Origin of the sequence: Kitasatospora sp. MBT66 (assembly GCF_000710405.2) — a bacterium.
GTDB lineage: Bacteria > Actinomycetota > Actinomycetes > Streptomycetales > Streptomycetaceae > Kitasatospora > Kitasatospora purpeofusca.
Map to the genome: position 1 here is coordinate 77449 of NZ_JAIY01000017.1, position 55201 is coordinate 132649.

The 55201-nt window shown below is 71.6% G+C and carries 56 protein-coding genes and 2 pseudogenes (1 of these 58 cut by a window edge); 25 read left to right on the forward strand and 33 right to left on the reverse strand.

Going from position 1 to position 55201, the window contains the following annotated elements; genetic code table 11:
- Positions 1 to 285: 285 nt before the first annotated feature.
- On the reverse strand, positions 286 to 546 hold the full coding sequence (locus BI06_RS39205) for a DUF4235 domain-containing protein (protein ID WP_030396787.1): 261 nt from the start codon (positions 544 to 546) through the stop codon (positions 286 to 288).
- A 274-nt stretch (positions 547 to 820) separates the two neighbouring features.
- On the opposite strand from BI06_RS39205, the gene BI06_RS39215 reads away from it, so the two are divergent.
- Entirely contained in the window at positions 821 to 1330 is a 510-nt protein-coding gene (locus BI06_RS39215; RefSeq protein WP_051742820.1) for an LLM class flavin-dependent oxidoreductase, read from the forward strand.
- Positions 1331 to 1370: 40 nt separating this feature from the next.
- Here the strand turns inward: BI06_RS39215 and BI06_RS39220 are convergent, their stop codons facing one another.
- From BI06_RS39220 to BI06_RS39230, 3 genes are all read right to left on the reverse strand, one after another.
- Positions 1371 to 2099: a class I SAM-dependent methyltransferase gene (locus BI06_RS39220; RefSeq protein ID WP_043476539.1), complete on the reverse strand. Its 729-nt coding sequence runs from the start codon at positions 2097 to 2099 to the stop codon at positions 1371 to 1373.
- A 10-nt stretch (positions 2100 to 2109) separates the two neighbouring features.
- Positions 2110 to 2796 (reverse strand): HAD family hydrolase, encoded by a 687-nt coding sequence (locus BI06_RS39225; protein ID WP_030396791.1) that lies wholly within the window; start codon positions 2794 to 2796, stop codon positions 2110 to 2112.
- 455 nt (positions 2797 to 3251) lie between these two features.
- Entirely contained in the window at positions 3252 to 4268 is a 1017-nt protein-coding gene (locus BI06_RS39230) for a YihY/virulence factor BrkB family protein (RefSeq protein ID WP_051742821.1), read from the reverse strand.
- Positions 4269 to 4457: 189 nt separating this feature from the next.
- Here BI06_RS39230 and BI06_RS39235 point away from each other — a divergent pair, with 189 nt between their 5' ends.
- From BI06_RS39235 to BI06_RS39250, 4 genes are all read left to right on the forward strand, one after another.
- A complete protein-coding gene (locus BI06_RS39235) occupies positions 4458 to 4826 on the forward strand; it encodes a helix-turn-helix domain-containing protein (RefSeq protein ID WP_051742822.1) in 369 nt (122 codons plus the stop codon).
- 105 nt (positions 4827 to 4931) lie between these two features.
- Complete coding sequence (locus tag BI06_RS39240) at positions 4932 to 5339, forward strand: STAS domain-containing protein (RefSeq protein ID WP_157855386.1); 408 nt, start codon at positions 4932 to 4934, stop codon at positions 5337 to 5339.
- A 9-nt stretch (positions 5340 to 5348) separates the two neighbouring features.
- Positions 5349 to 5582: a DUF6296 family protein gene (locus tag BI06_RS55710; protein ID WP_157855387.1), complete on the forward strand. Its 234-nt coding sequence runs from the start codon at positions 5349 to 5351 to the stop codon at positions 5580 to 5582.
- A gap of 1193 nt (positions 5583 to 6775) precedes the next feature.
- Entirely contained in the window at positions 6776 to 7057 is a 282-nt protein-coding gene (locus BI06_RS39250; RefSeq protein WP_107113508.1) for a MerR family transcriptional regulator, read from the forward strand.
- A 277-nt stretch (positions 7058 to 7334) separates the two neighbouring features.
- On the opposite strand, the gene BI06_RS39255 is transcribed toward BI06_RS39250, so the two are convergent.
- A complete protein-coding gene (locus tag BI06_RS39255) occupies positions 7335 to 8303 on the reverse strand; it encodes an LLM class F420-dependent oxidoreductase (protein WP_043476541.1) in 969 nt (322 codons plus the stop codon).
- Positions 8304 to 8539: 236 nt separating this feature from the next.
- Here BI06_RS39255 and BI06_RS39260 point away from each other — a divergent pair, with 236 nt between their 5' ends.
- The 3 genes from BI06_RS39260 to BI06_RS39270 all read left to right on the forward strand — a co-directional run bounded on the left by BI06_RS39260 (position 8540) and on the right by BI06_RS39270 (position 11754).
- A complete protein-coding gene (locus BI06_RS39260) occupies positions 8540 to 9721 on the forward strand; it encodes a YbdK family carboxylate-amine ligase (protein ID WP_051742825.1) in 1182 nt (393 codons plus the stop codon).
- Positions 9722 to 10220: 499 nt separating this feature from the next.
- Entirely contained in the window at positions 10221 to 11297 is a 1077-nt protein-coding gene (locus BI06_RS39265; protein ID WP_051742849.1) for an IS110 family transposase, read from the forward strand.
- A gap of 109 nt (positions 11298 to 11406) precedes the next feature.
- Positions 11407 to 11754, forward strand: coding sequence for a hypothetical protein (locus BI06_RS39270; protein WP_043476543.1), 348 nt, complete (start codon positions 11407 to 11409; stop codon positions 11752 to 11754).
- Positions 11755 to 12288: 534 nt separating this feature from the next.
- On the opposite strand, the gene BI06_RS39275 is transcribed toward BI06_RS39270, so the two are convergent.
- From BI06_RS39275 to BI06_RS39285, 3 genes are all read right to left on the reverse strand, one after another.
- Entirely contained in the window at positions 12289 to 12762 is a 474-nt protein-coding gene (locus BI06_RS39275; protein ID WP_043476545.1) for an SRPBCC family protein, read from the reverse strand.
- A gap of 79 nt (positions 12763 to 12841) precedes the next feature.
- Positions 12842 to 14479, reverse strand: coding sequence for an NAD(P)/FAD-dependent oxidoreductase (locus BI06_RS39280; RefSeq protein ID WP_043476547.1), 1638 nt, complete (start codon positions 14477 to 14479; stop codon positions 12842 to 12844).
- A 300-nt stretch (positions 14480 to 14779) separates the two neighbouring features.
- Positions 14780 to 15985, reverse strand: a complete 1206-nt coding sequence (locus BI06_RS39285) for a PP2C family protein-serine/threonine phosphatase (protein ID WP_043476549.1) — start codon at positions 15983 to 15985, stop codon at positions 14780 to 14782.
- Between the two features lie 372 nt (positions 15986 to 16357).
- Here BI06_RS39285 and BI06_RS39290 point away from each other — a divergent pair, with 372 nt between their 5' ends.
- Entirely contained in the window at positions 16358 to 17278 is a 921-nt protein-coding gene (locus BI06_RS39290) for a Rieske (2Fe-2S) protein (protein ID WP_043476551.1), read from the forward strand.
- 560 nt (positions 17279 to 17838) lie between these two features.
- On the opposite strand, the gene BI06_RS39295 is transcribed toward BI06_RS39290, so the two are convergent.
- Together BI06_RS39295 and BI06_RS39300 are read right to left on the reverse strand one after the other, a co-directional pair.
- Positions 17839 to 20109 (reverse strand): catalase, encoded by a 2271-nt coding sequence (locus BI06_RS39295; protein ID WP_043476555.1) that lies wholly within the window; start codon positions 20107 to 20109, stop codon positions 17839 to 17841.
- A 225-nt stretch (positions 20110 to 20334) separates the two neighbouring features.
- On the reverse strand, positions 20335 to 21228 hold the full coding sequence (locus tag BI06_RS39300; protein WP_043476556.1) for an SDR family oxidoreductase: 894 nt from the start codon (positions 21226 to 21228) through the stop codon (positions 20335 to 20337).
- 231 nt (positions 21229 to 21459) lie between these two features.
- Between BI06_RS39300 and BI06_RS39305 the strand changes: the two genes are divergently transcribed.
- Positions 21460 to 21933 carry a hemerythrin domain-containing protein gene (locus tag BI06_RS39305; RefSeq protein ID WP_043476558.1) on the forward strand — a complete coding sequence of 158 codons (474 nt, stop codon included), beginning with the start codon at positions 21460 to 21462 and terminating at the stop codon, positions 21931 to 21933.
- Between the two features lie 15 nt (positions 21934 to 21948).
- A pseudogene (locus tag BI06_RS54310) lies at positions 21949 to 22206 on the forward strand (plasmid stabilization protein); the annotation flags it as partial.
- Between the two features lie 267 nt (positions 22207 to 22473).
- Here BI06_RS54310 and BI06_RS39315 read toward each other — a convergent pair.
- Positions 22474 to 22692: a DUF6296 family protein gene (locus tag BI06_RS39315; protein WP_043476562.1), complete on the reverse strand. Its 219-nt coding sequence runs from the start codon at positions 22690 to 22692 to the stop codon at positions 22474 to 22476.
- Between the two features lie 405 nt (positions 22693 to 23097).
- Here BI06_RS39315 and BI06_RS39320 point away from each other — a divergent pair, with 405 nt between their 5' ends.
- On the forward strand, positions 23098 to 23472 hold the full coding sequence (locus BI06_RS39320) for a hypothetical protein (RefSeq protein ID WP_043476565.1): 375 nt from the start codon (positions 23098 to 23100) through the stop codon (positions 23470 to 23472).
- A gap of 636 nt (positions 23473 to 24108) precedes the next feature.
- On the forward strand, positions 24109 to 25506 hold the full coding sequence (locus tag BI06_RS39325; protein ID WP_043476569.1) for a uracil-xanthine permease family protein: 1398 nt from the start codon (positions 24109 to 24111) through the stop codon (positions 25504 to 25506).
- A gap of 348 nt (positions 25507 to 25854) precedes the next feature.
- Here the strand turns inward: BI06_RS39325 and BI06_RS39330 are convergent, their stop codons facing one another.
- The 6 genes from BI06_RS39330 to BI06_RS47335 form a co-directional block, all read right to left on the reverse strand.
- On the reverse strand, positions 25855 to 26352 hold the full coding sequence (locus BI06_RS39330) for a hypothetical protein (protein WP_043476572.1): 498 nt from the start codon (positions 26350 to 26352) through the stop codon (positions 25855 to 25857).
- 152 nt (positions 26353 to 26504) lie between these two features.
- Positions 26505 to 28088: an FMN-binding glutamate synthase family protein gene (locus BI06_RS39335; protein WP_043476575.1), complete on the reverse strand. Its 1584-nt coding sequence runs from the start codon at positions 28086 to 28088 to the stop codon at positions 26505 to 26507.
- A 332-nt stretch (positions 28089 to 28420) separates the two neighbouring features.
- Entirely contained in the window at positions 28421 to 29518 is a 1098-nt protein-coding gene (locus tag BI06_RS39340) for a glutamate--cysteine ligase (protein ID WP_043476579.1), read from the reverse strand.
- 572 nt (positions 29519 to 30090) lie between these two features.
- Positions 30091 to 30390, reverse strand: coding sequence for a hypothetical protein (locus tag BI06_RS39345; protein WP_149030628.1), 300 nt, complete (start codon positions 30388 to 30390; stop codon positions 30091 to 30093).
- 824 nt (positions 30391 to 31214) lie between these two features.
- A complete protein-coding gene (locus tag BI06_RS39350; RefSeq protein WP_051742826.1) occupies positions 31215 to 31496 on the reverse strand; it encodes a hypothetical protein in 282 nt (93 codons plus the stop codon).
- A gap of 26 nt (positions 31497 to 31522) precedes the next feature.
- A protein-coding gene (locus tag BI06_RS47335) for an IS5 family transposase (protein ID WP_369826369.1) occupies positions 31523 to 32397 on the reverse strand; the annotation gives its coding sequence in 2 pieces (ribosomal slippage) (positions 31523 to 32007 and positions 32007 to 32397; 876 coding nt in all).
- Positions 32398 to 32525: 128 nt separating this feature from the next.
- Here BI06_RS47335 and BI06_RS39365 point away from each other — a divergent pair.
- Positions 32526 to 32759: a hypothetical protein gene (locus BI06_RS39365; RefSeq protein WP_149030629.1), complete on the forward strand. Its 234-nt coding sequence runs from the start codon at positions 32526 to 32528 to the stop codon at positions 32757 to 32759.
- 523 nt (positions 32760 to 33282) lie between these two features.
- On the opposite strand, the gene BI06_RS39370 is transcribed toward BI06_RS39365, so the two are convergent.
- The gene (locus BI06_RS39370; RefSeq protein ID WP_043476792.1) at positions 33283 to 33987 is read right to left on the reverse strand and encodes a metal-dependent hydrolase; all 705 of its coding nucleotides are present in this window, start codon (positions 33985 to 33987) and stop codon (positions 33283 to 33285) included.
- 776 nt (positions 33988 to 34763) lie between these two features.
- Positions 34764 to 34997: a helix-turn-helix domain-containing protein gene (locus tag BI06_RS54900; protein WP_082559031.1), complete on the reverse strand. Its 234-nt coding sequence runs from the start codon at positions 34995 to 34997 to the stop codon at positions 34764 to 34766.
- 461 nt (positions 34998 to 35458) lie between these two features.
- Here BI06_RS54900 and BI06_RS39375 point away from each other — a divergent pair, with 461 nt between their 5' ends.
- The 4 genes from BI06_RS39375 (at position 35459) to BI06_RS39390 (ending at position 38809) form a co-directional block, all read left to right on the forward strand.
- Positions 35459 to 36598 (forward strand): class I SAM-dependent methyltransferase, encoded by a 1140-nt coding sequence (locus BI06_RS39375; RefSeq protein WP_043476595.1) that lies wholly within the window; start codon positions 35459 to 35461, stop codon positions 36596 to 36598.
- A gap of 350 nt (positions 36599 to 36948) precedes the next feature.
- Complete coding sequence (locus BI06_RS39380; protein WP_043476597.1) at positions 36949 to 37359, forward strand: hypothetical protein; 411 nt, start codon at positions 36949 to 36951, stop codon at positions 37357 to 37359.
- 557 nt (positions 37360 to 37916) lie between these two features.
- Positions 37917 to 38444: an SMI1/KNR4 family protein gene (locus BI06_RS39385; RefSeq protein ID WP_043476600.1), complete on the forward strand. Its 528-nt coding sequence runs from the start codon at positions 37917 to 37919 to the stop codon at positions 38442 to 38444.
- Positions 38445 to 38503: 59 nt separating this feature from the next.
- Complete coding sequence (locus tag BI06_RS39390) at positions 38504 to 38809, forward strand: hypothetical protein (protein WP_043476603.1); 306 nt, start codon at positions 38504 to 38506, stop codon at positions 38807 to 38809.
- 227 nt (positions 38810 to 39036) lie between these two features.
- Here the strand turns inward: BI06_RS39390 and BI06_RS39395 are convergent, their stop codons facing one another.
- Positions 39037 to 39546 (reverse strand): DUF4259 domain-containing protein, encoded by a 510-nt coding sequence (locus tag BI06_RS39395; protein WP_233290482.1) that lies wholly within the window; start codon positions 39544 to 39546, stop codon positions 39037 to 39039.
- Between the two features lie 438 nt (positions 39547 to 39984).
- Here BI06_RS39395 and BI06_RS39400 point away from each other — a divergent pair, with 438 nt between their 5' ends.
- Entirely contained in the window at positions 39985 to 41829 is a 1845-nt protein-coding gene (locus BI06_RS39400; RefSeq protein ID WP_063795127.1) for an SMI1/KNR4 family protein, read from the forward strand.
- 1377 nt (positions 41830 to 43206) lie between these two features.
- On the opposite strand, the gene BI06_RS39415 is transcribed toward BI06_RS39400, so the two are convergent.
- The 6 genes from BI06_RS39415 to BI06_RS39440 form a co-directional block, all read right to left on the reverse strand.
- Positions 43207 to 43476, reverse strand: a complete 270-nt coding sequence (locus tag BI06_RS39415) for a hypothetical protein (protein ID WP_233290483.1) — start codon at positions 43474 to 43476, stop codon at positions 43207 to 43209.
- Positions 43477 to 43765: 289 nt separating this feature from the next.
- The gene (locus BI06_RS39420) at positions 43766 to 44221 is read right to left on the reverse strand and encodes a hypothetical protein (protein WP_051742827.1); all 456 of its coding nucleotides are present in this window, start codon (positions 44219 to 44221) and stop codon (positions 43766 to 43768) included.
- Positions 44222 to 44459: 238 nt separating this feature from the next.
- Positions 44460 to 45047, reverse strand: coding sequence for an SMI1/KNR4 family protein (locus BI06_RS39425; protein WP_051742828.1), 588 nt, complete (start codon positions 45045 to 45047; stop codon positions 44460 to 44462).
- A 109-nt stretch (positions 45048 to 45156) separates the two neighbouring features.
- On the reverse strand, positions 45157 to 45906 hold the full coding sequence (locus tag BI06_RS39430) for a hypothetical protein (RefSeq protein WP_043476612.1): 750 nt from the start codon (positions 45904 to 45906) through the stop codon (positions 45157 to 45159).
- A gap of 368 nt (positions 45907 to 46274) precedes the next feature.
- Entirely contained in the window at positions 46275 to 46538 is a 264-nt protein-coding gene (locus BI06_RS39435) for a hypothetical protein (RefSeq protein WP_043476614.1), read from the reverse strand.
- Positions 46535 to 46789, reverse strand: coding sequence for a hypothetical protein (locus BI06_RS39440; protein ID WP_149030630.1), 255 nt, complete (start codon positions 46787 to 46789; stop codon positions 46535 to 46537). Before BI06_RS39440 ends, BI06_RS39435 begins: the two co-directional genes overlap by 4 nt.
- A gap of 160 nt (positions 46790 to 46949) precedes the next feature.
- On the opposite strand from BI06_RS39440, the gene BI06_RS39445 reads away from it, so the two are divergent.
- Complete coding sequence (locus tag BI06_RS39445) at positions 46950 to 47525, forward strand: kinase (protein WP_051742829.1); 576 nt, start codon at positions 46950 to 46952, stop codon at positions 47523 to 47525.
- A gap of 288 nt (positions 47526 to 47813) precedes the next feature.
- Here BI06_RS39445 and BI06_RS39450 read toward each other — a convergent pair whose 3' ends face one another.
- From BI06_RS39450 to BI06_RS51850, 4 genes are all read right to left on the reverse strand, one after another.
- Positions 47814 to 48458 carry a dihydrofolate reductase family protein gene (locus BI06_RS39450; RefSeq protein WP_043476620.1) on the reverse strand — a complete coding sequence of 215 codons (645 nt, stop codon included), beginning with the start codon at positions 48456 to 48458 and terminating at the stop codon, positions 47814 to 47816.
- A 75-nt stretch (positions 48459 to 48533) separates the two neighbouring features.
- Positions 48534 to 49376, reverse strand: coding sequence for an AraC family transcriptional regulator (locus tag BI06_RS39455; RefSeq protein ID WP_030394389.1), 843 nt, complete (start codon positions 49374 to 49376; stop codon positions 48534 to 48536).
- Between the two features lie 473 nt (positions 49377 to 49849).
- Complete coding sequence (locus BI06_RS39460; RefSeq protein WP_043476623.1) at positions 49850 to 50263, reverse strand: hypothetical protein; 414 nt, start codon at positions 50261 to 50263, stop codon at positions 49850 to 49852.
- On the reverse strand, positions 50238 to 50510 hold the full coding sequence (locus tag BI06_RS51850) for a hypothetical protein (protein WP_158516521.1): 273 nt from the start codon (positions 50508 to 50510) through the stop codon (positions 50238 to 50240). The genes BI06_RS39460 and BI06_RS51850 overlap by 26 nt, the downstream gene beginning before the upstream one ends.
- Here BI06_RS51850 and BI06_RS54905 point away from each other — a divergent pair.
- The 3 genes and pseudogenes from BI06_RS54905 to arr form a co-directional block, all read left to right on the forward strand.
- A pseudogene (locus BI06_RS54905) lies at positions 50493 to 50966 on the forward strand (helix-turn-helix domain-containing protein); the annotation flags it as partial. The gene BI06_RS51850 and the pseudogene BI06_RS54905 overlap by 18 nt on opposite strands.
- Before the next feature lie 20 nt (positions 50967 to 50986).
- Positions 50987 to 51853: a hypothetical protein gene (locus BI06_RS54325; RefSeq protein ID WP_043476629.1), complete on the forward strand. Its 867-nt coding sequence runs from the start codon at positions 50987 to 50989 to the stop codon at positions 51851 to 51853.
- The gene (arr, locus tag BI06_RS39475; RefSeq protein ID WP_304440904.1) at positions 51810 to 52250 is read left to right on the forward strand and encodes an NAD(+)--rifampin ADP-ribosyltransferase; all 441 of its coding nucleotides are present in this window, start codon (positions 51810 to 51812) and stop codon (positions 52248 to 52250) included. The genes BI06_RS54325 and arr overlap by 44 nt, the downstream gene beginning before the upstream one ends.
- Before the next feature lie 26 nt (positions 52251 to 52276).
- Here arr and BI06_RS39480 read toward each other — a convergent pair whose 3' ends face one another.
- Both BI06_RS39480 and BI06_RS39485 read right to left on the reverse strand, forming a co-directional pair.
- Positions 52277 to 52456, reverse strand: coding sequence for a hypothetical protein (locus BI06_RS39480; RefSeq protein WP_030394392.1), 180 nt, complete (start codon positions 52454 to 52456; stop codon positions 52277 to 52279).
- A gap of 37 nt (positions 52457 to 52493) precedes the next feature.
- Positions 52494 to 53108: a YdeI family protein gene (locus BI06_RS39485; protein WP_030394393.1), complete on the reverse strand. Its 615-nt coding sequence runs from the start codon at positions 53106 to 53108 to the stop codon at positions 52494 to 52496.
- Between the two features lie 527 nt (positions 53109 to 53635).
- Between BI06_RS39485 and BI06_RS39490 the strand changes: the two genes are divergently transcribed.
- Both BI06_RS39490 and BI06_RS39495 read left to right on the forward strand, forming a co-directional pair.
- Entirely contained in the window at positions 53636 to 54187 is a 552-nt protein-coding gene (locus tag BI06_RS39490) for a YceI family protein (protein WP_030394394.1), read from the forward strand.
- Between the two features lie 510 nt (positions 54188 to 54697).
- On the forward strand, positions 54698 to 54907 hold the full coding sequence (locus BI06_RS39495; RefSeq protein WP_030394395.1) for a hypothetical protein: 210 nt from the start codon (positions 54698 to 54700) through the stop codon (positions 54905 to 54907).
- Between the two features lie 199 nt (positions 54908 to 55106).
- Here BI06_RS39495 and BI06_RS39500 read toward each other — a convergent pair whose 3' ends face one another.
- Positions 55107 to 55201: the 3' end of a TetR/AcrR family transcriptional regulator gene (locus tag BI06_RS39500; protein WP_043476632.1), read on the reverse strand. It continues 487 nt past the right edge of the window; the window shows 95 of its 582 coding nt (coding positions 488-582); its start codon lies off the right edge, out of view — the gene reads right to left on this strand; it ends in the stop codon at positions 55107 to 55109.

Below are 55201 nucleotides of genomic sequence, written 5' to 3' on the forward strand. Positions count from 1 at the left end.
GCCGGGAGGCCCCACCCCTCGCCCGCAGGTCGGAGTTGTGGTTCTGCGTTCCCGGCTCCGGCCGATGCATGATCGGACCCTGGTTGATCGTACGTAGGGATCCGACGGTGCCGGCAGGTGTCGGCCATGGGCGAGGAGCGGTACGAAGGTCGGGTCCTCGTGCAGCCGACCGCCTGGCGCGCCCTCCGTAACTGCTCGAGCTCGTCCTCATCAAGCTCATCAACGGCGAGGCCGGCGAGGACACCCGCCCGGACCGGGCGCCGGGTGCAGGGAGCTGGCCGAGGGTCAGTCGGGCCAAGCGCCGGTGAGCCGGCGGGTCCCGGCCGCGCCCCCGCGGTCGACCGCCGCCTTGACCAGAGCGAAGATTGCCCCTTGCAGGGCGGCGGCGACCAGCACCTCTCTCCAGCTGCGGTCCTCGTCAGTGGCCCGGGGCGCCTCGTCCTCATGGCCGAGAACCGCCCACAGGCGCTTGAACACGGAACCGGCCACGACGCCGCCGAGTGCGCCGAACAGCAGGCCGAGCGGCTTGTACAAGATCTTGCCCATCGTCGTCATCTCCCGTGTGGACTGCACCGTCGCTCCGCGGTCGGGAAGGCACGGCCGAGCGGTCGGCGAGAACGGCTCCGCTTCACCGGCGGCGCCGGCCCGAGCCCGGCGCCGCCGAACGGCACACGGAGCAGTTCGGCCTGCCCGCCGGGGACCTGGCCGTAGAGCTTGGCGGTGACCGCCGGGCTGACCTCCCGGACCTCGCCCATGGATTCCTGGCCAAGGACATCGCGCTTGCCGTGCCGTGTCGGAGCCTTCACTGCCAATCCTTGGAATGGGCCGCGGCCCCCTCGCCATCGCGTGTATCCGTGGGACCGGTGGCGAAACGGGGCGGTCAGGCAGGGGCCGGGCCGATTGTGCCGGGCCCGAAGCCGCCGGTGCTCCCGCGCTCACCTCCTACAACCTCCTGGCGATCCTCCCGGCGCTGCTGGTCCTCGTCTCCGTGCTCGGTGTGGTCGGCACGTCGGTGAAGGTGTGCTGGAGCAGCAACCGCGAGCAGGCGGTCGAGACCGTGCACCGGCTGTGGCCGACCGAGCTGCTGCCCGGGGAGCTCGCGCAGGTGCTGCCGACGCCGGCGCACTTCGAGCAGGCCAGTGGACTCGTCACCCGCGAGATGGTCGCCGACGCGGTGACCTGCGGTGACGAGGTGGAGGAGCACGTGAAGGCGGTGCGTGCCTACGTCCGGGCCGGATTCGACGAGGTCCACGTCGGGCAGATCGGCCCGGACCAGGAGGTCTTCTTCGAGGCCTACCGGGAACTCGTCCTGCCCGTCCTCGGCCGCTGACCGGCGGGCCGGGCGGGCCGCCCCTACCGGGCGGCCCACTTCACGCTGCGGGGCGGCGCGCGGCCATGAGGTCGGCGTTCGGGGCCGTCACCAGGTGGAGGCCGGCGGCGTCGAGTTCCTCGGCGATCAGTTCTGCGGGCGCCGGCCAGACCTGGAACGTCTCCCGTTCCTCGCGAAGCACTTCGTCCTCGCGTTGCACGCGGTAGACGAAGACGGTCCGCAGGACTCCCCGGTGGGGCCGCCGGGTGACTTCCGCGCTGTACAGGTCGGGGCCGACGCGGACCGGCCCGAGTCGGACGGCTGGTTCGGGCTCGTCGGGCAAGCGGCCGGGAGGCGGATCGAAGAGCAGCAGGCCGCCGGGCACCAGGGCCGCGGCGATCGCTTTCCAGTTGGCACGCCTGGTGGCGGGGTCCAGGCAGGCGATCACGTTGGAGGCGACGGCCAGGTCCGCGATCCCGCTCAGGCCCGCGGCCTCAAGGGGTTCGGGGTGCACAGTGACGCGGGCGCGCCGGTCCGCACCGAGGTGGGCCAGGCGTGACAGCAGGGCGGCGCGCATGGCCGGGGCCGGCTCGACGGCGTGGACGGGAACACGGGATGCCCGCAGCAGGACCTCGGTCACGATCCCGGTGCCCGCGCCGACATCCAGGATCGAGCGGCGGGCACGGTCGGCGGCGTCCGCGAAGCGCCGCTCGGCCAGGCGGCGGTCGCTCTCGGCCTGCAGGAGGTCGTAGAACTCCGCGGAGACCGCGTAGTCGTCGGTGTCGCCCACGTCGGCGCGGCTAACCGGACGCGGCCGAGTAGCGGGCCGGGTCCGCGAGCGCGCTGCCGTCGAGGTGGGCAAGGAGGTCGCCGATGTCCGCGTGGACTTCGAGGGCGCCCGCCGCTCGCAGTGCCCGCTCGCCGAATCCCCCGGAGAGCACGGCCACGCACGCCACCTCCGCCCGGGCGGCGGCCTGCACGTCCCACGGGGTGTCGCCGACGAACAGCGCCTGCTCCGGTCCGGCGCCGGCCTTGGCGAGAGCGGCGTGGACCAGGTCGGGAGCGGGTTTGCTCGCGTCCACGTCGTCGGCACCGGTGGCGTGGTCGATCGCGTCGTCCGCGTCCAGCACCCGGCGCATCACCTCCAGGTCCCGGCCCGATGCGGAGGAGGCGAGGGTGATCGTCCAGCCGCGCCGCTTCAGCTGCCGAAGCAGTGCGTCGGCACCGTCGAAGGCCCGCAGGCGTGGCCAGAACCGCGCGAACAGTGCCTGGTGCGCCGCGGTGATCGCCTCGTCCTCGCCGTGGTCGCGGTCCTCGCCGAGCACGTGGTCCAGGAGCTGATCGCTGCCCATGCCGATCGCGCCGTGGATCCGGGCCATCGCCGGCGTGTGGCCGAACTGCGCGAGCGCCTCGGTCCAGGCGATCGTGTGCCAGTAGTTGGTGTCCAGCAACGTGCCGTCGACATCGAACAGGGCCGCAGCCGGCATCGAAGCCTCCCTCGGTCTCGCCCGAACCGGCAGGTTCGCCCGATCGACCTTACGGGCCGCCGGCGCGACGCGCACGGCCACCGCGCGAGCCTTGCCGTGCGGAATCGGGCAAGGCCGCACCCGCACGGAAGCTGTCGACGTGCGGGTCCACGACGCGTTCGCCTCCGTGTTCGCCCTGTTCACCGACATCACGCGCCGCGGCGCACTGCTCCTGCTCGTCGTACCCCCGTCCTGACCTCGACGCCGGGAAGTGGCAGGCACCACGGTGACCTGCCTTGCACGGGTGCGAGGTGGTCGGCCTTCACCCGGCCGCCATCCGGACACCGGGCCGAAGGGCGATGCACGACCGGGCCTCGGTAACGGCAAGCCTCCGAACACCGTACGAGCCGCGGTGATCGTGCCGCACCCACAGGTGGGCGGTCGGCCACGTCCTGCTGGTGGGCGCGGGGCGCCGGTCAGGTCGGGCTCTGGGGAGGTCGGTGGTGCTCGTCCTCCTCGCCGACTTCGTCGTCGCTGTCCTGGTCGGTGAAGGTCACCTCGACCTGCTGTTCGGGGCGGCGTTCCTCCTGGCGGGCGATGGACGCCAGGACCTCCTCGTCGGGGCCCGTCAGCGGGGGCTGCAGGATGCTGCGCGGCCACAGGCTGCGGGTGAGCACCACGTTGGTCTCGGCCGCGTACACGGCGACCTGTGCGGTGAGGTACAGCCATGACAGCAGGCCGATGACGGTGGCGAAGAACCCGTAGACCTGCCCGGCGTGGCGCAGCTCGTGGGCCACCAGGAGCGAGCCGAATGCCTGGAGGGCGGTGAACAGCGGCCCGGCGATCGCGCAGCCGGGCCACAGGGCCCGGGTGGCGACGGTTGCCGGCGTGAGGACGCGGAAGCAGGCCAGGCACAGCGCGGCGTTCAGGACGGCGGAGAGCAGCAGGGCGCCGACGCGGGCGGGCCGGCCGCCGAGGGTGGTGGCGACGAGGGCGGCTGCCGCGGTCGACAGGAGCACGCCGGCCGCGAGGACCGTGAACAGGAGAAGGCTGCGGGCCAGGCGGGGCCAGTAGCCGGGCCGCTTGACGCCAGGGACGTTCCAGACCTCGGCCATGGCGTGCTGCAGGACCTGTGCGACGCCCAGCGCCCCGTACAGCAGGCCGAGCGCACCGATGACCAGGGCCAGGGCGTTGCCCTGGAGGGAGTGGACGTTCTGGCGAATCTGGTCGCCGATGATCGGGAAGTCGGCGAGCGCGGAGTCCAGCACCGCCTGCTGGGCGCCCGGGTGATCCTGAAGGACGAACCCGAGCACGGTACTGAGCAGGAGCAGCAGCGGGATGAGGGCGACAAAGGCGTAGTAGGTGATGAGGGCCGCGAGGAGGCCGCCGCGGTCGTCGCCGTACTTGCGGACGACCGCGACCACGACGGCCACCGGGCGGTGCCGCCGCTGGAAACCGTCCGCGCCGCGCAGGAGGCGTTCGATCGGATTCATCCCCGCTCCTCTCCGGCTCCGCCCCTGCTCGCCCGGCCGCAGCGGCCGGGGCATCCGCTTGTCCGTCGTCTCGCAGGCGGGACGCCGAGACAGCCGACGTCGAACTCATCCCCTCCTCACCCCCGATGCAGGAATCAAGCATCACAAATCAAGCGTGACGAAACCGGAATCCGGGTTCATACTTGCGGTATGTCGAGCGACGAGCGGGAGCCTCGGACGAGCTGGACGTTCCTGACGCAGCACGCCCGTGTCCTATTGATGATCTCGCGCAACGCGGATGTGCGCTTGCGGGATCTCGCGGTGATGTGCGGGGTGACGGAGCGGGCCGTCCAGGCGATCGTCACCGATCTGGAGAGCGCCGGCTACCTGACCCGCTCCCGCCACGGCCGCCGCAACCACTACCACGTCGCGCGCGACACGTCCTTCCGCCATCCCGCCGAAGCCGGCCACGAGATCGCCGGTTTCCTTGACCTCTTCGCGGATCTCCGCCCCCACCACGGCAGCGCACCCGTTCCCGCCACCCATCCCGGTGATCACGATGAACAGGACAACGACTGACCCCCGGTCCCACCGCCCAGCTGTATGCACCGCTCCCGGCCGCTCCACGGCCGCTGGCCGCGGCGCCCCAGCCACGTCCGCCTCCGGGTGCAGGCGGTGAGAACCGTGAGCGCTCCGTCCGAGTTCCCCCGCCGGGACACCCGTCCCGGCGCCCCACTGCTGCGGGTCACCTCCACGACGATCCCCGGCAGCGCAGCGATCATCCACGTGCACGGAGACGTCGACCAGGACACCCGCCGCGCCCTGGACGAAGCCCTGGCCAAAGCGATCGTCGACCGCCCGCCCCTGCTGGTGGTCGACCTCGCAGGCCTCGGCTTCTGCTACTCGGTCTGCCTCAACGCCCTGCTCTCCGCCCGCCGGGACGCGAACGCCGCAGGGACGAGGATGGCACTGGCCGCCGTGACACCGCAGGCCCTGCGGGTCCTCAAGCTCACCGAAACCGACCGGCTCTTCACCCTCCACGACAGCGTCCACGCCGCGCTGGACGGCGAATCCGACCGGCCGACCGGGTGACCGATCACCATGAACACCCTCTCGCGCTATGCGGTGACCCTGCCCGGGCAGCCCGGACGGCACGGCCCACCGGAAGTGATCATCGTGCACGCCACCGGTGAGACCACCGCAGACGGCCGACCGGTCTTCGCCGACACCGTCGGCACCTTCCGCGTCGAGATCACCGACGGCATCGCCCGCCCTCTCGCCGTCCCCGCCGGCCGCAGCCGGCACACCTGCCTCCTCGCCCAGCTCCTGCCCTGACCCCGGACAACGAGCCGGGCCCAACGCCGAACTCGGCGACCTCACCGGCCGCGCCCGTCAGGCCGTCCTCCTCGGCCGCGAGAGCGCTTCCCCCACCCAGGTCTCGGCCGCCGACCACCTCCTCGCACAGGACCCCTTCGGCCCCGCCGCACTGTTCACCGAGATCGACCCCACCGCCGCCGCCGTCGCCGCAGCACACTGGCTCGCAGCCGCCGCCGAGGTCACCGCCGAAGCAACCAGCCACTCCCCCACCACCCTGCTTCTCGAAGCCGACAACATCGAAGCCCTCCCCCACGAGACCCCCACCCTCGTCCTCCAGCTCCTCGAAGCCGGCGCCTCCCCGTACGACGCCGTCACCGGCCTCGTACGCCACGCCCTCCACGTCGCCGACGGCCTCCTCCCCGACCCCGACGGCCTGCGCGAACAACTCGAAGACCTCGACGACGAACTCACCGAACAGACAGGCCCGAACACCGACCCCGAGGACACCGGCCTGCGCCTCACCCCGCTCGACCCCAACCGCCCCGCCCCCGACCTCCTCGAAGACCTCCTCGCCGGCATCCACGGCTGCCGGCTCCTCCACGACGAATACGCCGAACTCGACGACGAGGACGACCTCGACGAGAACCGGGACGACGCCGAGCACACCGGACCGCCGCACGACCGCAGCAACAGCCACTTCGCCCAGCTCGTCCGCGAAGCCGCGGCCACCCACCGCGACCGACTCGTCTGACCACCTGCCGCACCACCCGTCCACGGAGCCCCCGGTGGCCCGTCCGACCCCGGGCCGGCCAGCGCCCACAGTGCACCCACGGCCGAGACGCCTGGCCCGGTATGGCCCCCGGCTCCAGACCCTCAGGCCGTTACGCATAGTGACAAAGCTCCGGGCATGCGCAGCGCCGACGCGGATTCGAGGTAGTCGTCCGCACATGCGCATGCCCAGGTGCGGTCACGCATACGCGATCCCCGCACGCCCCCACCCCCGGGGCGAGGCGGACACAAGGAACCCGGCCCCAGAGCCGGTAGATGGTGTAAAACCCCTTCGGGGCCCCGGGAGCCGCAACGGCCCCGGGGCCCTCAGCGCGTCCCCGGACACGACAACAAGAAGAGGTGCAGTGACCACGGCAACCATCCGACCGCACACCCCCGACGCCGTCAGCTCGTTCGACGATGACGACTACCCCGCCTACACCATGGGCCGCGCCGCCGCGATGACCGGCACCACCCCCGGCTTCCTGCGCGCCCTCGGCGACCAGGGCCTCATCACCCCACTGCGTTCCGAGGGCGGACACCGCCGCTACTCCCGCTACCAACTACGGATCGCCATGCGCGCCCGCGACCTCGTCGACCAGGGCACCCCCATCGACGCCGCCTGCCGCATCATCATCCTCGAAGACCAACTCGAAGAAGCCCTGCGCATCAACGAGCAACTCCGTCGCCCCCAGCACGACCAGGAACCCGCCGCCGACACCTGACCCGCCCACCAGCACGACGCGGTCGGCCCGCGGTGAGCAATCAGCCGCACACGCGGGTCGCCCAGGCCCCGAGTACCCCGCGTCCCCGACAGCCGGCCGCCCGCCGAACGTTCCCGGCCGGTCGGGCCGGCCGGTACGACGGCGTTCCGCCGCCGGGTACGGGGCAGCCGAGGACGGAGCACTGGCGCCACTGGTGCAGGCCCGGCGGCCCGGCACCGGCCCGCCGGGCCTGGCGGCCAGGGGGCGGAGCGGGCGTCGCCTGCTGGGTGGAGCGGGTTCACAAGGCTTCTCGCAGCGCGGGCAGCATGCTGGTCTCGGCCCAATCGAGGAACGCCGGCTGGCTGTCGCCGCCGACCTGGACGAGGGCGACCTCGCCGAACCCGGCCTCGGCGAACGGCCGGACCGCCTCGACGAAGTCCTCGACCCGGTCGCCGCAGGGAATAGCCTCGGCCACGTCGTCGGGTCGGACGAAACGGCTAGCGGCGGCGAAACCCGCCGTGCCGGGCAGCTCGGCGTTGACCTTCCAGCCACCGCCGAACCAGCGGAACTGCTCGTGGGCCCGGCGCACGGCGGCTTCCCGGTCGATGTCCCAGCACACCGGCACCTGGCCCACCGCCGGCTTTCCGGCACCCCCGTGCCGCGCAAAGCCCGCGACCAGTTCCGGGTCCGGCTCCACAGCGATCACCAGGTCCGCCAGCCGCCCTGCCAGTTCACAGGAGTCCGGCCCCGAGACGGCGATCCCGATCAGCGGCGGCCTGTCGGGAAGATCCCACAGGCGGGCACCCTCGACGTCGAAGTACCGGCCCTTGCGGGTGACGTACCCACCGTCGAACAGCTCACGGATGATCTGCACGGCCTCGGCGAGCATCTCCTGACGCACCGGCGCCGCCGGCCAGCCACGGCCGACGACGTGCTCGTTGAGGTTCTCGCCGCTGCCCAGTCCGAGCCGGAAGCGGCCCTCGGACAGCAGTTGCACCGTGGTGGCCTTCTGCGCCACCACCACCGGGTGGTAGCGGAACGTCGGACAGGTCACGTAGGTCATCAGCGGGATCCGGGAGGTGGCCTGCGCGGCTGCACCGAGCACTGCCCACGCGTACGGAGCGTGGCCCTGCTCGTCCAGCCAGGGGAAGGAGTGGTCGGAGATCACCGAGAAGTCGAACCCGGCCCGCTCCGCGCGCACCACGTCCGCGACCAGGTCCCGCGGTCCGCGCTGCTCGGTCATCATCGTGTATCCGATCTTCATCATGCTCCGCGTCTGCCCCGAAAGCGGCGCCCCGCACAGCGGCGGGGCACGTCCATCCACCCGCCACCCCGGCTCGAGCCGTTCCGCGACGAGCAGCGTCCGCACCGTTTCCGCCCCCTCGCGCGGGACATACGCAGGGTGACAAGGGAGCGCGGCCACATGACTCAAGACTTCCGCGAACGCGGTGCTGCCCGGCCCCAGCGGCACCGGCTGCCGACCATCGTCAGGGGGCACCGGCGATGACCGGCCGGGGCGCCACCTTCAAGTTCGGGGTCGAGGAGGAGTTCCTGCTGGTCGACCCGGTGACACGCCGGACCGTGCCCCGCGCCCACCTCGTGGTGCCGCACGCCGCCCGGGCTCTCGGCGCCCGGGCGCAGCACGAGTTTCTGGCGAGCCAGGTCGAGGCGTGCACGCATCCCGTCACGACTGCGGCGGGCCTGCGGTCGGAGCTGCTTCGTGCGCGCCGGGTCATGGCCGAGGCGGCCGAGAGCGCCGGGTGCCTGCTGGTGGCCACCGGTACCGCGGTCCTGCCCAGCGACCACCCGCTGCCACTCACCCCCATCGACCGCTACCTGCGTGTCGCCGCCCACCTGGACGGCGCCGCCGACCAGGTGGGCGGCGAAATCTGCGGCCTGCACGTCCATCTGGGTGACCTCAGCCGTGCAGACGCCCTGGCGATCAGCGCGCACCTGCGCCCCTGGCTGCCCGTCCTCCAGGCACTGTGCGTCAACTCGCCTTTCTGCGAGGGGCAGGACCGCGGCGCCGCGAGCAGCCGTGGCGGCCGCTACCTGGCGTGGCCCACCTGCGGGCCCGCCCCGGTCCTGGACCCGAAGGGGTACGAGCGGACCGTGCAGCGGCTGACGGCGGACCGGGTGATCCTCGATCGCAAGATGCTCTACTGGTACGCCCGGCCGTCCGAGCACCTGCCCACTCTGGAGGTCAGGATCGCCGACGCCAACGCCGACGCCGACACCCCGCTCCTGTTGGCCGTCCTGCTGCGTGCCCTGGCCCACACCTTCCTCGCCGACCACCGCAACGGCAGCCCGCCGGCCTGCATGGCCACGGTGGTCCTGCGCGAGGCCCATCGCCAAGCCGCGATCGGCGGCCTCGGCGCGACCGGCACCCACCCGTGCACCGGGCGCCGCCTGCCCATGCCCCGCCTGGTCGCCGACCTGTTCGACCTTGCCGCTCCCGCCCTGGCCACGGCGGGCGACTTGGAAACCGCCCGCCTGCTTCTGCACCGTCGGCTGACCCGCGGCACCGGCGCCGACCGGCAACGGGCCGTCTTCTCCCGCCGCGGGTCGCTGACCGACGTGGTCGACGACCTGGCCGGTCTCACCATCGGAGCTGCGACCGCCGTTCCGGGCTCCGACTCCCCAACCGTCTCCCCCGCTTCGGAGAGCATCGCGGCGCCTTGGTGACCGGCGCTCCGCGCTCCACCGGAAGGATCACGGGCGGGAGTGCTCAGCTGTCCGTTGCGGGCGGGGCGGTTCGGCGTACGCGGCCTCCACCTCGACCAGGACGGCGAGCACCGGGTGCAGACACCGCCCTCCTGCTCCGTCCGGCCGCCATGCAGGAAAGTCGACCACGACATGCTGCGCACGCTACTGACGCCGGGCCGTCACAGGGCCGAACGCGTGGCCTGCCGCAGGTCACGCGTTCCTGGACCGGATGGATGCCGGGCGTTGGGAGCTGAGCGAGGGTCGCTGCTGGCGGGTCTGACCCGAGCACTGACTGACGTTTCGACTGTCCTGTTTGGGATTTGTCGGCCCGTCGGCGGCGTCACCACGCACGCGGCCGGACGGGCGCTTGTGACTTCATAGGAGCCTGGCCAGAGGCCCCGTCACTGTCTTGTCCACCCGCCCGACCGGCGCGTGCCGCCCTCGGCTCGGACAAGCGGCAAAGACGGACATGACCAGCATGACGCACGACGGCCCGGAGATCACCGGTGGAGTCGACACTCACGGATCGACCCACCATGCGGCGGTGATCGGCCGGCTGGGCCGGCACCTCGCCGATCGCGAGTTCCCGGCCACCGTCCAGGGCTACCGGGACCTGCTGGACTGGATGCGTTCGCACGGTGAACTGGCAGCGGTCGGTGTGGAGGGCACCGGTGCCTACGGTGCCGAGCTCGCCCGGGTACTCACCGCCGCCGGGGTCACCGTCGTCGATGTGGACCGGCCTGACCGCAAGACCCGGCGGACGAGGGGCAAGTCCGACCCGATCGACGCTTACGCCGCCGCAACGGCGGTGGCCTCCGGACGGGCCACCGGCGTCCCGAAGAGCCGCGACGGCACGGTCGAGGCCGTGCGGGTGCTGCGGGTCACCCGCCGCGGCGCGGTCAAAGCCCGCACCCAGGCGATGAACCAGATCCGCAGCATGCTCGTGTCCGCTCCCGCGGTCTTGCGCGAGCAGCTTGCGGGGCTGGAACGGGCCGCCCTGATACGCACACTCGCCAGGCTGCGGCCCGGTGCGGACCTGTCGACGCCACTGGCCGCGACCAAAGCGGCCCTGCGGCGCCTGGCCCGCCGCCACCAAGCGCTCGACGACGAGATCACCGAGCTCGACACCCAGATCGGACCACTGGTCCGCCAGGCCGCGCCGGAGTTGCTCGCGCTCTTCGGCGTCGGCCCCGAGACAGCCGGCCAGCTCCTCGCATCGGCCGGGGACAACCCTGAACGAATGCGCTCCGAGAGCGCGTTCGCGCACCTTGCCGGAGTCGCGCCGATCCCCGCGTCCTCCGGCCGCACCCATCGTCACCGCCTCAACCGAGGTGGTGACCGGGCCGCGAACAACGCCCTGCACACCATCGTGCTGGTCCGGATGCGCTACGACGAGCGCACCCGGGCCTACGTCGCCCGGCGCACAAAGGAGGGACTGTCAAAGAAGGACATCACCCGCTGCCTCAAGCGCTTCGTCGCCCGCGAGATCTACCGCGCGCTGACTGCAGCACCAGCCGAACAAATCGCTCAAACCGACCTCGCTCCTGCGGCTTGACGTCTATAGGAGCATCCTCCTGGTCCGTCCGTCCCGGCGCCGTCCGGCCCCGAAACCGTACGGCGCCTAGGCGGCCGGCGAGGGAGACCACCGAGCAAGGAGATCGACCATGACCACCATCTGGGGCTTCAGCCCCGAGTCGCAGTACACGCCCGGCACGAGCCTGACGGGCTACAAGGTCGAGGCGAACGACGGTCACATCGGCAAGGTCGACGACGCCACCGACGACGTCGGCGCCGCCTACATCGTCGTGAACTGCAAGCCGTGGCTGATCGGCAAGCACGTGATGCTGCCGGCCGGCACCATCACCCGGGTCGACCACGACGGCGAGACGATCCACGTCAACCGCTCCAAGGAACAGATCAAGGACGCGCCCGAGTACGACTCCAACGTCCACCAGGGCGATTCCGGCTATCGCGAGGGCCTCGCGACCTACTACGGCTCCCCCGGGCACTGAGCCGGCGGGCCCCGCAGCACCCGGACGGCACCGGCGACCCCGTGGACCCGACTCCGGAGCGGACCAGCACGGCTGGTCGCCGGACATCGACGCCGAGCACCAGGAACCGAACGACAGCGCCCACCGCTCCTTCCACCCCGACACCTACGCCCCCGAGCCGGGGCCGGGCCGGGAGAGGGCCGCCGAGGAGGACCAGGACGTGCCCGGCAACACCGTGGAGAGCGCGGGAGACCGCGGCGAGGACCAGGGCCCCTCGAAGCACAGTTACGACCTCGGCCCGCAGGGCCCGTCGGGCCGTCCCAGCGGCGGCCGCACCGCGAAGGCCCGCACCGGCGTCGACCCGCAGGAACCCGGCGGCCCGCCCTCCGGGCATTCAACGACCGGGCATTCAACGACCGGGCACTGGAACGACCGGGCACTGGAACGCCCGGGCGCTGAACGACCGGGCACCGACCTGCCGGACGCTGAAGGCCGGGCGCCGGTCCACGCCGAACCGCAGGACTCGGGCCCGCCGAGAGCGGACCCGGGGCGGGCTCAGCTCCGGTGCGGGCCGGCGCCGGTCCCGACGGCACGTCGGTGCTCCCGAACGGCCACCCGGGCCAGGTTTCCGAGCAGTCTGCGGTTGCGCAGGTGCAGCACCAGCTCGCTCGGCGGGCCCTGGAGGCGCGCGCCCGGTCCGACCAAGGGGTGCTCGTCGAGGAGGACCAGGGTGTTGTCGCCCCAGGGGACGAGCACGAACGCGATCCGGGCGGCGCCGAACGGGTCGGCCCTCGCCTCCAGTTCGAGGCGGGTACCCGGCTCGCAGATCCGGACCACGCAGCTGTCCCGGAGGGCGAGCGGACCGAGGCCGGCCCGGTAGCGCAGCGCGGCGCCCACCGCCGGCCAGGCCGGGTCGACGTGCTCGATGTCCCTGGTCCCGACCACCCACTCGGCGTAGCTGTCACCGCTCGCCAGAACGTCCCAGACCTCTCGTGGTGGGCATTCGATGAATTGTTGGCGCCGTGCCATGCGACCCTCCGTGCTTCTGTGCGTTCCGTGCTCGCTGGTGTCGGGTTCTGCGGCCCGTCCCGGCGGGCGTCAGCCGTGTTCAGTCGTGGCGCTCCGCCGGGCCGGACAGCAGCCGCTGGGCCGCGGCCAGACCCGGTGCGAGGACGCGGCCGGCCAGGAGCCGGTGCGAGCGCAGGGCCGCGCGCGCGGCGTTGGCCCCGCAGGCTCCGTGGACCCCGCCGCCCGGATGGGCGGACGACGAGGCCAGGTAGAGCCCCGCCACCGGCGTCTCGGGGCGCCCCGTACCCGGGACGGGACGGAAGACGAGCTGCTGGTGCGGCGCGGTGGTGCCGCCGTTGATCGCGCCGCCGACCAGGTTGGGGTTCCACGCCTCAAGGACCGGCGGGGTGAGGATGCGCCGGGCGACGATCCGGTCCTTGAACCCGGGGGCGAAGCGCTCCACCTGGCTCTCGATGCGGTCCGCCATCGCCTCCGCCTCCCGTGTGTCCCAGGTGCCGGTGATGCCGTCGGGCCCCAGGTCGTCCTTGATCACCTGGGGGACGTGGGTGTAGGCCCAGGCCGATTCGGTACCGGCCGGCGAGCGGGAGGGGTCGGCCGTCGTCATCTGCCCGAGCAGCGCGAACGGGTGCCGCGGCAGCCGGCCCGTACTCAACTGCAGGGCGTAGTCGCTCAACTCGTCCAGGTCGGCGCCCAGGTGCACCGTTCCGGCGCCGGCCGCCGCGGGCGCCGCCCACGGGACGGCGCCGTCCAGCGCCCAGTCGACCTTGACGGTGGAGAAGTCCCACTGGAAGCGGCGCAGATCCGCGCGCATCCGGGCCGGCAGGTGCTCCCAGCCCACCAGGCTGCCGTACAGCGCCGGGGCCGCGACATCGGCGAGAACGGCGCGACGGGCCCGGTACGCCTGGCCGTCGGCGGTCCGCACGCCCAGCGCCCGCCCGCCCCGCACCACCACCTCCACCACCTCGGCGTTGCAGTGCACCCTTCCGCCCACGGACTCCAGCCGCCGCACCAGCGCGCCCGTCAGCGCGGCGGCGCCACCGACCGGGACGGGCCAACCGACCTGCTGGCCGAGCATCGCCATCAACCAGCCGAACGCCGCACTGCCGACGCCCTCGGGCAGGAGGTCGGCATGCAGGGCGCACCCGGCGAGCAGCAGCCCGGCACCCGGTCCGGTGAACTCCTCCTGCGCCAGACGGCGCACCGGAAGAGTCATGAACCGCAGGGCCCGCAGCCCGCCCGCGGCGCGCAACCGGGCTGCCATCGCCACACCCGCCCGGACCGGCGGGAAGGGCGTGAACAGCGTGCGCAGAAGGTGGGGGTCCAGGTCGTCCCAGAGCTGCGAGAGCCGCTGCCAGGCCTCGGCGTCCGCTCCTCCGAAGGCACTTTCCAGACCGGTGCACGTCGCTGCCGTCCCCCGGTGGAGCGTGGCGCAGCGCCCGTCGGGCAGTGGGTGGGCGAGCACGGTCGGCGCGTGGCTCCAGCGCAGGCCGTGCTCGCCCAGGCCCAGTGCTCCGATGGCGGGCGAGGCCACGGCGAGGGGGTAGAACGAGCTGAACACGTCGTGGAGGTAGTCGGCGTGGACGGCCCGGTCGCTGCGGACCGCGCCGCCGGGCTCCGGCCGGCCTTCCAGGACGTCGACCTGCCAGCCGGCGTCGGCCAGGATGTTGGCGGCCACCAGCCCGTTGGGGCCGGCGCCGATGACAATGGCGTCGGACATGACCCTCCTCGTGCCGCTGCCTTCCCCTCTCGGCACGCTACTCGCGCGGGTGTCACCCGGCCCGCCGGGAGCGGCGGGGTGGCGGCCTCTGTCCTGTGCTGGGCCCCGATTGGGCCGACACGGATGGGCCGACACGGATGGGCCGGCGCGGAGCAGTGACGGGAGGGCTTCGGGGGTGTGGACCGGGGGGCTTTCGCGCGGTGCCCTCCTCTCAAGGTTCCCAATGGCAGCCGGGAGCGAGTACAGGTGCACGGGTCGACCGACGGTGGGCGCTCGGCGACGACGGCACGCCAACGCCCGCTACCCGTCGGCTCGGGCGTCCGGGACAGGGATTTCCCGCGGGCCGTGCCAGTCCAGGCACAGGACGGTGGCGTCGTCCTTCATGGGCTGGCCCTCGTAGGCGTCCACGACCGCTCCGACGAGGGTGCGTACGACTTCGCGCGGGTGCTCGGCGGCGGTCTTGCGCAGCAGGGCGGGCAGGTCGACGGTTTCGGCATCGCGTTCCTGCATGCCGTCGGTGTACAGGAGGAGGCGGTCGCCGGGCCGCAGGTCGATCTCCTGGACGTGATAGGGCCCCTGGTCGGAGATGCCGAAGGGGAGGTCCACCACCAGGTGGAGCTCGTCCACCGCTCCGTCGCGCATGCGCAGTGGCCAGGGGTGGCCGGCGTTGACGAGCCGGGTGCCGCTTCCGTCCAGGGCGATGCGCAGGAGTTGGCCGGTGGCGATGCTGCGGCGGCCGTGATCGAGGAGGGCCTGGTGGACCTGGCGGGCCTGTTCGGCGAGGTCGTCTCCGGCGCGGCGTGCTCCGCGGGAGGCATTGACCAGGAGGGTGGCCATGAGGGAGGCGTTGACGTCGTGGCCCATGGCATCGGTGATGGACAGGTGCAGGGTGTCGGTGTCGAGGCTGTAGTCGAAGGTGTCGCCGGCGATGTCGGCGGCCGGGACCAGGGCACCGGCGAGGGTGAACTGGGGTGCCTCGCAGCAGGCGGCCGAGGGCAGGAGCTGGCGCTGGATCTCGGCGGAGAGGCTGATCTCGGTGGTGCGGTTGCCCCAGTGGTACAGGTCGGTGAAGCGGCGGTCGGTGACGATGATGTACGCCAGCGCGTGCGCGGCCTCCTGGACCTGCCCCAGCACATCCGGTGTTGCCTCGGCGAGGAAGAGTTCCAGGACACCGAGGGTGTCCCCGCGGTTGGTGACCGGGGCCAGGATCCGCTGGCCCTGCCCGCCGTCGGGAGTGAGCACCAGCTTCTGGCCGCGCAGGACCTCGTCGTAGGCGCTGCTGCCCGAGAGCGGGACCTGCTCGGCGCGGTCCTCATGCTCCTCGGCGCCGGCCGCGTCGTGGACCCGCAGCAGACGCCGCCCGGCCGTGTCCACGAACAGGAACGACACGTAGCGGGCCGCGAAGCGGTTGCGCAGGTTGCGTGCCACGACAGAGAGGGAGTCCACCGGTGCGGCGGCCTCCGCTGCGGCCAGCACCTCGACCAGTCCGATCCGATAACGCGCCACAAGCGCCTCCCGACGATGCTTCGGACTCTACGCCTCTCGGCACGACTCCGGCCAACGACGGACCGCGCTCGCACCCACCGCCCATCGACGCCGAACCCTCCCGCGAACGCGCCATCGAGGGCGGCCCGCCGAAGGACGAGGAGTCGTACGTCCGGCCCCGAGATACCGACACCTGGCCCGAGGACGGACGGCCCTGACCGGAGCGCCGGGCGCGTCCCGGCGCTCGCCGGGCATGCGTATGGCACCGTCCGGGCCGCTCCTCCCGACGACCGGCGCAGTCCTCCGACCGGGCCCGGAGCGCGCGGCTCGTCGTTGCACCGTCCGGCTCAACACGGGCCGCGCCCGGACGGCCGTGCGGGCAGCGTTGTCCTCATGGGAACCCTCATCGCGCGCATGAGTGCCGCCACCCGGTCCGACCACGGCGACGGGCCCGGGGCCCGGGCCCTGCGGACGCTCGACGCCGTGGGCGAGGCGGCGGAGCTCGACACGGTCACCGCGCCGTTGAAGCGCGCCGTCCGGGCACTGCCGCTGGGGCGGCTGCGCGGGGTGCTGCACGGCCGGCCCCTGGGACACCCGCTGCACCCGGCCCTGGTCCAGTTGCCGGTCGGCGCGTGGATCTCCGCAACCGTCCTCGACTTCGTACCCGGCACGGAGCGCGCCGCACGCCTTCTCGTCGCGGTCGGTGTCGTCACCGCGGCTCCGGCAGCATTGACCGGGTGGGTCGACTGGGCCGAACAGCACGACCAGCAGATGCGCACCGGCCTGCTGCACGCGGCGTCAATGGCCGCCGCGGCGGGCCTGTTCGGTGCCTCGTGGGCGGCCCGCTCGCGCGGCCGCCACCGGCTGGGGCGCGCACTCGGCGTGGCCGGGCTCACCGCGGCCGGCAGCGGAGCGGCGGTCGGCGGCCACCTCGCCTACCGCCAGGCCGCCGGTGCGAACAAGGCGGAGCCCGTCCCGCACCTGGTGGAGCCGGGCTGGCACACGCTCGGGCGCGCGGAGGAGTTCGCCGAGGGCCGGCCGGCACGTCGGGCGGTGGGCGAGGTGCCGGTGCTCGTGGTGCGGGAATCCGCCGAGGTGTTCCACGTCCTGGCCGACCGATGCAGCCACGCTTCCGGTCCCCTCTCGGAGGGAGACGTCTCCGACGGCTGCGTGACCTGCCCCTGGCACGGCAGCGTCTTCCGCCTGTCCGACGGCTGGAACGTCGGCGGCCCGGCCACGGCCCCGCAGCCGCGCTTCGCCACCCGCACGGACCGCGACGGCAACCTCCAGGCCCGCCTGCCCGGGCCCGGCTAGCGGCTGCACGCCCGCCCGGCTGTGGCGGCCGTCGCCATAACCGGCCCGAGGTGCCCTCGACGCCGACGCGCATCGTCTCCAGTTCGATCAGATCGCTCAACGGGGAGCGCCGTACCAGCGTGCCGTTCGACTTGAGGCGCCCGAGCCGTTCGCCGGCCAGGCCCAGCCAGGTGCGGTAGTGCCGGACCGGTACGCCCCAGCCGGTTCATGATCCGTACGCGGTCGTCGCGGTCCTGCTCCACGTCCCGGGCCAGCCGGCGCAGCGCGGAGGCGCGCGCGAGGTGGTCGTTCAGGTAGACGTTCAGCGGATCCGTCCGCAGCTGCGCAGTCATCGCCTGTCCTCCGAAGACCCGGGACTGCTGAGGTCAGCCCTTCGGGGCTGTCACTCTCCATCGTTGCGCACGCGGCCGACGGACGCCCGCGTACCTGCGCCGCCGCCGGGGAGACAGCAAGCCCACCGATCTGCTCCCCTGCTCGTGCACCTGTTCCGGAGGCCGCCCGAACCCGAGGTGCCTGCACGCCTGGGCGGCACAGTACGCGTGCAGGCACCTCGACGGAGGTCAGTTCTGTGCCGGGAACCGCTCCCAGAGGCGGTGGGTGCCGAGCAGGTCCACGAGCTGGGGAACGGCATCGGCGTCTTCCGTGGCGGTGATCACGCCGGGCGCCTGTGGGTCGACTCCCGCCGCGCTCCACAGGGCCCGGGAGTCGGCGAGGCCGGCGATCGGCTTGGCGTGCCGCCAGGCCTCGTTGACGAGCAGGACGGCGCGGGAGTCCAGGGTGGACTGCCCGCCCGCGACGGCGCCGGACTTGGCGTCCCGGGCCCCGTGGTCGTCGGCGCCCGGCGCGGGTGCGCCGGCCACCAGGAGGGCGTCGAACTCGACGGAGCGGGCCGCGGCGTAGGTCCTCTGCACGGCGAGGTCGTCGGCCAGGGGGGCGCCGGTGGGGGCGATGATCAGCGGGAGCAGTCCCGCGTCGAGGGCGGCCTCCCGCAGCTGCCGGACGGCGGAGAGGTCGCCAGTGGCACCGGTGAGGATGCCGAGGACCCGGCCGGTGGCCGGCCAGCGCCGTCCGACCTGGGACAGTGCCGCGCTGGGCGTGACCTGGGCACGGGCGCCGGCCGCGGCCCGGGGCGCGGGCAGCCCGAGGCCTGCGGCGACCTCCGCACAGAGCACCTCGTCGATTTCGGCGAGCACTGTCAGCGCACGCGCCCTGATGGCCGGCTCGTGCACCTTCGACAGTTCGAAGGTGTAGGCGGCGATGATGTGTTCGCGCTCGACCGGGCTCATGCTCAGCCAGAACATCCGCGGCTGGCTGAAGTGATCGGCGAACGAGGCCGGTGCCTCGCGGACCTTGGCTGCGGCCGCGACCGGGGTGGGGTGTTCGATGAAGGCGTGCTCGGCGGCACCGGCGAAGAACGGGCAGCCGCCGTCGAGGGAGTTCGGCTTGTACGGGGCGACGCCGGAGTGCACGGCGTCCTGGTGGAAGCCGTCGCGGAGCATGTCGTTGACGGGGGCGTGGGTGCGGTTGATCGGGATCTGCGCGAAGTTGGGGCCGCCGAGGCGGGTGATCTGCGTGTCGAGGTAGGAGAACAGGCGCCCGGCGAGCAGCGGGTCGTCGGTGACGTCGATGCCCGGCACGAGGTGCCCGGGGTGGAAGGCGACCTGCTCGGTCTCCGCGAAGTAGTTCGTCGGGTTCGCGTTCAGGGTCATCAGCCCGATCGGCCGCACCGGTGCGAGCTCCTCCGGGACGAGCTTCGTCGGATCGAGGAGGTCGATGCCCGCGAAGGTCTGGTCGGGGGTGTCCGGGAAGGTCTGGATGCCGAGCTCCCACTGCGGGAAGTTCCCGGTCTCGATGGCGTCCGCGAGGTCGCGGCGGTGGAAGTCGGGGTCCGTGCCGTTGATCAGCTGCGCCTCCTCCCAGACCAGGGAGTGCACGCCGGCCTTCGGCTTCCAGTGGAACTTCACCAGCGTGGTGTCGCCCTCGGCGTCGACCAGGCGGAAGGTGTGGACGCCGAAGCCCTCCATCATCCGGAAGGAACGCGGGATGCCGCGGTCGGACATGTTCCAGATGGTGTGGTGGGTGGCCTCGGTGTGCAGGGAGACGAAGTCCCAGAACGTATCGTGGGCGCTCTGCGCCTGCGGGATCTCCCGGTCCGGGTGCGGCTTGCCGGCGTGGATGACGTCGGGGAACTTGATCGCGTCCTGGATGAAGAACACCGGGATGTTGTTGCCGACCAGGTCGAAGACGCCCTCGGCGGTGTAGAACTTCGTCGCGAAGCCGCGGGTGTCGCGCACGGTGTCCGCGGAGCCGCGCGAGCCCAGCACCGTGGAGAACCGCACGAACACCGGTGTCTCCACGCCCTCCGCCAGGAACGCGGCCCTGCTGACGCCGGCGGCGGTTCCGTACCCGCGGAAGACCCCGTGCGCGGCGGCACCCCGGGCGTGGACCACGCGCTCGGGGATCCGCTCGTGGTCGAAGTGCGTGATCTTCTCGCGCAGGTGGTGGTCCTGCAGCAGCACCGGGCCGCGCGGCCCGGCCTTCAGGGAGTGGTCGGAGTCCGGCAGCCGCGTGCCGTTCGCCGTGGTGAGGTAGCCGCCGCTCTGCGCCGCCGTGTCCGCAGGAGCGCCGGTCTCCCGGCCGGTCGGGGACAACAGGGCGGGTGCCTGCTGGTCCGGCTTCGACGGAAGCGGCGCCCTCGGCTCGGTGGGCTCCGCGAGGGGCGGCGGCTGGGCTCCGGGGGCGCCGGGCACCTCCACGGTCGGTCGGTCGTCGTCACGCACCGCTTCGGCGACTGCGTCGACGATCTTCTTCACCGGTCCGGGCTTGGACATGGTTCCTCCGATGCGGGTGGGGTGCCCGGCGGCGCGGTCCTCGCCGGGAGCGGGGGATGTGGGTCTGTGGGTCTGTGGGTCTGTGAGTTCCATACGAACGCATGCCGCGACGGGCACAGCCCCTCCGAACGGCGACACAGCACGGAGCCACTCGGCCGGGGGCAGCACCCGCGCCTCACCGTCGAACAGGGCGGGGCTCGGGGCAGTCGGCTCGGGGCAGTCGACTCAGGGCAGGGGGGTTCCGCCGGTGGCGTTGACGATCTCACCGGTGATGTAGGAGGCCTCGGGGGACGCGAGGAAGACGTAGGCGGGAGCCATCTCGGCGGGCTGTGCGGCACGCCCCATCGGGGACTGCTCGCCGAAGTGCGCGACCTTGTCCTCGTCCATGGTGGCCGGGATCAGGGGCGTCCACACCGGTCCGGGGGCGACGGCGTTGACCCTGATGCCGTCGGGGGCGAGCTGCACGGCGAGGCCCTGGGTGAACGCGACGATCGCGGCCTTGGTCATCGCGTAGTCGAGCAGGTGCGGGCTGGGCTTGTAGGCCTGCACCGAGGCGGTGTTGACGACCGACGCGCCCTTCCGCAGGTGCGGAAGTGCTGCCCGGGTGAGCCAGAACATGCCGTACAGGTTGGTCTTCATCACGCGGTCGAACTGGTCGGTGCTGATCGCGGCCAGGCCGTCCGGCTGGGACATCTGGTAGGCCGCGTTGTTCACCAGGACGTCCAGGCCGCCCAATTCCCTCACGCACCGCTGCACGAGATCCGCGCAGAACCCCTCCTCGCGGATGTCACCGGCGACGGCCACCGCACGACGACCGGCCTCCTCGACGAGACGGACCGTCCCGTCGGCGTCCCGCTGTTCGGCGGGCAGGTGGCAGAACGCGACGTCGGCGCCCTCCCGGGCGAACGCCAGGGCCACGGCCCGCCCGATCCCGGAGTCACCGCCCGTGATCAGGGCGACCCGACCCGCGAGCCGGCCCGACCCCCGGTAGCTGTCCTCCCCGTGATCGGGCACCGGCTCCATGGCCTCACCGCTTCCCGGGTGCGGCTGGGACTGCTGCGGCATCGGCGGCTCCGGCCGTGGGCGCGCCGGTTCGGACGAGGTCGACTGATCGCTCATCACAGGAATGCGGCCTTTCCGGGCTCCGAGGAGAGTGTGCTTCACGGTCGCGGCTACCCGTCGACCGTCGCCCCACCCGTCCCGATCGATCCTGGCGCCCGGGCCGGGCCCTGGCGCGGCGCACTGCTGCACCCGGGTGGCCCGGCCGCGTGGGCGGCGTGAGGCGGCCGATCGCGGGTACGCGTGCCCCACGCACCGACCAACCCGTTGCCCACCCCACCGGAGGACCGCATGGACGCGATCGTGCTGCTCAAGGACGACCACAAGACCGTGGAGAAGCTCTTCAAGGCCTTCGAGAAGGCCGGCGACCACGCGTACGCCGAGAAGCGGAAGATCGTCGACCAGGTGATCGAGGAGCTCACCGTCCACGCCGTCATCGAGGAACGGGTCTTCTACCCGGCCGCCCGCGAGGCCGCACCGGACACCAAGGACCACGTCCTGGAGAGCATCGAGGAGCACCACGTCGTGGTGTGGATGCTGTCCGAGCTGGCCGACCTGGACCCGAAGGACGAACGGTTCGACGCCAAGATGACCGTGCTGATGGAGAACGTGCGCCACCACGTCGAGGAGGAGGAGAAGGACTGGTTCCCCGAGGTGCGCAAAGCCATGGGCCGCAACCGCCTGGTCGAACTCGGCGAACAGCTCCAGGAAGCGAAGAAGACCGCCACCCGCGACCCCCTGAAGGTCCCGAGCGCCGACGCCTGACGGCCGCAGGATCACCGGGGCGCGAGCGAGAAGCGCGCGAAGGAGATCGCCGCGCGCACCGTCAACAAGGAACGCGCCCGGCACGGCGAGGCCAAGACCGCCGGCCGCTCCTCCACCCACGACACCTCGTCCTCACGGCGCGGCGGCCGGCGCTCGCACTCCGGCTCCCAGGGGCCGACCAAGGAACAGCTGTACAACGAGGCGAAGCAGCGCAACATCCACGGCCGTTCCACGATGAGCAGGAAGGAACTCGCCGACGCCCTCGGCCACTGACCGAACACCCAGGTCGGCGGGGCAGGCGGGCCGATCGCGGAACCCAATTCACAGCCCCGTGCGCCGGCGCACCGGTCCTCGGAACTCAAAGTTCGGGGAGTCGGGTAGACCTGGCCTATGCGGACCCGGCCGACCCGGAGCGCCCCGCGCCTGGCGGCCGCTGCCGGGCACGGCTCCGACGAACCCCGCTCGTGCCCTGACGGCGCGGTCGGCGGACGGCCCGGAGCCGGGTGCGGATGTGGCGTTGCGGGCGGTGTCGGATCGGGGTCAGTCGAGGGGCTGGGCGTGCAGCGGCCCGTCGGGGCCCGGAGTCAGTAGGCAGGCGTGGCCGCCCGGGGTGATCTCGACCCTGAGGGTGCCGGCCGGGTCGCTGTAGACGGGGTGGCCGAGGGGGCTGAGTTCACCGGTCGCGGTGACGGTGGCCTGGGGCTGCGGGGCGTGGGCGCCGACGGGACCGGGGAAGGTGATCAAGTACGTCTGGTGCATGGCGGAGCTCCGCGAGCGCGGTCGGCCTGGTCAACCGACCGGGGATGGGGGCCTTCCATTCTCCTCCTGCCGGCGCGGCCGAGGCCCTACCCGGCGAGCGGTGTCTTCAATGCGTCGGTGCCGGCGAACCGGGTAGGTGCCTCGTTGCGGCCGACGCTGTCGGAGCCGTTCATCATCGCGGGCCCGGACCGACCGCGTGCCCGGGCCGGAGCCTTGTTCGGTTGGAGGAGCAATCGGGGTAGCGGTTGAGCTGGGCTATGAGCTCGCGGTTGGCGGCACGGGCAGCGGCGAGGTCGCCTCATTACCGCCCAGGGCGTCACCGGCCGCGTCCGCATCGAACCCTGACCCGCCCCTACCCCTCCTGGCCAGCGCCGACCGGCACCGTCGAGCGAAACGAGCACCCCCGTGGGATCCAGCTTCAACATCAGCGCCGACCGCGAACACGTCGGGCCGTGGACCTTCACCGGAGAGCAGGTACGGGAGAGCGTCCTGAGGCACTGGCCGCACACGACGGTGAGCGGCGAGTTCGAGAACTTCCTGGAGATCGTGGCGGACGTCGGAGCCGCCCGGCCGGCGGAGCTCTCGTACAACCTCCGCCACGGCGTCTTCTCCTTCGAGGACCGCGGATCGCCCGTCGCACCCCTGACCGTCGTTCACCGGGTACTGCACGACCTCGCCCCGACGGTGCCCGTCGTGTGGTGGATCGACTACGACGTCGACCTCCAACCCCTCGACCTGACCCGAGGCCTCGACGCCTTCATCGCCGGCTTCCCCGCCTGAGGCCTGTCTGTGCGGTCGTCTGCGGCACCGGACGAGGCGGCGGCGAGGTGGAATGCGGCCTGGCGGGCGTTGGCGAGTTCGTCGGTGCGCACGGCCGGGCCGCGCCAACGCTTCAGGCGGCCGATGCACCGCTCGACCGGGTTCCGTTCCTTGTGGGCCGGGTGTCGAAGCCGGGCGGGCAGCCTGCGCGTGGCGCGCCGAAGCCGGTCGCGGACGGGAACCACCGGCTGGGGGCCACCGCGCGGATGTGGCGTTCCCGCAGGTGGAAGCGGATCGCGCGGGCCGGGTACGTACGGTCCGCGATCGCCGTGCCGCGCCTGGTGCGCGGTCGTCCGGCGCCCGCACGGGGGACGTGGATCGCTGTCATGGGGTCGTAGTGGGTACGTCGCCGGCCCGTCCGGCTGTCACGACGAACGCTGACGGCTGCCCGGACGTCACCGGGCAGGTGGATCTTGGTAATCGGGTCGCCGTATGAACGCCCGATGGCGTGGTCCGCAGGTTCGTCACGGCTGCCGTCACCCTTTCCGGGCACCAACGGCGTGTTCGCGGCTCCAACCGATGCATGATCAGACCCTGGTTGATCGTACGTAGGGGTCCGACGGTGCCGGCAGGCGTCGGCGACGGGCGAGGAGCGGCATGAAGGTCGGGTTCGGGTGGAAGCTGCACGGGGACGGACGCGCGCCGCGGCCCGGGGTGGTGGTGCGGCCGGACGAGCGGCTGTCCTGGGGGCGGACGGTCGGGCTCGGGGCGCAGCACGTGGTGGCCATGTTCGGGGCCACGTTCGTGGCTCCCGTCCTCATGGGGCTGGATCCGAACCTCGCGGTGATGGTGTCGGGTGTGGCGACGGTGTTCTTCCTGCTGGTGACGGGGGGTCGGATTCCGTCGTACCTGGGGTCGAGCCTGTCGTTCGTGGGGGTGGCGGCGGTCATCAAGGCCCAGGGTGGGGACGCGGCGACGCTGACGGGGGCGTTGCTGGTGGTGGGTGCGGTGCTGGCGGCCTGCGGCGCGGTGGTGCAGGCGCTGGGCGGGCAGGTGATCCACGCGGTGCTGCCGCCGGTGGTCACGGGCGCGGTGGTGATGCTGATCGGGTTCAACCTGGCGCCGGTGGCGGCGGGGACGTACTGGCCGCAGGACCAGTGGACGGCGTTGCTGACGATGGCGTTCACGGGGTTGGCGCTGGTGGTGCTGCGGGGGTTCTGGTCGCGGATCGCGATCTTCCTGGGGCTGGTGTTCGGGTACGCGGTGTCGTGGCTGTTCGACCGGGTCTTCGGGCGGATCGACTCGGTGAACGGTGCGGGGCAGACGGTGGAGCACTGGCGGCTGGACCTGTCGGGGGTGGGGAAGGCGGAGTGGGTCGGGTTCCCGTCGCTGCACGCGCCGAGTTTCTCGCTGTCGGCGGTGCTGGTGGCGCTGCCTGTGGTGGTGGCGCTGATCGCGGAGAACGCCGGGCACGTGAAGGCCGTGGGCGAGATGACGGGGGACCGGCTGGACGACCGGATGGGCACCGCGATCATGGCGGACGGTGCGGCGACGGTGATGTCCACGGCGGTGGGCGGTCCGGCGACGACGACGTACGCGGAGAACATCGGCGTGATGGCGGCGACCCGGGTCTACTCGACGGCGGCGTACTGGTGCGCGGCCGGGTTCGCGATCCTGTTTGGCCTGTGCCCGAAGTTCGGTGCGGTGATCGCGGCCATCCCCGGCGGGGTGCTGGGCGGGATCACGGTGGTGCTGTACGGGATGATCGGCCTGCTGGGCGCCCAGATCTGGGTGCACAACCGGGTCGACCTCACCAACCCGCTCCACCTCGTCCCCGTCGCGGCCGGCGTCATCGTCGGCATCGGCAACGTGACACTCAAGTTCACCGACAACTTCCAGCTGTCCGGGATCGCGCTCGGCACCATCATCGTGCTGACGGGATACCACGTGCTGCGCGCGATGGCACCGGCCCACATGAAGCAGCCGACCGAAACGTCGCTCCTGGACGGGGGCACCACCGACTACGACGACAACGACCAGGGCACGCGCGACTGACCGGGTCTGAACAACCTCTGAGGGGACCGCCCCCAGAACGGGCGGTCCCCTCAGAGAGAACAGGAATTCTGGAGGACGCCGGTCTTTCGGTGTGGACCGTCCACGACCGCAACGGCACGAGGCTCAACGTCGACAGGATAGTCACTGGCTCCAAGGCAGTACCGAAGGTCTCCATACGATCAGAATCGTGGTAAGGCTCGCCGCCTGGGCCCGGTAATCCCCGCAGTCCTGATCGAAATGCCGTCCGGCGCTCTCACCGACAGACAGCAGGCCGCGGGCCGACAGATGGGGCATCTTCGTCGGCGAGTGGGCCCCGACCTTCTTCGGCCTCGGCCTGGCCCTGGCCCACTACGAGAACGCAACGGCGCCGACAGCGGCCGACCGGCACAGCGGGTAGACCGGGCACGACCTCGGTACCGGTCCGCGGGACAACTGGAAACACAGCACGACCGCAGGCAGGGTATCGGCCCCGACGGTGCCCTGCCCACGCCGTGCCTCACGTCCTCGCTGCGCGGTCGGTCCGCGAGAAGGCTTCGCCGCGAGGCAGTGGTAGGCGTCGGCCAGTGCCGGCGACATCGCCTCGACCGAGAAACGGCCGGTGACGGTCCTGGCTACGGCGGCCGCCACGGAAGCCAGCGCCTCGTCGGGCATCGCCGCCAGCAGGAGCGAGGCCCCGGCCCGGGAACTGCGGCGGCGGCCGTACTCGACCCGGGCGAGGAAGGCCAGCAGGTCGGTTCCGGCCCGCTCCTGCGCCGCCGGGTCGACGCTGTGGCGTCGCCACCCGGCAAGCACGTCCGGTTCGACCAGCGTCACCTCCCGGGTGGGGGTGAACGGGAGGTGCGCCATCGGGACGTCCTTCCGTCGTCGGTTGCCACCTCCCCTTCGAGACCGCACCGCAGAAAGGACGGGTCCGCGCCCTTCGTCGGGCGAGCTGCGCACGAACGCCGAGCCGCCCTGCGGCACCACGTCTCGGTGGAGGGGACCTGTCCGGCGATGAGTCAGACGGTGAATCGGTCGGGGTCGGCGCTGTTCCAGTCACGCGCCCACGATGCGGGCGGGTCCTGCAGCAGCTGCCCCGGGTCCAGCCAGGGGTGGAGGTCCGCGTAGGAGCGGATGGTCTGCGGATCGAGACGGCGCTGGAGCATGTGCGGATGCAACCGGGACGGGCTGTCGACTCCCATGGCGGCCATGATCTGCAGAGCGCTCCTGACGGTGGCCTCCTGGTAGCGGCGCACGCGCTGGGCCTTGTCGCCCACGTTCAGGGCGCGGGCCCGGCGCGGGTCCTGGGTGGCCACGCCGACCGGGCAGGTGTTGGTGTGGCAGCGCTGGGCCTGGATGCAGCCGACGGCGAACATCATGGCCCGGGCGGCGTTGGTGTAGTCGGCCCCTTGGACCAGCCGCTTCACCAGATCGCTCCCGGTGGCGACCTTGCCGCTGGCACCGATCCTGATCCGGTCCCGCAGACCGGTGCCCACCAGAGCGTTGTGGACCGTCATCAGGCCCTCGGTCAGCGGCATCCCGACGTGGTCGGCGAACTCCAGCGGGGCCGCTCCGGTCCCGCCCTCCGCGCCGTCGACGACGATGAAGTCCGGCGTCACCCCTTCCTCCACCATGGCCTTGCAGACCGCGAGGAACTGGCTGCGGGAGCCGACGCACAGCTTGAAGCCGGTCGGCTTGCCGTCCGCGAGCGCACGCATCCGGCCGATGAACCGCACCAGTTCACGCGGGGTGGAGAACACCCGATGGTAGGGCGGGGAAACAACGGTCTTTCCCTGCGGGACACCGCGGACCCTCGCGATCTCCGCGTTGACCTTCGGCCCCGGCAGAACGCCGCCGATCCCCGGTTTGGCGCCCTGGCTGAGCTTCAGCGACACGCACTTCACCTGCGGGTGCGCCGCCTTCTCGGTGAACAGGGCGGAGTCGAAGCCCCCGTCCTCGGTGCGGCAGCCGAAGTAGCCGGTGCCGATCTCCCACACCAGATCTCCCCCGGGCCGCAGGTGGTACTCGGACAGCCCGCCCTCGCCCGTGTCGTGGGCGAATCCGCCCAGCGCGGCGCCCTTGTTCAGAGCGAGGACCGCGTTGGCCGACAGGGAGCCGAAACTCATCGCCGAGACGTTGAGCAGCGCCATGTCGTACGGCCGGGTGCAGTGCGGCCCGCCCACCCGGACCCGCGGGGCCCGCGTGGGCACGGCGACCGGAGCCATGGACGGTACGAGGAATTCGCGGCCGCTCTCGTAGAGGTCGAGTTCGGTGCCGAACGGCTCCTCCGCATCAGTCCCCTTGGCCCGCTCGTAGACGATGCTGCGGGTGTCGCGGTCGAAGGGGCGCCCGTCCACGTTGCGCTCGACGAAGTACTGCTGGACCTCGGGCCGGATGCCCTCCAGTGCGAACCGCAGGTGGCCCAGCACCGGGTAGTTGCGCAGCACCGAATGGCGGGTCTGCAGCACATCAGCCGCCGTGAGGACCGTCAACACCAGCACGGGAACGGCCGCCCACCACCACCAGGGTGACACCACGAACGCCGCCGCCACGACGACGGCCGACCCGCACACCGATCCGGCGATCCACAGAAGTCTCAGCACGAGATGCCGTCTAACCCGGAGCCCCGCTTTCAACCCCGCGCAGACGGGGACTCCCGTCGGCCGCCCGCTCTCCCTGCCCACGCCGACACCGGCGCACCCGGTGACGCGACCGGATCCTGCCGGAGCAGCGCGGGCCCGGGCAGCGGGGCGTGGGCCCGGGCATCGGGGCATCGGCTCCGGCCGCTGAACACTCCGCCCTCGGCTCCGGTGCACCGTACGGTACTCGGGCGGTCACGACGTCGGCGGGTCCGCCGGTTCGGCCCGCTGCGGGTGGAGCGTCTCGTGCCGGGCCAGCATCGCCACGAACTCGGCGATCACTGAGACCGGGACGGTCACGCACCGGTGGTCTGGTCGGTGATCATCTTCACGAGTCCCTCGCGGCCCTCGGCGCGGAGCCGGCGCAGCTGGCGGGCGGCGCCGTTGCCGTCCCGCTGCATGCGTTCCAGCACAGGGACGATGTGCCGCTCGTCCGCGCTGTCCCCGATCACCGGGGCGAGGTGGTCCAGCAGGGCGGCCACCGCGTCACCGACCGTGGACAGCCCGCCGGACAGCGGGTCGAAGGCCGTGCTCGCGCAGCCGTGCCGGGCGCTGTGCCACACGGCGGCCGCTAGCATCTCCTGCTCGACGGCCGGGTGCGGCGGTCCGACTTCCGCGTCGGTGAGCACCCGGGTGGCGAGTGCGCGGACGACTCCGGCGAGCATCACCGCTTCGTCGGGCCGCAGCTGGACGTCCATGGCGCGGATCTCGACGGTGGGAAAGTGCTCGGACAGGCGAATGTGCCAGTAGACCTGTTGAATGTCGCGAATCAGCCCGCCCTCGACCAGGGCCCGGGTACGCCGGTCGTAGGCGTCGGCGCCGTGGAAGTGCGGCGGCGGCCCGCTGACGGGCCAGCGACCGAAAACGAGGGTGCGCCAGCTCGCGAAGCCGGTGTCGGTGTTCTGCCACAGCGGGGAATTCGCAGCGAGCGCCACCAGCAGCGGCAGCCAGGGGCGCAGCCCGTTCATCACGGTGACGCGCGCGTCGCGGTCGTGGATGCCGAGGTGGACGTGCATGCCCGCGATCAATTGCTGGTCGGTGAGCAGCCGGGTGTCGCTCCGCATCGCGCGGTAGCGGGCGGTGTCCGTGACGGGGACCGGCAGACGATCGGTGAACGGCGCCGCACCGCACGCGGCCAGGCGGCAGCCTTCCTGCCGGGCGGCCTCGCCGAGAGCCAGGCGCATCCGCAGCAGGTGCCCGCCGGCTTCCTCCAGGTCGTGGCAGACGGGGGTGGCGACCTCCAGTTGTGCCTGGAGCAGTTCTCGCTGGACCTCGCCGCGATCCAGGGCCGGCTGGAGGCGGGCGGCCTCGCGCACCTGGGCGGCGCGGGCCACCGGGAGCCCGGTGGCGGGGTCGAGCAGGAGGTACTCCTCTTCGATGCCGAGCGTCAGCATGTGGAGCGTGTACCCGGGAGCGGAACACCCATGCGGGGCGGCCACAACAGGGGGCGGGGCCGGGGAATCAGCATGAGTACGGCGGGGCGGACGCAGGACGGGCCGGAGGGCCGGGTGGTCGCGGCGGCATCCGGTGCTGTCAGGCGCGCAGCGGACCACCGGCAGGCCCTGCCCGTGCTGCGACCGCGTCCCTTTGGTGGCCCGCTGCCTGGGGGGCGGTGAGGAGTGGACCGGTGGGTCGGGGCGGTCGGGTTCGCGCGTGTGCCGGGAGTGGGCGGGGCTGGGGTGGCTGCCGTCGGGGTCGGTGGTCAGCGGCAGGTCCCGGCGGGTGGGTCGCAGCGTCGGACGTCGGTGACGCCCGGCAGGTCGGTGATCAGGCGGCGCAGGACGGCGAGTTCGGCGTCGGGGGTGCGGGGGTCGAGGACGACGAGAAGTCGTACGGTGTCGGGCTCCCGCCTGGAGACCCGGGTGGCGCCGTGGCCGAGGCCCGGGCCGTCGTGGAGGAGTTCCGGGTGGGGGCCGGTCCCCCGGAGGGGGCTGTCCGTCCGGACGGTGGCGGCGAACGCGTCCGGTTACTGGGACCAGGGGGCGGTCCAGGTGGTGCCGATGTCCCAGCCGGCGAAGCCGAGGGTGGTGGCGGACACCAGGGTGCCGATCAGGAGCGGCAGGCGCCCGGGTTCGGGGCGTGTGCAGCTCGCCGCGGTGAGGAGGACGATGCCCGCGGGTGCCAGCGTGAACATCCTGTACGGGAGGACGAGGACCGAGAAGGCCAGCAGTCCGCAGCCGAACACCAGGCAGGCCGGCCTGAAATCGGTGCTGTCCCGTGCGAGAAGCGGCACGGCGGCGGAGAGTGAACCGAGGATCATCGGCATACCGACCACCGTTTCGAAGGATTGGACCCCCCAGATCACGGCCGGCGCGGCACACAGCGCCGCCGCCACCGCCAGGACCCGCCCCGCCCGCGGAATCGGCGGGTATACGCGCACGGTGTCGATGACTTCCCCCATTGTTGAACATGTTCAAACTCGGTGGGGGCACACTACCAGGCAGTCCCGGCTCCACGTCCACCGAACCATCGGCCCCCACCCGACCCCGGTCCGCACGGTCCCCGGCCGCGTGGCCGACCTCCGCGCTCGCGCCGCGGACGTAAGGTCGACCCCGCCCGCGCGCCGGGCGCCCGGGCCGGCCGGTTCGAGGGCGCCCTCCCGGCGAGGGCGAGCACGGCAGCGGCACCGAAGCCGCATCCGCGGCATCCCCGCGCCGACCGGGCGCGGCGACCGCCTGCCGTCGAAGACGTGGTGGGCCGCGCGATCGGGCACCGTCCACAAGGCCACCGACCAGCTCTTCGAAGCAGCGGAATCCAGCCCTGCCCGACCATCCCGACGCGGGAACCTGCCAAGTGCCGGGACGGCGCCGCCGCTCCACAGGCGATGTTCTTCCTCGGCCGCTACGCCTGCCCCAACCGCTGGCGCACGGGGGTCTCACGGCGGGAGACCGACTTGTTCGCCGAGCTTCAGCCCGTCCGCCGCGCGGCCGGAAGATCTGTTCCAGGGGCAGTGGCAGCACCGCAGGACCAAACTCGACGACTTCAAGGCCCACCTGCACGAGCGATGGGCCGAAGGCTGCACGAACGCCTGGACCCTCACGAACTCGGCTAGGATCTGTTGCGAAAGTGGATCAAGGTCGCCCGCGTGGCTCACAGACCACGAATGGCTTCGGCCAGGTCAGGGCCGTAGGACGCCCAGCAGATGATTGAGCCGTCGGCGGCGAGCTGTCCCATGAACCACTCGTCGTCAGCTCGGGCGAGGCACAGTTCATGGAACGACACGATGACGTCAGGCTGGAGGACGTCGTAGTCTGCGGAGCCGGGCTGTTCAACAACGACGAGCCGTTCAAGCGAGAGCAGATCCGCTTCGGCGTCGCCGGAGACGGATCGGACCCGCTCGATCGTCCATCCGTCGGGGAGATCTGCGTTCACTACCGCATGGTCGCACCCAGGGCGCCTCACAGCCATTCGTTTATGGCGGCGACCAGCACCGTCGCGTGATGGCGGACGGCGAGCTTGTCGTACCTCGTGGCGACCGCGCGGTGACGCTTGAGCCGGTTGATCCCGCACTCGACCGCGTGCCGCTGCTCGCAGTCGCCCTTGTCGAACTGGGGCGGGCGGCCGCCTCGGGAGCCGAGCTTCCGCCGGTTGCGGATCTGGTCCGCCTTCTCCGGGATGGTGCACTTCACGCCGCGTCGGCGCAGGTAGGAGCGGGCCGCGCGGGAGCCGTACGCCCTGTCCGCGCGGACCCTGTCCGGCTTCGTGCGGGGCCGGCCGGGGCCGGTCCTGGGCACTCGGATGGCGTTCAAGACTGGCTGGAACTGGGGACTGTCGTGCCGCTGGCCGGCGGTGACGAGCAGGGACAGCGGCTTCTGTCCCTGCTCAACCGCCAGGTGCAGCTTGGTGGTCAGCCCGCCGCGCGAGCGTCCGAGTCCGTGATCATCGGGCTCAGTGTCGACGCCGCCGGGAAGCTCCTTCTGTAGATCCCCTTTTTACGCGCTCCAGCGGCATGCTGGTGGGCGCGCGCGATAGTCGAGTCCACGCTCATGTCCCACGTGATCAGGCCTTTTGCGTCGGCATCGGCCTGCAACTGCTCGAAGATGCGCTTCCAGGTGCCGTCGCGTTGCCACCGCCGGAACAGGTCGTAGGCCCGGTCCCACGGCCCGTACCGCTCAGGCAGGTCACGCCAGGGCGCCCCGGTCCGAGTCCGCCACCGGATGCCATCGATCAACTGCCGACGAGTCCACGTCCGCGGGCGGCCCGGCTTCTTGCCCACCGGCAGCAACGGCTCCAGACGCTCCCACTGGCCGTTCGCCAGGTCACCACGTCCCACAGACCGTGATCATCTACGACCTGGATCCACTTTCGCAACAGACCCTCGTCCTCGGGACCGCTGCGGCATCCGCCCTCGCCGGGGTCGGGCAGCTTCGAAGGGGACGCAGCCGCGGGAGCCTGAGGACCGTGGCCACCGTCGCGAACTGGCTCTCCATGCTCTGGGCGGGACGGTCCGTCTACGCCGTCACCTACTTCGTGCTGGACCGCGGAATGGGCGCCTTCATAGGTCTCGGCAGTTTCCACAGGACCCTGCTGGCGGGCGGGTGGACGTACATCATCGCGAACGCCCTGATCCTGGCCGCAGGCTGCACCGCAATCGGACGGAAGAACCCGAGGACCAGGAGACCGAAGCACAACTGACCGAACCCGTCGCTGACGGTTCCGGGTTGCTCCCTGCGCACGGGGGCCGGGACCGGTTGCTGATCGTGGTGCCTCGATGCCGTCCTCGTGTGGCCTCGGCGCAGGCGGCGCCGATGGTGATCAACTGCACGACCTGGAAGGACGACAGCACGTTCGGTCTGTCCCGCAGGCGGTTCGTGCGGACGCTGAGCCGGCCGTAGCGGTGGACCCGCTGGGTGAACAGCGGACCCGTCTCGAACGGCTTCGCGCCGCGAGGAGATCCGCGTCAAGGCCGGGCAAGGCTGGGCGGGGAGCTGCTCGCAGGCCACGCGGGCGGTGCAGTGTCCAGGCGGATCCCGTCGTCGCATGCCGTGTGGAGACAGCAAGTCTTCTGCGGCGGGCCCTTGATGAGCAGCCGGACGAGCGGGTCGGTCACCAGGGCGCCGCCGCCGTCCGTCCGCTTCCTCCCGACCGATCTCGGGCAGGCGGCCGCCCGCGCGCCCGCCGATCACCTCCTCCGCGCCCGGTTCGCCCCGTCCCGGCCTCAACTCACGGCCAGCAGCGGGGAGAACACCGTGCACCACAGGGCCGCGACGGTCGCGACGGTCATCATGGGCACGAACACCCGGGTTTCCAGTTTTCCCCCGGTCCGCCGGACCAGCACCAGTTCGAACCGACGCCGCCACGGCCAGAACAGGGGCACGCCGCGACGGGTGAGAAAGTCGCCGAGCACGTGGGTGAGAGCTCCCAGGCCCACCGTGTAGGGCAGCCAGGCGGCGATGCCGGGGACCCAGGCCGCCACCGACGCCGTGCCGATCCCGGCCAGGCCGACGGAGGTCAACCACGCGGTCGGCCCGTGGCCGGGCGGATGCAGGTGCAGGGCCCGCCCCGCGAGGAAGAGCAGGACGAACGTGAGCGCGTGGGTGAAGCCGTCACCGAGCCGGGTCACACCCGCCCAAGTGCCCGAGCCGGCGAGCGCGACGAACAGCAACGAGTGCGTGGCATGCCGGTGGCCTCCGCACAGCCTGCCCACCAGCCGGCACAGCGCCCTGGACACCGGACCCAACAGGTGGGCGGGGGTCGCGTCCTGGTGGTCGACGTCAGGGAGCAGCGCGGCGCCCGCGCACAGGAGCGTCCCCACCAGGATCTCGCTCGGCCCGGGCACCGTGCCGAACACCTTCTCCGGGAGGAACGACGCCGTCGCCGCGTACACCAGGGCTCCGCTGATCGCGTGCGACTGACCCATCATCGACGCCCCCGCCTTCCTGTCCGTCCACGCGACCACCACCCTGCCGGTGGCACCGGACCGGACGGAGATCGTTCTGCTACCCCCCGCCGCGCCCCGTACTCCACCCGAGCGTGACACCGGCCCGCCCCCGGCCGACGAAACGTTCCGGTCGGGGGCGACAGGCAGCGGAGCGCCGGTGCCCGTCGAGCGTGGCCCGGCGTGCATCCGCCCCCGACCGTCGCGTCAGGCCTCAGGACACCGGCGGCGGCGTTGGTCGGAACGGTGCGCCGCAGGGCCGGGAAGAGCAGCAGCAGGGGGACGGCGGCAGCCGACGTGCCTGCCATCCGGGTAGTCGCGCAGCAGGCTGGAGTCGCCTCCGCCGCCGCTGGCGGCCCCGGCCCGCCGTCGAAGAGGCGACCGGCGCTTCCCGTCCACCCGCCGGGCACGCTGCCGCTCGCGCCGTACGAGGTCGGTGTCCCGTGCCCGTGGCGAACCGCGCCGAGGGCTTGCGGCAATCGGCCGTTCGGCGCGTCCTTGCCGCCCGACCGCCGTGTCCGCGGGCGTCGCCACGGCGTCCGGGATCGACTGGAGGGATCTCGGATGAGACGCTGCCCCTGAACCTGGGTGAGGAGCTGCTGGAGCAGTTCCTCACCGCCGGACGAACCCTCGACCCGAAGGACGCGCCCCGCATCGCCGAGCAGTACACCCGCGCACTCGGTCTCGGATCGCGCGTCGACACCGGCCTCGCCGTAGCGGTGGTTCCCCGCTCCGCAGCCGGTGTTCGCCCCAGCCAGTGCTCACCTGGCCCGGTTGCTGTGCTCCGTGGAGGCCGCCCGGTCGTGGGCGGTGCGGTGGCGGTGGATCTCGACGGCGTGGGTTTCCGCCCAAGCCCGGACCGCGAGGAACGGCTCGATCAGGCTGCCGCCCAGCGGGGTGAGGCTGTACTCGGTGCGGGGCGGGACTTCGGCGTAGACGGTGCGGGCAGGCGCTGCCCTCTCGGAGGCCTGGCGTCCGGTGCGTTGCCTCCGCAGCTGAACCTCGACCCCCGCGCCTGGCGGACCCTCTCATAGAGGCACGGTCTGGTCGAGCTGGTTCTCGGTGGCCCGGGCGGTGACGGCGAGCAGGTCCAACGTCATTGACCGACTCGGCGCTCGGGTCGCGTCGGGAGCGACGGCGAGCGCCGCTCGGACCGCAAGGACACCGCCGACGAGAAGTGAACCGCGGTGGGCCGGGACAGCCCTCCCCGACTCAGCCCATTGGCTGGGTTGCCTGCGGACAGCGGGCTGTGCGAGCCTCTTACCTCGTCTCTCTGAAAGGGCTGGTCGTGACGCTCGGCATGGTTCTCGGCGACTCCTCCTCTCGCGCTTCGACGCGGGAGCGGTAGCCCCACCTGCCCTGACACACGCGCCCGTGCTGCAGCACGGGTCGTTTGCCCTGCTCCTCGTCGAAGTGCTCTTCGTGCCCCTGCACGTTCGACCACGAGGAGTACGTGGTGTCCACGATCCACTGGACCGAGATGAACACCCCCCGTTCCGCCCACTGGCATTCCGAGAGCGCGACACCGCCTCCCAGCCGGGTCATCGGCGCGGACGACCGTACGAAAGCCGACACTGCGTACCGCCTGGCCTGTGAGGGAGGCGCCTTGTTGTGGCGGGGCGACTTCCACAACGCACGTCAACTCCTGCAAGCCCTGGGCCGTCGCATCGACCGGAAACCTTCTCGGCAGGGCGGCAGCCCAGCAGAGTCCTTCCACCTGCACCGCAGGGCCCGCGGCCACCGTGCCCGTGTGCTCGGCAAGCTTCTCGTCCTGCTGGATGGCGACTACGTCCTGAACCTGCGCAGGGCCCCCGATGTGCGCCAGGCATGCGCCGAGGCGTACGGTCCGCCGGCCGAGCCGATGGCCGTCTCGCTCACAGAACTACTGGGCGTGATCGGAGCTCATCAGTGGCGTACGAAGGGCGTGGAGGTACCAGCCCTCGGCGCCCGCATTCACCCGCACTACGGCGTGTTCTCCCCGGTCAGGGGCGAATACGTCGACCTCGTTGCACAAGCACCGTTCCCCGCGCTGGTGGCCCGTCGCGCGGGTCGCCTTACCGCATTCGACCTCGGGACGGGGACGGGAGTGCTCGCCGCCGTCCTGGCCCATCGGGGGATCGACCATGTCGTGGCCACCGACATCAGCCCGCGTGCCCTGGCCTGCGCACACGAGAACATCCGCCGACTGCACTTCACCCGGCACATCGACATCGTGGGCCCCGGCCTTTTCCCCGAAGGCCGGGCGGACCTTGTCGTCTGCAACCCGCCCTGGATTCCAGCCCTCCCCACGTCCGCCGTAGAACAAGGGGTCTACGACTCGGGAAGCAGCATGCTCCGCGACTTCCTGCACGGACTCACCGCGCATCTCGAACCGGGAGGCGAAGGATGGCTGATCCTCTCGGACTTGGCCGAGCGCCTAGGACTCAGGACGCGCAGCGAACTTCTGGACGACATCAAGGCAGCGGGCCTGCACGTGGTGGACAGGACTGACATCCGGCCGCGGCATCCACGAGCCCGGGACACAGCAGATCCCCTCCACTCCGCCCGCTCCTCGGAGGTCACTTCGCTTTGGCGCCTGGCCAGCACTCAACGGTGAGCGTCGGCCGTCGCCGGGGCGAGTAGGCTTGTGGCCCCGGCGATCGCCTCCGGGGAAGGGGGGAGAGCATTTCCGCACGTTCTCCGGGCGGAAGATCTTCCGGGCGAGCGCGTGACGGCCCTCCTGCAGATTGGCCAGCGTTCTGATCTGCCGCCGGTAGCCGGGCTCGTCGGCCAGCGACCATGTGACTTCTGCGGTCACCCGGTCGCCCTTGAGTCGCAGGACGAGTACGACTGTCGGGTGTGCGGGGATCCGGACTCCCGGTGATTCAGGCTGAGCTGACGGGCCGCGTTCCTTCCCGAGGTGCCGCGGACAGGTGGCAACGACCTGGGTCTGGGGAAGAGGTAGTCATGCTGATTGCATCCTTCGAAACCTTCGGGCTCGTGACTCACTTCGATCCCACCACCGGTGGGACGGAGCACGTGAGAAGCCTCGAGCCTTCGCAGGCGGCACATGGTCACTACGGCAAGCTGGCCGGTACCGATGTCGTGTTCTACCGGGACACGGGTGGGCTCCTGCTCCGAGTGAGCGAGGAAACGGTCCGGCTCGACGGGTCCGCCGACGTCGAGCACCATGTCGTCGGCTCCGATTGCGTTCTGAGCATCGCTCGGAGGATCAAGCTGGGCGATACGGTTCCGTCCGAGTGGTCCGGCTTGAAGGACGATCCGACGCCGTTCGTCGAAGCCGAGGACTTCTATCTCGGTCTCTTCGTGTCGAACGTGGTTCGTGATCCAGAACGGTCAGCACAGATCTATCGCTGACCCGTGCGGTGAACACCGGGTTGGTGGTCCGCTCCGAGAAGAGGTGGACCACCAACCCGGTCGCATCTACCGGGGCCTGCTTCAGGTCTCGAGGAGCTTCTCGACAGCCTCCAGCCCACCGGCGCACTGCGTGGCACGGGCCTGTTCGGCGGTACCGCGCAGCGTTACCTACCGGTCTGGATACGCAACCTCGCCTACCGCACGAGACCTTGCCGGAACGCAATTCCGACGGTGCGGCCGGCGGTGACAACGTCGAGGTCCTGGTGGACGAAACCCGCGAACGATGGCATCGGTGCGGGGGCGTCCCGTTCGACCTCGCGGATCCATTTGTGCAGGGAGGGTGCCGAGGCGGTTGATCATGAGGGCGTGGAAACATCCGGCCAGGTCGTACCGGGCGATGTCCGGGCAGGCGATTCTGACCTCCAGCAGCCTGTCCTGCTCGCGATCGGCAAGGGAACCGGGCAGCCGCACGATGCCCGCACCCGCATACGGGCAGTCACGTGAGCATTGTGCTCGGCTGGCGGTCGACTGTCGGGTCTGGCTCCTAGGATGCCGGCATGGCGCGCTACAAGGATCTTCAGCAGTCCCTGTGGGACACCGGCAGCGACTACGGAGTGCAGCGGCCCGTTACCGACCGGATGGTTCTGGAGGCCGAGCGGCTGCTGGACGTCACGCTGCCCGACTCCCTTCTCGACCTGCTGCGGCAGCAGAACGGGGGCCGGGTGACGAGCGACCGGAATGCTTTCCCCACGAGCGGGCCGACCTCTTGGAGTCCCGACCACGTGCCCTTCGACAGCGTGCTGGGCATCGGCCGCCGCAAGCGGTCGATCTCCCTGTTCGACAGCCCGTACCTGGTCGAGGAGTGGAGCCTCCCCGCCGCTGTGGTGCTGCTCTCGGGTGACGGGCCGTGCCGGATCGGACTCGACTACCGCGTGTGCGTCCGGCACGGGGAACCGTCCGTCACCTGGTTCGACGCGGACGACGACTCGGAGTTGGCCCTCGCTCCGGACTTCCGGTCCTTCGTCGAGGGCCTCACCTCCGCCAACGGGTTCAAGAGCGTGGAGAGCGACAGCTCATTCGGCTGACGTTGCTTGATGCGGCACAAGACGGTGGCCCGTGGGTCGCCGCATGAGGTAATTGGTGCATGAGCTACTTCATGTATGACGTCATGGGTGTGACGGTCGATGAGCCTGACCCGGAGATGATGGGTCGGGTGCTGGACGGCTTGGCGAACGCCGACGACGAACACCCTGACGTGTCGTTGTCCCATGAGAGCGGGTGGTGCCTCAGCGTCTTCCGCAGCGGTCTGCTCGTCTGGGAGGACACGGAGAGCGACTCATTGGCTCCTGGAAGGATTCGCGAGGTTGGCCGTGAGAAGGTTCTCCGGCTCTTCGGACTGCTGGCGGCAGGTGACATCGCATCGGTTGAGGCGCTTCCCTGGCAGCGTTGACCGGCCTTCTGGCGACCAGAAGGGCCATGAAGCGCAGCGTCCGAGTGCGCAGGTGTGCCTCGCCAAGAGCGTTCATCCGTGCAGGATCTCACCGTGCACCCGCAATCGTGTTCCGCGGCGTGGAGGGCGACAGCAGTCGGCGCGGCCTCCACGGCGGCCCAGCGTGAGTTCTGCTGCCGTCATCGACCTGTGCCAGAAAGTGGTGCCTCCCGAAATCGGGCTCTGGCTCAGGTTCTGTGGTGGGTGACGCTCTGTCCTTGCTCGATATCGAACAGCGGGATGGACGGTGGTGGCGGAGCAAGGACTGTGCGAAGGCGGTTGAGGTTGGCTCGCCACTGCTTCCAGTCTTCCGGGTCGACCCAGTTCGAGGCCGGCCCGGCCTCCTCGCTCATGACGCGAGCGAGGGCCTCGTCCGCGAGCGTCCGGAGATCGTCAGGGAAAGCGGGCATGGGTTCTTCAGGGCCGTAAGGTGAGTCGATTGGGTCGCCGCCAGGGCATTGCGCCGCAATCAGCGCCGCGGCGGCCACCGCCTCTTCTCCTTCGGAGAGCCAGCCAACGGCGTCGACGGTGCGCGCGAGGATGCCACGGATCAGCGCCTCGCGTTCCTCGGGTTTGGTGTCGTCCAGAGCATTGGCGAAGTCCGCGGCGGTGTCGTTGTCGAAGGGGCCAGTGTCCCAGGTGCCCACGTTGATCTCCTCGTGTAACTGCGCCAGGATCATCGTATTGGCCGCCGACATAGCAATCACTGTGCGAGCAGTACGTGTATGTGTCGGTCCGGCTATCTGCTCGACCAGACTCCGCATCCCGGGCACGCGGCGCCGTCCGAAGGCAGCGCACGTCAACACGGACTATCGAGATGTGTTCACGTCCACCGACAGCACCTCGACGTGCCCGACCAACGGGAACCACAGCTCCTTCATCCGGAGCACAACCTCTTCCACGGCCCCGAACTCTCAACCCAACCGCCTTGCTCACGGGCCAGTTTCAGGCGACTTCGTGCGCCCCTTGAAGGTCCGAATGTCGCTCAGCGCGACCGCATCACAGAAGTTGAGCCCGTTCTCGCCGACAGAGCCACCTGCCTTTGTGGGTGATGGGGCTGGGATGGCCGGACCAGGGGAACGACGGGACAATCCTCGGCCGTCCGGGTGTCAGTGCCCGCGCATAGCGTGTCGAACATGATCACGTCCACCGTCGAACAGTCCTGGGACCGCATCGAGAGTTGGCTCGCGCGGCACGCCCCCGTCACCCACGGCCTGCTGCGACCGCCGGCCCTCCTGGCGGACATCGAGGCGGCCGAAATCCGGCTGGGGGTGGCCTTCCCGCCCAATCTGAGGGAGTCGCTGCTGCGGCACGACGGGGTGGAGCTCCAGGACGGAACGCTCCGGCTCGACTACTACGGTCCGCCGTCCGGAGTCCGGGAGATCGTCAGGAGCACCGAGTTCCTGCGGCATGTCGGGGAGGACGCCGCCGAGGCGGAGCGCGAGCTCGACGAGGAGGAGCGCGACCAGTACGCGTACTGGCCGCGCGAACGGCTGCTGATCACCCTGGGCATCGGCTGGCAGTCCTCCGACGGGCTCTTCCTGGTCACCCGCCCGGGCCCGCACCACGGACGGGTCGGCCGGTACTTCGACGAGACGGGCTCGACCTTCACTCCCTGGACGGGACTGCGGCAGGTCCTCTCCGACCTCGCCACGGCCCTGGAGAACGGCCTGCCCTTCGACGGGCGGATGCCCCTGGCCCACGAGGGCCGGCTGGTCTGGGACGACAACAGGACGGTCGCCGCCGACCCGACCTCCGCCCTGGACATCGCCGCCGCGTCCCCCGAACCGCAGGTTCCACCGGCGGACGAGCCTGCACCGGTCGTCCCTCAGTCCGACGGGACATACGCCGTCATCGCTTTCGGATTCGGCGGATTCCTCGAACCCGAGCCTGCACCGATCGTGCAACCGGACGTCGTGTTCGTGGCTGCCATCGACCCCGGCGAACTGCTGGACCGGCTGGGCTCCGTACCTGCGACCGCCGGGCCGCGCACCCGGGAACAGGCGCGGCTGTCCGCCAGTGCGCCCTGGGCCGCGTACCGCCCGATGGTCCGGGCCGGGTCCTGCGGCGACGGGTGGTCGTACGCCACGCAGGAGGGCGGTGACGCCCAGTTCGGCCGTCCCGAGGTGATTCGACGGCTGTCCCGCGGAACCCGGGTGGTGCGGCTGGTGAAGGACGGACCCGAGGTGCGTGTGATCGTCATGGAGGACGGCATCGAGCGGCCGGAGGCGGGCCACCAGGTCGAATCGCTGCGCGAGGACTACGTGACCGGCCCCGACGGGGAGCAGTGGGAGCGGATCGGCGTCGATCCCTGGCCCGGCTCCACGGCCGCCTACACGCGGCTGCTGGCGGACCTGACGGTGGAGTACGGCATCGACTGGGATCCGGCAGATGACGCGGCGGCTCCACTGGCGAGCGCGCTGCTGCTGCCGCTCCTCGAGGAGGTGCCGCAGGCCCGGCACCCGGTCACTGTCGTACGCGACTTCGACCCCGGCGCCCTGACGGAGCGGACCCCGCCGGAGCAGTTGCGCTCCGCGATGGCGGCCCAGCTGGCCCGGCTGGCGTCGGAGACCGGAATCGACGGCTACCCGGAGATCGCCCGGGCGCTGGAACAGGCCGGCCGGGGCGAGCCGGTGGACCTGACGACCGACGGGGCCCTGGATCTACGGATGCGCACCATCCGGGCGGAGACCCGGGCCGTCCGGGGACTGCTCGACGCGGCCCGCCACCAGCAGGACCCGGCGCCCGTCACCGCGGCCGACCTCGCGGCGTGGCACGGACGGGACACGGCGGCCGGGGCGCTGCGCCGGTTCCTGCTGCTGCCCCTGCCCTCGGCGGCGGAGACGGTCCTGAGCCTGCGCATGTCCGTGCACTGGCGCGACGAGCTGGCGGTGGACCTGGCCGACCAGTACCCGTGCTCTCCACGCGCAGGCGCGGGTCAGCCGGAAACCGAACCGGCAAACATCGACCGGCTTCCTTGAGTACGGGCGCGCCGGCCGTCGGCACGCCCGCTCGGGGAGGTCGAGCCCGCCGCCAAGGCGGGTCCGTGCCTCGTCGCTGCCGAGAACCCACCGCCCCTTTCGCGCGGCCGACCACGATGTCACGTTGGTGTGAGCGGCTGGCCGCGACGACGAGAAGCCGTTTCCGGAGCAGGGGCAGCTTCGCTCGACCGAACATGCCGTGCTTGAGGGCTTTGAAGTCGTCGATGGCGGCACTCGACCGGGTGGGACGACCGGTCGGTGCTCAAACCGAAAACGACGGCATCGAGGTCGGGAATCAGTCCGGCGGCAAAGCCGGCCAGGCCGCTCCGGCTGAACCCCCCAGCGCATGACGGAGCGCCCAGAGCGCGATGCCCGAGGCCCTCCTGCTTCGGTCGGGCTGCACCTTCGAGGCGTGCTGCCCGCCACCCGGCGCACGCCGAGTGGCGAACCCGCTCCAGGGCCAGGAACAGTCGACACATGACACAAACCACATGGACCGAAGCCAGAATTGAGCTCCCTGCCACCGAGGGCGGCCACGCCGCAGACACAGGCTTGGCCCTTATCGGCCCAGACGGCTGGGTGCACGTCAAGCCGGACAGCAGTGGCGGCGGGGGCTTCAGGTCCTACCCGCCCCAGACGGTCTTCAAGATCACCTGGAAGACCGATCCGTGGTCCGCAGACCAGTAGCGCGCGAAAGGGCCTCTGGAAACCACCGAAGCGCCGAGGCCCTGCCTGCTGCTACGCCGCGTCGTCCGGATCGAACCCGGCCCCGACCGCCGCCCGCCGCGCCCACTCCGGCACCCGGGCGCGCCCTACGGCGGGCGATCGCCGGGCGGCTGGACCGGACAGGGCCAGCCGCCCACGCCCCGGCCCTCCCCCGGTGGGCTCCTCGGGCGCTTACTGCTACGGCCGGAACATCTGCTCCGCCAACCGTCGCTCCCGGCCCACCACCGTCTCCTTCTCCTTGCTCTCGCCGGCCATCGCAGGTCTGCCTGGCCCGGGCCAGCCACGGCCTCACGGATCTGCCTGCGCACCGCGGTCAGGTGGTACGACTGCGGCAGCTCCCGCAGACCACGCCGGTCAAGGTTGACGTCCACGATCGGCGGGCCCGGCTGCACCCGGCGGGACAGCGCCAGCGCGTGCTGCTCCTCCACCACCGCCGCGAGGGCCGCGGTAGGCGTCCCTGCGCCTTGCCGATGGACCGCCCGTAGGCGGCGGCCGCGCTGTCGCTGATCGAGCTGGACACGCTGGCGGTGTCCTCAGCGATCCGGGTGAACGCCTGGTCGACGTCCGCGGTAGCGGCGGCGAGCACTTGGTCGGCCTTGTCGCGGTCGACGGGCGTCGCGCTCAGAAGTGTCCTCCCCACGCAGGCTGGGGTCAGTCGCCGGTGACTGCGGGTTGTTCGTCGACGAGGCCGCAGGCGAACGGGAAGGCCTCCAGGAACTCTCGCCGGCCCGGATCCGTCTCGGCCGTGGCCAAGTCCGCGAGCACGGTGAGGAACCGGTCGCGCTGGCCGTCCGGAAGCCGTGTCAGCGCCCAGCTCACACTCTCCATCACCCTCACCGCGGCATCGGGGTCCACCTCGTCGTCCTCGGAGCTGTCGAGGAACCGGACGATGTCCACAACCAGTCCGGCAAGGACGAGCACCAACGGATCCGTGTCAGTCACCCCGGCAACCTACCCACCCCCAACGACAACGGCACCCCCACCCCGGCAAGCCAGGAACCACACCCCGGACACCGCACAGAAACGCGACCCACGTCATCGCCAAGCCTGCCACGACGGAGTGCCGCTCCTTGGCACCTCAACAGACCTGCCCGGAGAGCCTTTTCCTCCTCGCGCAGGCGGGGGCGGCAATCGGGGAGGGCAACACCCCAGCCAGCCACCGAAGGGTCCTCCCCGCGAGCACGGGGGTCAGCTGTCCGGGCGCCAAGTGTCAGGCGTCCGTCTCTGAGTCCCGTGCCCATTCCTCGCGCGGCCGCAGCCGTGCCAGTAGCCGTTGGGCTTCGTAGCGGACGCCCTCGTCCTGGTCTGTTGACAGCTCGCGGTACTGCTTGATCAGCCGGTCCGCGCCTTCGGTCGTCATCCAGTCGGGGTCGCAGTCCAGAGCGGCTTGGATCTCCTCTGCGGTCCAGGTTTCCGACGCGTAGCTTCTGGCCAGCAGCACGCAGCGGAGTCCGAGGGTGTCTTCGCGTTCGAGGAGGGCCACCGCCGTCTCATGGGTGACGCCGGTGTCCTGGACGTCCAGGAGGAGGCGGTGGATGACGTCCGTCGCCTCGTCGATCCTGTCCGAACCCGCGAGCTGCCGCCCGGCCGCCGCGCGGACGGACCATGCAGGTGAGTCGGCGTTTTGAATCGCCCTGCCCAGTTCTTGGTCGTCGAGGGATGCCATGCCGCCAGCCTGCCAGGCGCCCCCGGCGATCTCCAGATGATTTTCGCTGGCCTCGCTGCTGCCTCGGTGTTCTCCCCGCGCAGTCGGGAACGATCCTTTACGGCGTAAAAGATCCGAGCCCGCAGAAGGGCAGCTCAGCACAGAGGGACTGAAGGGGCCGAATTCTGGAAGTCCTCCCCGCGAGCGCAGGGGGGTGATCCCGCGCCAGGCAATCGGCACCGTCCCGCTCCCCGAGCCGTTATGCGTCGGAGGACAGTCGGCGTGCGGCCTGGTCCCATGGCAGGGGCTCGATCAGGTCGTCCCTGTCGAAGGCGTCCTCCTCGAACCAGCTCGTCCCCGCGAGCCATGTCTCCAGCCATGCTGCGAGGCTTGCGGAGTCAAGGAACCAGCACTGATCCCACGGTCCGCCGCTGTACGGGTTCGGCTCGAAGAGCAGGACCTGACCGTCCCCATGCAGACAATCAACACCTGCGTACATGGCGCAGCCCCAGGTCAGGATCGGTACGACGCCTTCGGGCCACTGCGGGTGCTCCACTCCGACGGACGCCTCGCGTCGTGTCAGGTATTCGCCGACGACGCTGGGACCCGGACCGAGCAGTGGCAGCAGTCGGTAGTCGGGGCCGAAGCCGCCGTCAGCGACCTCGCGATACAGACGCACAAGCAGGGGATGCAGCGCGAGGCCCAGTTGTGCCTCGGCCTCCGCGATCCGGGCATCGCCGACAGGCGCGGGAAGGCCCGGGTTGTCGGATGCGGCCCGGCCGGCAACGCGTTGCACGAGGTCATCAATGTCGGTCACGACCGCGATGCTGTCAGAGCCCGCCGACATGTCGTCGGCCAGGAAACGCAGCGCGAGAACGTCGACGGGTGAGACTCAGCGGCCGAGCCGGCCTGTGAGCCCGTGCCTGCCGGAGAGCGGGACCGTCGTCCCGAGAGGTTCAGGTGAGGCGGACGAGGTGGCGGGCGGACAGCTCGCGGGGATGGCAGGTCCAGGTGAACGGTTCGGGTGTCGGGGGGCTGTCGAGGATCGTGTCGCAGCAGACGTGGCCGGGGCCGGCGCTGTAGGTGCTCTGTCGGTGGTGGGCTCCGTGGTCGAAGCCCGCCCGCAACGGCAGGGGGGTGCCCTCGGGCCGGTGGGGGGTGTCCCACTCCGGCGAGTCCAGGAGGCGGGGCTCGTCGGCGGTTGCTTCGAGGTGGGTGAAGAGCACGGGGCCGGCCCGCAGGAGACCGGTGTGCCAGATCCGGGGTGCGCGAAGGGTGGGAGGAGCCAGGAGCGCCGGTTCGACGACCCAGGTGGCGTACGGGGACGGCGAGGCGGGTGCGTCGAGGAAGAGGCTTGCCGGCCGTGGCAGGTCGGGGTGGTGGACGGCCATGACCGTCCGGTCGTGGCCGGATGCGCGGCCGAAGACGCAGACGACGATCTGGACGCCGTGCTCGGTGTCGGCGAGCACGGTCGGGAAGGCGAGGGTCGCGTCGCGGCGCCCGGGGCGTGCGAGATGGACGAGCCAGGCCGGGGCCGCGCCGGCCGGGGGTGCCACGGGCCGGCGCTCCAGGACGAGGACGGTGACCAGGCCGGCCGGCGTGTCCAGGAGGCCGCCGTGGGACAGGCGGCCGGCGCGGTCGTCCAGCAGGGTCTCGGGGCCCCGCAGGAGGCGCAGTCCGTCGCCGGTGGTGGTCGTCTCGCCCATGCCGTGACGGTAGCCCTGGGGTGGTGCGGCTGCCAGCTGCCGCACCACCACGTCGGCAAGTCAGCGGCCGTGCACGGCGCGGAGGCGCTACCCGGCTCACCCGCGTGCAGTCCTCGCCGAACGGGCTGCGGACCGGGCCGGCGACGGAGGTGTAACGCCGGGCGCACAGCGCTCCGTCACAGGTGACCTTCTCCAGCGTCGCCGCCTCACTGCCAGTCACCTCCGTGGGGCACGGCGACCCGCCACCGCGTGCCCCCGACAGCTCGGGCCCGGCAACGGCCTGCTGCGGCGGGCCGAAGGAATTCTCCCTGATCCGGCAGGCCGAAGGCGGGCCGAGCCGCAGCACTGATGGTCGGCCCTGCGCGGGGCTACAGCACGGTGAGTGTGATCACCCACAAATGCGGAACGGGCGGGTCGGGCAGGATCACGTAGTGGGCGACCAGGTCAGGCAGGACGATCTGCCGGATGCTGTCGTCGAGGTCGTCGCCGTCACTGGCCGGCCAGGACCACGGATCGGCCATCGCCCGCTCCAGACCGTCCTGGAGCTGCTTGACCTGGTCGTCGGTCAGGACGGTGCGCACCAGGGCGGCGGCCTCAGCGGACAGCCGGGCCCGGTAGGGGTGGGCGGTCACCGCAGGAAGAGGTCGTCGAAGTCGACGCCGTCGTCCTCGGGGCGGCCGGCGCGGTTCCAGTCGTGGACGGCGGCGGCGGCCAGCGCGGTGGCGCGAGCGATCCGCTCCTCGCGGGTGCCGCTGGCGGCCAGGTGGTCCGCGGTCAGGACGCGGCCGATCAGCGTGTCGACGTCGATGCCCGCACTCGCGGCCCGCTCCCTGAGGTCGCGGACCAGCTCATCGTCCAGCCGGGTCGTCAGCTCTACGGTCATGAGCCGATGGTAGAGCCCGCCCGCGCCCCGGCGCAGGGGGCCGGGGAAGCCGCGCAGTCCGCTGGCGCCCCGGCGAGGCATGCGACGGTCGATAGCCGCTTCAAGTGTGAACGACCGGCCCGGCCGAGTCGCTCCCCCTGTCGTGGGTAAGGACGGCGGTATGGACAACGGCACGGAGAAGCCCCCCGCCGTGAGGGCCGGAACGGGCAGCACCGACACCGTACTGGTGGTGGTACGCGGACCGAGCGGCGCCGGGAAGTCGAGCACCGCCGCCCGGATCCGCTCCGCCTACGGCCGCGGCCTGGCCGTCGTCGGACAGGATCTGCTGCGCCGTGAGGTGCTGCGCGAGCGGGACGTCGCCGACGGCGCGAACATCGGCCTGATCGGCCTGGTCGCCCGGCACGCCCTCGACAGCGGCTTCCACACCGTCGTCGAGGGCATTCTCGACGCCGGCCGGTACGGCGCGATGCTCACCGACCTGGTGGCCGGCCACCGCGGGCGCAGCTTCCTCTACTACCTCGACGTCGGCTTCGCCGAGACGGTGCGCCGCCACGCGACCCGGCCGCTGTCCGCCGAGGTGAGCGCCGAGCAGATGGCCGACTGGTACCGGCCGCTGGATCTCCTGCCCGGCGGCCTCGAACACGTCGTCGGCGAGGACAGCACCCTCGACGACACCGTCGCGCGGATCCTGGCCGACAGCACGCTCACCCCGCCGGGCTGGACACCACGCCCCTGAACCCGGCAGGCCGGACAAGCCGGCCGGTCAAGGTGGTGAGCACCGTCCAGCCGCTGGAGCCGTGAGCACCGGTGTCGCGGGAGGGTTCGGCGGGAGGACCGCTCGGCCAGCGGCGGGTGTCCCGGGCAGGGGTGCGCGACTGCGGCAGGATGATTCCGTGGGTCTGGGGCCTGGGCCATGGGCCTGGGGCGCAGCGTCCACGGTACGGCGGGAGGTGTGGGTCGGCCGGCTGTCCGGGAGCAGGCCCGGGGCTGTGCGCCGGAGGACAGCCGAAGAATTGCGGGCGCTTCACCAGCGGCGCACCTTGAACCTCAGGTGCAGCACCCGGTTGCCCTGGATGACCACGTGGGGATCCTCCAGCAGCTGCTGCCCGTCGAAGCTACCGAAGAAGCGCTTGCCCGACCCGAACACCACCGGCACCACGTCCATCGCCACCTCGTCCACGAGGCCGGCGGCGAGGATCTGGCCGCCTGCTTCACCGGCGCTCACGGCGACGACCCGGTCGCCGGCGAGCTCCTGGGCCTTCTCGATCGCGGCCTTCACGCCGTCGACGAAGTGGTACGGAGCCCCGGGGTGCCAGCCCTCGGGCTTGGGCCGGTGGGACACCACGACCACGTGGTCGCCCGCGGGCGGCCGGCCCTCCCAGCCGTTCACCAGGTCGAACTGGTGGCGGCCCATCACGATCACACCGATCGAGTCCCACACCGGCTGGACGTACGCCGCCGAGACACGTGAGAGCTTGAAGCCGCCTCCACCCTCGGAGTGGTCGTAACCCCCGTCCCCGTCCCCGTCCCCGTCCCCGTCCCCGGCGCCGGTTTCCGTGAGCTGGGTGTCTCCGCTGAAGTACCAGTCGTGGAGCGGCCCGACTCCGTCGTTCTTGTCGGCGATGAAGCCGTCCACCGACACGACGTTGTGCATGATCACTGAGCCCATGAGAGTCTCCCTGAATCTTCGGGAACGGTCACCTCCGATTGTGTGGTCCTCCGGGAGGGCTGCGCTTGTAGAAAATCAAAGAGCAGGCATCGGACCCTCGTCCGGCGGGAACTCCCGCTCGGGAGGGATCCGGCGTCTCAGCGCCAGGTACTCCGTCGGGGTGTGACCGGTGAAGTCCTTGAACTCCTTGCCGAAGTGAGCCTGGTCGAAGTAGCCCGCGACGAGAGCGAGCTCCGACCAGTCGACCGGGCGCACGGCGTCCACGGACCTGATCAGCTGGGCGAAGCGGTACATCCGCGCCACCTTCTTCGGGGTGACCCCGACGTTCGCCTTGAACTGCGCGGCCAGAGTGGTGCTGCTGACTCCGGCGGCGTCGCTCAGCGCACCGACGGGAACCGCGCCGTGGGAGGTCTCCAGCCATCCGCCGGTGTGCTGGACCAGGTCGAGCCCGCGCGACGGCGCCTCGATCAGGCGCGAGCGCAGCTCCTCCTCCAGGATCCGCAGCGTCGCGGCGGTGGACGTGGCCTCGCCGACCCGGTTGCGGATCCGATCCACGGACCCTCGCCACACGGCGTCGACGGGCACCCATCGGTCCCGCAGCTCGGTCGCCGGCATGTCGACGAACGCCGCCATCCCCCAGGGCTTGAAGTGCACCCCGACGAGCCTTACCCGTGTGGGGTACTCATAGAGGAAACGCCTGGTCCACAGACCCACGAACCACCCGTCCGACACCACTTCCGAAGGCACCGAAGGGTCGGAGTCCCACAGGCGGGCAGGCTCGCCCAGGTTGATGACCAGGTGCGCCGACGGCATCGGCGGAACGACCATGCGGCGGTGACCCGGCACACCGGTCAGGCAGTAGATGTCGTCGATGAACCGGTCGAGCGGCGGGGCGGGCACCCGGCCGACGTACTCCATGGACCCAGTATCGCCGACGGGGGTTCGGCCCGCCCCGGGCGATCTGCACTCGCCCCAGGCATCGACGATCACGGGTGGCATTCGCCGCCGGCGAGGGGCCCGGCTGCCGTCCGACAACCGCACGTCGCAGGGCACCGTGATGACCGTCGCCGGGACGACCGCCCGTACGGGCGGTACGACGTCCTCCCACGCGGCGGACGCCCGACGGGACCGGCAACGGGTGATCCTCACGGACGCGTGCAGGTCATGGGTCGCGGTCCACGAATACCGGCTGGTCGAGCAGCCGTCAGGGGCTTGATCCACTCGACGACCGCACCCTCGACCGCCCGTGACCGGACGGGCGCTCGCCGGAGCAGACGGTCCGGCCTCACTGGCCGCGGTGCGGACCTGCCCGACGCGCTCCGGTGCGGGTACGGCCCGGCCCCGGATGCCCCGCACGGGGGCGGCTCCGGGGCCGGGATCCCGACGGGGTGTCAGTGCTGCAGGATCTCTCCCATGTAGCCGCCGCAGCCGTTGGTGGTGTACATCGAGGAGATCCACCACCCGGCAGGGACGGTCGAGTTGGCGCAGACGTTGATGCCGTTGAACAGGCTGTTGGTGATCATCTCGCCGAGGTGGCCGCCGCAGCCGTTCCCGGCCGACTTCGCGGTGATCACCCAGCCCGCCGGGAGGGTGGAGTCGGCGCACACGCCCATTCCGCTGAAGAGCTGGTTGGTGACGGTCCCGCCCATGTGGCCGCCGCAGCTGTTGGTCAGGGCTTCGCCCGTGATCACCCAGCCGGCCGGGACGGGCGAGTCCATGCAGATGCCGACGCGGGGGTCGGCGACACGGATCGTGGCGTTGAGGTGGCCTCCGCAGCCGTTACCGCCGGACTCCGAGACGATCACCCAGCCGTCCGGGATCGGGGAGTCGCTGCAGATGCCGATGCCGTCGAACGGCGGCTGGACGGTCAGTTCCCAGGTAGCCGCCGCAGCTGTTGCTGGAGCGCTCGGAGACGATCACCTGGCCCGGCGGGACCGGTGAGTTGCCGCAGATCGTGGCAGCCGAGGCGGGAGCGGCGAAGGCCACCAGGCCGCCCGCGATGACGGCCAGGACGGCGACGACGCGCCCGAACCAATGCGAGATGGATTTCATGAGGTCTCCCGGAGGGATGGAGGGGCGGCTCGGCCGCGTTCGGGCAGGACCGGCGGTGCACCCGTGGGTCCGGCGGTCCCGGTGCGCCCACCACAGTGGCGGGCCGGTCGGGTGCGGCCAACATCGTCGCGACTCGGACAAACAATCACGGAAAAAGATCAACCCCTGGTCACCGGCCGGTCCGCTGCGGACAATCACGTGCGGACAATCAATCGGCGGGAAAGCACAGCACAGGGGAGGCCGTCGGTGGGCCGCAGACAACGGAGCCTGGACCCGCAGGCGGGGCCCGTCGCGGAGTTCGCCCTGCGGCTGCGCGCCCTGCGCGAGAGCGCCGGCACCCCAACCTTCGCCGCGATGAGCCGCAGGGTGCACCGCTCCACGACGGTCCTCTCCGAGGCGGCCGGCGGGGTGGACCTGCCGACCTGGGCGACCGTCGAGGCCTTCCTGGAAGCCTGCGGCGAGAGCGACCCCGCGCCGTGCACCGGAACGGCCACGTCCTCACCCCAGCCCACCACCCCTCCCGCACGCTGTCGACCGTCGTGGTCGTCCCGGCACCCGTGCCGCCGCCCTGGCCGGCGGCCGGGTCCGGCTGCGACGCCCGCACCCACTGGGTGTACCAGTACGACCACGCGTACCAGGGGCAGGTCTACGCCCTGCTCGCCCGCCCCGACGCCACGCCCACCGACACCACCGTCACCCTGACCTGGGGCGCCTGGCGATGGCGGCACCCGGTGACGGTGCAGCCCGGCACCCCGGAGCGCACCACCGGCGGCACCCTTCTGCTCTACGCCAAGCTGGACACCAGCCTGCGCGACCCCCTGGTCACCCTCGACACCCCCGACCCCGGCTGTGCCGCCTTCGGCACCGCCGGCCCCACCTCCGTGGCACCGCTGTCCACCGTCGACGCCAACCAGGGGTGGACCGGCGCCGAACCCACCGCCGACACCCCGGACGGTCCGGACGGTCCGGACGGTCCGGACGCGATGGACAGTACGTCCGGTCCGTCCGCCGCGACCACCGGTGACGGCGCCGACCGATGGCCGTCCGCGGGGCCCGCCCACCGGTTCGTCCTACGGGTGGGGCGAGGGGAAGTCGGTGTCGCGGCCGGCACGAACATTGCCGGCGAACCGGTGGAACCGCGCGCACGGCCCGTCCAGGCGCCCCGCTGCTCCTCACGCCGTCAGCGGCGTGCGGAACTTCGGACGATCACGGCGGCCCAGCGTGAGGGCAATGCCCGGCCTGCCCGGGGTCGACCGGGGCTCCGTGCTGGAATGGTCGCAGTCGCAGGTCCGTCGAGTGGTGAGGGAGTGCATCGTGAACGCGCCGATCCGGTGGGGCAGTGAGGATCCCGGACCGTTCTTCCACGGCACGAAGGCCGAGGTCGCGGTGGGTGCCCTCCTGGAGCCGGGGTACAGCTCGAACTACGGCGAGGGCGCCACGGCGAACTTCGTCTACCTGACCGCCACCCTGAACGCCGCCGTCTGGGGCGCCGAACTCGCGGCAGGAGCGGGGCGCGAGCGAATCTACCTGGTCGAGCCCACCGGACCGTTCGAGGACGACCCGAACCTCACCGACAAGCGGTTCCTCGGCAACCCGACCCGCTCCTACCGCACCCGTGACCCTCTGCGGGTCCTCGCGGAAGTCCGGGACTGGCAGGGGCACTCCCCCGAGGAACTGCAGCACATGCGCAACCACCTCGAAGAGCTGAGGGCCCGGGGCGTCGAAGCCATCAACGACTGAGCCCCGAGGCCCGCCCGGCTCCATGATCACTTCTGACTGGTGCCTCCGCGGTACTGGTGACTCCGCGGCACCACCGCCGTCGCGCCCTTGCCCTCGCCCTGGCGGGTATCGCGGTCGAAGGGACGCCCGTCCACGTTGCGCTCGATGAAGTACTGCTCGGCCTCGGACCGGATGCCCTCCAGTGCGAACCGCAGGTGCCCCAGCACGGGGTGGTCGCGCAGCGCGGCGCGGCGGGTCGGGCGGTCACGACGTCAACGGGTCCGCCGGTTTGGCCCGCTGCGGATGGGGCGTCTCGTGCCGGGCCAGCATCGCGACGAACTCGGAGATCTTCCTGGTGCGCGTCTCGGCCCGCTTGACAGCGTTGACCCGGTTGACCAGGGCGAAGCGGTTGGTCCTGGTGAGCACCTCGAACATCGCCTGCGCGGACGGGACTTCGGCGATCGCGGCCAGCAGGTCGGCCGGCACCTCCGCTTCCGACGACGGCGCGTAGGCCGCCGTCCAGCGCCCGTCGGCCTTCGCGGCGTCCACCGCGGCGCGGCCCGCGGGCAGCATCAGGCCGGCCGCCTCCAACCGGGCCACGTTGTCGACGTTGCGCCGCGACCAGACGCTGCGGGGCCGGCGCGGGGTCAACCGCCTCCAGGAACTCTCCTCGTCGCGCTTGCGGGCCTGGCCGTCGATCCAGCCGAAGCACAGCGCCTCGTCGACCGCCTGCTGCCAGGTCAGCGCGGTGACGGAGCCGCCCTTCCTGGTCAGGGCGAGCCACACTCCGGGAGAGGCGGCGTGGTTGTCCAGCAGCCACGCGCGCAGCGCCGCGCCGTCGGCGACGATCAGCTCGTCCAGCTCGGTTCCGGTCACCAGCACAGGTTAGTGCCACAACCCGGTGCCGCGACCGGGCTCCCGACTGCGGACACGGATCCGTTCGGCGCCGGCCGCGAAGACCGGTCACGGCACAGGCCTGGACGCCGTCGGTCAGCACTTCGCGGAGGCCGCCGATGTCAGCCGAGTACACGGCGCGCCCGCTCACCAGCACGGTGATGGCCGTCCGCACCCGCGAGGGGGCGGCGAGGATCCGGTCGACCGGTACCCACAGGGGTCGACTACGGTCGTGCGGCCGCAGAGCGGCGGCCAGGAGCCCGAAGGCCGGGACAAGAGGATCCCGGGGAGTTCGGAGGAGACGGCCAGGACGGCGGTGGTGCCGTCGCGCAGGACGGCGATGCGGTCGGCGAGTTGGAAGGTCTCTTCAACGTTGCGCAAGGAAAGTCAGCCATTCGGCTCCGGCACCGCCCGCGCGTTCAGCCGATCCCAGAACCGCTTGCGCCCTAGCGTGGCTCGGGAACGATCCGGGCACATCGCCGCCCGGATCCCCAATTCTTGTGGAGTCAGCCTTGACCCTCACCCTTGCCGAGCTCACCGGGGACTACGTGCTCGACCCCGCCCACACCCGGATCGGCTTCATCGCCCGCCACGCCATGGTGACGAAAGTCCGCGGCGCGTTCCATCAGTTCGAGGGCACCGCCCATCTGGACGGCGCCGATCCGTCCAGCTCCAGCGGCCAGGTGGTGATCAAGACCGAGAGCATCGACACCGGCGTCGAGCAGCGTGACCAGCACCTGCGCACGAACGACTTCCTCGACGCACCCACCTTCCCCGACATCACCTTCCGTACCACTGCGGTCGAACAGAAGTCCGACACCGACTACCGCGTCACCGGCGACCTCACCGTCAAGGACACGACCAAGCCGGTGACGATCGACTTCGAATACACCGGCAACGCCGTCGACCCGTACGGCAACCTGCGAGTCGGCTTGGAAGGCTCGGTGACCATCTCCCGGAAGGAGTTCGGCGTGACCTGGAACGCGGCTCTGGAGGGCGGCGGGGTGCTGGTCGGCGACAAGGTCGTCCTGGAGTTCGACATCTCCGCGATCAAGCAGAGCTGACAACGCCTGTCGACCGACTCGCCCGCGGCGCGGATCCGGCAGGAAGCGATCGTACGGCGGGCACCTCGGCGTCCGGGCGTGTGCCCACTGCCGGCGCGCACTGTGCGCCGGGCACTGTGCGCCGGGCACGGGCGGCCGGGAGAACGCATCGCGCCGGCCGGACCCGGATCGGCTGCGCACGCACGTCGGCCCGGACCGGCCGGGCCGGTGCGAAAGCTGCAGTCGGCGTGCCGGGTGCCAGGCATCCCGCCGCCCGGCGCCCGCCTGGTTCGCGACGTCGAAGTCTCCAACGGAAGCCCTTCAGATACTGGACGGTGAATCCACGGGCGCGCCGCCGCCGGGTCTCCGGGATCGGCATCGCCGTCGACAGGCCCGGCGGCATCGTGATGGGCACGCCGTGCGAAGCCGCACCCGACCCGCTTCGGTCGGGCCGCAACATCGAGGTGGACTTCCCGCCACGCGGCGCACGCCGAGTGGCGAACCCTCCCCGGATCCAGGAACAGTCGATGCATGACACAAACCACATGGACCGAAGCCAGAATTGAGCTCCCCGCCACCGAGGGCGGCCACGCCGCGGACACGGGCCTGGCCCTCATCGGCCCGGACGGCTGGGTGCACGTCAAGCCGGACAGCAGCGGCGGCGGGGGCTTCAGGTCCTACCCGCCCCAGACGGTCTTCAAGATCACCTGGAAGACCGATCCGTGGTCGGCGGACCAATAGCGCAGGCGGCAGGGACCGGGGTACGGGCACCTGAGCCGGCGCCCGGGTCGGCCCCGGCCCGCCACGGACCCTCCCCCGCTCGGCGACGGGGAGGGGAATCCGCACGCCCCTCGGTCCTCCGACCGAGGGGATCACGGTCCGCCTCGACTCGACGCCGGCTACGACTCGGCCGGTTCCGGGCTGGGGCCCAGGGGGGATCTCACGCCGCCGTCGGCGCGGCCCACAGGCCGCCGAGCAGTGCCGTCAGGTAGCGGTGCGCGGTGTCGATCCGGTCCGCGGAAGCGCCGCCGCGTA

What these genes read in the sequence shown, in the direction of transcription:
- BI06_RS39290 (WP_043476551.1), top strand. Translation starts at nt 16,358, where the DNA reads ATGGGAACCCTCATCGCGCGCATGAGTGCCGCCACCCGGTCCGACCAC.
- BI06_RS39265 (WP_051742849.1), top strand. Translation starts at nt 10,221, where the DNA reads ATGACGCACGACGGCCCGGAGATCACCGGTGGAGTCGACACTCACGGA.
- BI06_RS39400 (WP_063795127.1), top strand. Translation starts at nt 39,985, where the DNA reads ATGATCACGTCCACCGTCGAACAGTCCTGGGACCGCATCGAGAGTTGG.
- BI06_RS39270 (WP_043476543.1), top strand. Translation starts at nt 11,407, where the DNA reads ATGACCACCATCTGGGGCTTCAGCCCCGAGTCGCAGTACACGCCCGGC.
- BI06_RS39235 (WP_051742822.1), top strand. Translation starts at nt 4,458, where the DNA reads ATGTCGAGCGACGAGCGGGAGCCTCGGACGAGCTGGACGTTCCTGACG.
- BI06_RS39255 (WP_043476541.1), bottom strand. Translation starts at nt 8,303, where the DNA reads ATGATGAAGATCGGATACACGATGATGACCGAGCAGCGCGGACCGCGG.
- BI06_RS39390 (WP_043476603.1), top strand. Translation starts at nt 38,504, where the DNA reads ATGAGCTACTTCATGTATGACGTCATGGGTGTGACGGTCGATGAGCCT.
- BI06_RS39280 (WP_043476547.1), bottom strand. Translation starts at nt 14,479, where the DNA reads ATGTCCGACGCCATTGTCATCGGCGCCGGCCCCAACGGGCTGGTGGCC.
- BI06_RS39395 (WP_233290482.1), bottom strand. Translation starts at nt 39,546, where the DNA reads ATGTCGGCGGCCAATACGATGATCCTGGCGCAGTTACACGAGGAGATC.
- BI06_RS39340 (WP_043476579.1), bottom strand. Translation starts at nt 29,518, where the DNA reads ATGCTGACGCTCGGCATCGAAGAGGAGTACCTCCTGCTCGACCCCGCC.
- BI06_RS39230 (WP_051742821.1), bottom strand. Translation starts at nt 4,268, where the DNA reads ATGAATCCGATCGAACGCCTCCTGCGCGGCGCGGACGGTTTCCAGCGG.
- BI06_RS39305 (WP_043476558.1), top strand. Translation starts at nt 21,460, where the DNA reads ATGGACGCGATCGTGCTGCTCAAGGACGACCACAAGACCGTGGAGAAG.
- BI06_RS39225 (WP_030396791.1), bottom strand. Translation starts at nt 2,796, where the DNA reads ATGCCGGCTGCGGCCCTGTTCGATGTCGACGGCACGTTGCTGGACACC.
- BI06_RS39315 (WP_043476562.1), bottom strand. Translation starts at nt 22,692, where the DNA reads ATGCACCAGACGTACTTGATCACCTTCCCCGGTCCCGTCGGCGCCCAC.
- BI06_RS39295 (WP_043476555.1), bottom strand. Translation starts at nt 20,109, where the DNA reads ATGTCCAAGCCCGGACCGGTGAAGAAGATCGTCGACGCAGTCGCCGAA.
- BI06_RS39380 (WP_043476597.1), top strand. Translation starts at nt 36,949, where the DNA reads ATGCTGATTGCATCCTTCGAAACCTTCGGGCTCGTGACTCACTTCGAT.
- BI06_RS51850 (WP_158516521.1), bottom strand. Translation starts at nt 50,510, where the DNA reads ATGAAATCCATCTCGCATTGGTTCGGGCGCGTCGTCGCCGTCCTGGCC.
- BI06_RS39300 (WP_043476556.1), bottom strand. Translation starts at nt 21,228, where the DNA reads ATGAGCGATCAGTCGACCTCGTCCGAACCGGCGCGCCCACGGCCGGAG.
- BI06_RS39440 (WP_149030630.1), bottom strand. Translation starts at nt 46,789, where the DNA reads ATGACCGTAGAGCTGACGACCCGGCTGGACGATGAGCTGGTCCGCGAC.
- BI06_RS39430 (WP_043476612.1), bottom strand. Translation starts at nt 45,906, where the DNA reads ATGGGCGAGACGACCACCACCGGCGACGGACTGCGCCTCCTGCGGGGC.
- BI06_RS39205 (WP_030396787.1), bottom strand. Translation starts at nt 546, where the DNA reads ATGGGCAAGATCTTGTACAAGCCGCTCGGCCTGCTGTTCGGCGCACTC.
- BI06_RS39250 (WP_107113508.1), top strand. Translation starts at nt 6,776, where the DNA reads ATGGGCCGCGCCGCCGCGATGACCGGCACCACCCCCGGCTTCCTGCGC.
- BI06_RS39450 (WP_043476620.1), bottom strand. Translation starts at nt 48,458, where the DNA reads ATGGGCTCAGTGATCATGCACAACGTCGTGTCGGTGGACGGCTTCATC.
- BI06_RS39445 (WP_051742829.1), top strand. Translation starts at nt 46,950, where the DNA reads ATGGACAACGGCACGGAGAAGCCCCCCGCCGTGAGGGCCGGAACGGGC.
- BI06_RS39495 (WP_030394395.1), top strand. Translation starts at nt 54,698, where the DNA reads ATGACACAAACCACATGGACCGAAGCCAGAATTGAGCTCCCCGCCACC.
- BI06_RS39425 (WP_051742828.1), bottom strand. Translation starts at nt 45,047, where the DNA reads ATGTCGGCGGGCTCTGACAGCATCGCGGTCGTGACCGACATTGATGAC.
- BI06_RS39260 (WP_051742825.1), top strand. Translation starts at nt 8,540, where the DNA reads ATGACCGGCCGGGGCGCCACCTTCAAGTTCGGGGTCGAGGAGGAGTTC.
- BI06_RS39420 (WP_051742827.1), bottom strand. Translation starts at nt 44,221, where the DNA reads ATGGCATCCCTCGACGACCAAGAACTGGGCAGGGCGATTCAAAACGCC.
- BI06_RS39345 (WP_149030628.1), bottom strand. Translation starts at nt 30,390, where the DNA reads ATGCCGATGATCCTCGGTTCACTCTCCGCCGCCGTGCCGCTTCTCGCA.
- BI06_RS55710 (WP_157855387.1), top strand. Translation starts at nt 5,349, where the DNA reads ATGAACACCCTCTCGCGCTATGCGGTGACCCTGCCCGGGCAGCCCGGA.
- BI06_RS39370 (WP_043476792.1), bottom strand. Translation starts at nt 33,987, where the DNA reads ATGATGGGTCAGTCGCACGCGATCAGCGGAGCCCTGGTGTACGCGGCG.
- BI06_RS39275 (WP_043476545.1), bottom strand. Translation starts at nt 12,762, where the DNA reads ATGGCACGGCGCCAACAATTCATCGAATGCCCACCACGAGAGGTCTGG.
- BI06_RS39215 (WP_051742820.1), top strand. Translation starts at nt 821, where the DNA reads ATGGGCCGCGGCCCCCTCGCCATCGCGTGTATCCGTGGGACCGGTGGC.
- BI06_RS39455 (WP_030394389.1), bottom strand. Translation starts at nt 49,376, where the DNA reads ATGGAGTACGTCGGCCGGGTGCCCGCCCCGCCGCTCGACCGGTTCATC.
- BI06_RS39385 (WP_043476600.1), top strand. Translation starts at nt 37,917, where the DNA reads ATGGCGCGCTACAAGGATCTTCAGCAGTCCCTGTGGGACACCGGCAGC.
- BI06_RS39330 (WP_043476572.1), bottom strand. Translation starts at nt 26,352, where the DNA reads ATGGCGCACCTCCCGTTCACCCCCACCCGGGAGGTGACGCTGGTCGAA.
- BI06_RS39325 (WP_043476569.1), top strand. Translation starts at nt 24,109, where the DNA reads ATGAAGGTCGGGTTCGGGTGGAAGCTGCACGGGGACGGACGCGCGCCG.